The following is a 57,671-nucleotide window of genomic DNA, read 5'->3' on the forward strand; positions in this document are numbered from 1 at the left end:
TGGATCGAGTCACCTTTTAGGTGGACATTAACTTTTTTGGCTTTGGTAGAAAAAATACAAATTCTGAATAATTCGTCAATATTTATGCAACGCTAGTGATCCGGCCCATAAAATTCCGTTACATTTAATTAATTTCCCGCTATCTTTTCGCTCAGCAACTGCGCATGAAATAATGGGATAAGCGATTTGATGATCTTCGTCCAGTCCATCGAAGAGGATGTTAATTGCCACTCCTTTTTTAACATTGTCCTTTGTGTAGACGCGTTGCATGAAATAGGGGAACCAAAAATTTGGATACTCATAACTTTTGGAAGTATCCCATGTAATTCCATGATCACCAACTGCTGTCCAGCCTTTTTTGGCGAATTCGCCTTCGATCACTGCAATCAGACGGCCAGTTTCTGTGTACACCATCACCATCTCGTCGTAGACTTTTTTCATTTCTTCTCCAATGCTCATTGTTCGTCCCTCCAAAAGTAGTGTTTCGGTTGAAGTAGCTTGGCTGGCAGATGAAAGCCTTGAAAGGATGTAAGTCCCTTTCGAAGCAACAAATCTCTTAGATCTTCAAGAATGAAGCGCTGTTCATCCGGAAGTATTTGTGTCGCGAGCGCCTCGTTTGCGACATCAAAAGCCGCCTGCCAGTTGATCCAGTAAAGATGATCCCCCTTATAGTTTTGCTTCGTTAATTTGTTGATTGAATCATCGGTAATTTTTCTTGGTAGGACATCGTGCGCGGTGACAAACAGGAGAAAACGATGGTCAGCCTCTTGCAGCATCTGCTTTTGCTGCTTGTTGAGGTCTATCTCATTTTTCATCAGATCGACATATTGCTCGGCTAATTGGTCGCCTTGTAACGCTTGAAGTTCCTTTGCAGCCTGCTCTCGGTTTGCATCATGACGGCCGCTGTAATCTTTTGCTTCTATTATTATGGCGATCGGCGGCTTCGTCTTGCGTGTGATTAAGAGAACCAAATCCGGTTCGCGTTTGTAATAGGTAGTCTTTGGCCAGAAAACGTAGTCAACTGTTAGGCTATCCTTGAAAAAATTGTGGATTGGTTTTGCAGTCTGAGCATGGATTGCCTTTTTGAGAAATGGAATGAGTCCTAGATTTACGGGTAAGTAACGAAATGTGGAAAAAACATCAGAGGTCAGCAGGTCTTCCCGTCCTTCAAGCGTTGGGATCTTGCCATGGAGTTCAGCCACTGTCATCGAATCACAACTTTCGCAGTAGATTTTTATGCCTATTATTCGTCAGTATATGACTTATTTCCTTCTTTTTGGCAAAAATTTAATCATTGATTTTCGGAAGTCAGATTTTCGCTGTATGGTAAACTTAATCTTATCAAAGATGCGAATGGGTGGTGTCCTTTTTTACGATGAAAATCTTTATTTATATTATCGTACTCTCAGCCTTAATGACGTTTCTTCCACAGGTATGGCATGCCCCCGTTCATTCTTCACTTGTTTGATCATTTATCTCCTCATGATCAAACAAGTGAAGAATAAAAGAAAAGCCGTCTGGCTGCCATTGCTGCTGACGGTGATTGTCGTTCTTACTACTTATCCCGGATTGACTCGGTATTGGGGTAAGTAGCGTTGCATTTTAGAATGCAATGAACTTCTTTATTGATCTTTGAAGACCTCTGATCACCTACTGCTAATCAGAACCATTGTGTCCTCCGTTCGTTTTAATTAAAAAATTGTTTGTCCCATTCTTGACGCCTTTTTTCATTCGTTAAATGTCGAATGATTCATCGTCTCCAGCCTGAATCATTGTTATCTCATGACAGCTCAGATATGGTTAAATCATTTCGAATCGTTTATACTATAATAAAAGGTGCATATAATAAAGCCGCCGATGGTCGAACATCGGCGGCAAGGTGACAACAAACTGCTTCAAAGGCAGCTACCGCACCGAACGTTAATTATGAAAATAATCCGCTTGGCTTGGGGAAGTCATGGGCGGATTATTTTCTGTTTTTTGACGACACGATAATCAGCACGAGCATTGCAAATTGGATCATTAGTGAACATGCTTCATATGTCGTCATTGGCCTCACCTCCCTCCATCAAAAGAGAGGCACGGCACCCGCCCATGAGCTTTTGCTGTCTTAATTAGTGTACCATGAAATCCGCAATAACAAGAACAAATATTCTCTTTTTTGAACGTTTACTCTGAATGGACTAGTAAACCTATTGCTGTCACCCCTTCCCCGCTGATTGATCACCTGATTGTGCAGACAGAAAAAGAACGTTTATTAGATGCAGAAAGTTTATGGAGAAAAGAAAACATGCCCGATAAACTAGAGACAAAGATCATGAGTGATCGACACTAGTTGAATCAAATTCAGAGGATGAGGTAAATCAATTACTCTTCCCTTTCTTGCGAGAAAATCCGCACGTACAAAATTACGTACACTCAAAAGATGGTGGTCATCAATGATCTATCAATTAAAAATTGTTTTAAAAAACCAGAGTCCTTTAATATGGGTTCGTCTGCAATTGGATGGGGAAACAACCTTGGCGACCTTGCAAGATGATCTTGATGAAGCATTTGATCTGTCAAAAAAAGGGTTGCACCATTTTAAGCTTTTCACGAGTAGCCGGGACAATCCGGTTGCTTTTTCAGATACATCTGCGTTTCACAAAAGGGCAACATTAACCCAATGCTTTTCCAATTGTGGATATATGGGAAATGACACCTACCAAGATGATGTCCGTACAATGATGTTTAATCTTTTTATTGAACAAATCATTCAACCTGAGAAGGGGATTGATTATCCCAGATGCACCACTGTTTGCAAGTATTTAGGTGAATTCATTGCCCAAAATAAACCCTGGTTCATCGATCCGTTGGAAGGAGACTTCGTTCAGGTATACGTCCCAACTCAGACACGTGAGGAACTTGTAGCTCACATCAATGCATTCTTAAAAAAAGAGGATCTGAATCCGTTTGATGCTTTTTGAGCATTCGTCCGCTTTAACAGGAACGAACATTTTTCTTTTTTATATCACGTACGAGCCGATTGCGAAATCCATCATCTATCTTCTTGACCGCTCATCCCATAGTTCTTCAGCAATCTCTTCGCAGCTTCCACTCCTTTTTCCGAGAGATAAACAGATTTAGATTTGTTACTGCCGCTTATCAATTTCTCATCACCCAACTCATTTAAAAGATCAAAATCGTAGCCCTTCCAGCTGCGCCGATATGTTTCGCCGTATTCTTTTTCTTCCCATGAGGTCAAATACAGCAACATCAAGGTTAAGTCTTTTTCTAAGTGATTTTCGGAATCATGACTCATGATTCAACACCTCCATCGATTGTTACGTTCAAACCATCACATTGTAATATTTGATCGATCTATTTATGGTATACCTAAATTATGCGTCGAATCTATAGAAAAGTGAGTACTCGTGCCTATTTATGAGAAATCAGTAGGAAATGAGGAAAACGGAAGGTTCCGCAAGTAAGTATGACCTGCACTTGTCCAAACTCGCCTATTTTCATTATAATTGGGTTAAGGCGATGAGGACTTGGACTGTGCAGCAAAAAGGGTGCAACTTAACAAAGTCATCCTATCACTTTCTGTTTTGGAGGACACACTGATGAACATTCAATTGAAAATCTCGATAAAAGGCAGTAAGCCTCCTGTTTGGGCAAGGATCCAAGCGGACAGTATGATTACCGTTTCGGATCTGCATAATTATATCAACGAACTGTTTGGTTTTGACTATAATGAGTCGTCTATTAAATTACCAAAACATCTCGGGTATTCGCTCCGCTCTGCAACAACCGATGTGGTATTCGGAGTCTTTGATGAGGAGTATGGGCAAATGACCGAATTTGGTCCGGATGCTCTGAATGACACTCATTATTTGGTTTCTGATTTTCTCATTGAACCTGGTGACAAAGGCCACTGTTCCACTCCGGATCATAGCCGACGGCTGGAAATCCTCCTTGAACCGATTAAGGATGAGTATGAGCAGCCCGTGCCTCGCTGTGTTGGGTGTAGTCGGGCAATGGTTCCCTATTTGAACGACTTATTAATGGATGAAGATGGGACATATCTTGATGATCCTTTAAGAAATCAGGCAGAGGCTGTTGAGGATCTTACTGAATGCTTGAGCATCTATCAGCTCGATGACGATGAGAAAGACCTATCTCCATTTAATGTTGATCCTTCAGATGAAGAGAATTGGTTCGATCTCTTGCGTGCTTCGGAAAGGTTTGCGGATCTTGAGCCTTGGCAATGGCTGGATTCCGATCAGGTTATTGTACTTGACCTTCCCAACCGTCCGGAATGCGTGTACTGCTGCGTCCTTGGTCAAATGGGTAATGAATTCGGTCTTGTTGCCTATGCCGGAGATGAGGGATTGGCAATGATTCATCGCCTCTTCGCACAATCGGATGCTTCTCTTAACACAACATTAACTGCCAAAGTGTTCCATCTCTCGCTGTGCAGGCGCGGAACGTTTCCGAAAGATGATCGGGCACTGTTCAGTCTATTGGGTTTGGATCTAGAACATGCGGATCATTGGCCGATGCTGCGTGTTCAAACACCCGGCTATATGAACTGGATACCGCGCGGCGAAGAGGCACTTCTATTCGCTGAGATCATTGAGAAGCTTTCAGATCTTGCACTTGATTATCGGGATCGTGCTGCGCGGTTTCCTTTTTACCAAGATCATGAATGGTTTCTTAGAAAATATGTTTTGGATGATCATGACAATGAGAAATCGGTCGATGCTACCATTGAGCCGGCGAGCAAGCAACGTGAATGGCATCATGCCGAACCACTGACCAATGCCATTGATCTTCAGCGAATCAAGAAAACGGCTCGCCAAAATAAATCATGGGTGGAACTTGGAGGCAGCTTCGCACCGTTTCCTGTTGCACAAGAAAGTGACGAGCGGCCGATTTTCCCTTGGATTGAATTCGCTGTCGATCACACGAACGAACAAGTGCTGCTTCATGCCTCAGTGATGCCTGATCAAGTAAATGAACAGTCCGTTTATGTGCGCACAGCCCAAAAATTCCTTTTAAATATGATTCAAGAAACGGCGCAGCGTCCAAGTGGCATACTTGTAGCCGATGATCACCTCTATCATGCGTTATTCTTATTATGTAAAAAGCTCGGGATCATCTGCAGCCTTTCTCATGACTTGCCAAAATGGAACCAAGCATGGGAATCCTTAGTTGAATTTGTTGAAAACCAGCCTTGATTGTCCCTTTTTAAACAATGAAATCCATTAATCCGCTCAAGAACGACACGTGGGCGGATTTTTTGAATGCTGCGAAACGAATTAAGCTCTTTCTCACTGGATAAATATAACGTTCGTGTTTTTGCGTTGATGCTGTATAATGAAAGTTCGATGCAATCACATTTTTTCGACAACGGTATTTGGTCGTTCAGATTTTGGCGAAACGTTCTCCGGTCAGTTCGTTTTACTTAAGAATCATGTCTGAATGACGCTCTAGGTTCTTGCTCGTTTCTTTCATATAGAGAAATAAAGATAGAGAAAACAGTAAAGGTGGTTTCTTGAATTGAAGAGATTTGGTATGGCGGCCCAAATTTTTACAGGGCTTGTTCTTGGTATTCTGGTTGGTGCGCTTTTCTATGGAAATGAAACAGTGATGGCGATTCTCCAACCGTTTGGCGATATTTTTATTCATCTGATCAAGATGATCGTGATCCCGATTATCGTATCGGCGCTGATTGTTTCAATTGCCAGTGTCGGCGATGTGAAACAGCTGGGAAAGCTTGGCGGGAAAACAATCCTGTATTTTGAAATTGTAACAACGCTGGCGCTCGGAATCGGCTTGATTGCAGCCAATGTGTTTCACCCTGGCGGTGGCATCAATTTATCAAATTTGGCGAAAAGCGATATATCGACGTATGAACAGACGGCCAAGACAGCTGAACATTCAAGTATTGTCAATCATTTTGTGGATATTATTCCAAGCAACGTCTTTCAGTCGCTTGCCAATGGCGATTTATTGCCGGTGATCTTTTTCTCCGTATTGTTCGGAATCGGGCTGGCTACAATTGGTGAAAGAGGCAAGCCGGTGCTGAACTTCTTCGGCGGTGTCTTGGAAGCGATGTACTGGGTGACGAACCTGGTCATGAAATTTGCCGCATTCGGCGTATTCGGACTGATCGGGGTGAACGTCGCTCAGTTCGGAATTGCTTCGCTGATTCCACTCGGAAAACTGGTCTTTGTCATTTATGGCACGATGATCTTTTTTGTCGTAGTCATTTTAGGTCTGATTGCAAAATTTGCCGGAATAAATATCTTCTCGCTGTTCCGTATCTTAAAGGACGAACTGTTTCTGGCGTTTACAACCGCAAGCTCCGAAGCGGTTCTGCCGAAACTGATGGATAAAATGGTGAAATTCGGCTGTCCGAAACCGATCACATCGTTTGTGATTCCAACCGGTTATACATTTAACCTAGACGGGTCGGCCATCTACCAATCCATTGCCGCGCTGTTCATCGCCCAAGTATACGGCGTCCACTTCTCTCTTGCCCATCAGCTGACGATGCTCGTTGTACTGATGCTGACATCTAAGGGGATGGCAGGTGTAACCGGCGCGTCGTTTGTTGTGCTGCTGACTACACTGGGAACAATGGGGCTTCCGCTCGAAGGTGTTGCTTTCATTGCCGGCATTGATCGCATTCTGGACATGCTTCGTACGGTTGTCAATGTTGTCGGCAACGGTTTGGCTGCTGTGGTTATGTCCAAATCAGAGGGTAAATTCAATCAGGAAAAAGCTGATGCCTGTCTGAAATCGCTTCAGCAATCGTCTTGATTTTAAATACAAATTATTTATACAAAAAACTAAGTTTAGACTCCGGTTCCCGCCGGAGTTTTTCATTAAAAAAAATAGTTGACGTGCTCAATGGAAATGCGCAAGGATAGGGTAAGGTGATTACATGACTGATCAGCAAAAAATAATCGGTGGTTTCTTTTCTCTTGAACTACCCATGCGAAGCGAGTACCACAGCCAGGCACTGCGCCTGAACAGTGCGCGCTACGCGCTCGAATACGTACTGCGCGTGCGTCACTACAAAAAAATCTATCTGCCGGCCTATATCTGTGACAGTGTGCTTCAACCGATTAAGCGACTGAACATTGATTATACGTTCTACTCTATTGATGAGCACTTCGCTCCAGTTTTTAATCGTGTGCCGGAGGACAATGCCTGCTTTCTTTATGTCAATTACTACGGCATGAACAACGCGAATGTCCAAAGAGTTTGCCGCAATCTAACGAATGTAATCATTGACAATACGCAGGCGTTTTTTGATCGACCGCAGTTGGGTGTGGATACCCTATATTCGCCACGTAAATTTTTTGGCGTTCCGGATGGCGGCTACTTGTATACCGATGCCGAAGAACGGCTTGAACTGGAACGTGATCCGTCCTACTATCGGTGCGATGCGCTGTTAAAGCAAATTGATCTAGGGAGTGTCTCCGCCGAGCCGCTGTTCGAACAAAATGAGGCCTATTTAGATACATGTGGGATGCACGCAATGTCGCGAACGACTCAGCGACTGTTGATGAGTGTTGATTATGAGCAGGTGCGCACCATTCGAAATGAGAACTTCCGATTTCTTCACCAACAAATCGGCACCTACAATCTACTGCGTGCAGACTTCACCAATGTGAACGGACCGATGTGCTACCCGTTCTTCATTGATCGCGGTGAGGAGTTAAAGGATTATTTACTGCAACATCACATTTATGCCAATGATTATTGGCAGGAAGTGTTGTCGCGCGTCGCCTCTACACGTTTCGATTATAGGTTGGCTAAAAATCTGATCGCGCTGCCGATTGATCAACGCTACACTGAGACGGACATGCGCTTCATTGCACAAATTGTTCGTAGCTTCCTTGTGGATAATCAGAAAGATCGCACAGTCTGACTTAACAATGGAGAGGGCCTTTTTCATGACCATTCAACTTAGATACGTTCTTAGAATGGTTCATGTAATTTATGAATCTCAAACGAACTGGAAATGAACTAATTAATTGAAGAAAGATACCTAACTGAGAAGGATTTTGAACATCCTCGCTGCCAAAGGTGATTGAGGTTTTATTGATCGTATGAATATGGCTAGGGTTTAAGTAATGTAAACACATGACAAATCTCGTTTTTCAGTCGGTTTCTTATGCGCCGCGCTGCACGTCTTTTCGAAGTCGGCTAATATTTTTCAAGATCTTCTTCGATTGGGACTCTAGTGCATTTATGGCTTTTGCTTCTTGACTGGAAAACTGACGAACGATATCTGTGAACAGTAATTCCATTTCTTCCAGACTGTCCGCAGCTGCACCATTATAGGTTATGACATCGGCATAGCGGCTGTTGTTGAATATAGCGTTTTCAATAAAGGGCGCATACGCTGAGACAAGGTTCGGGAGATAGGCATGCATGGCGGCTATACCCTTGCGCAAGTCATGAACAGTATCTGCAAAATCATCTAGGGTTCCCGTGGCACTTCGAATTTTACGATTCAGTTGATCATCCCAATCAGTAAATAATCCGATGAGCATGGTCGGAAGAGACGAGTACCAGATCGTATGACCAGCTATCTTTAAAACTGCGGAAATACTTTCTGAAATACCTTCCAGTGCAGTCAATGCAGTATAAGCTATAGCAACGATTGGTGTTACTTCATTCTGAAGCACCATGCCCAGCTCGCTTTTGGCATAACTAATTTGGACCGCTTTCGTTTTCGTTTTGTACGGCAAATCCTTCGACGATTCAAGCAGCTGGACTTCTGAAGATTGCACCGACACTTGCTTGGCAGGCGCTGTACCGCTGCGAATGCCGGCAGCAACAGCCATATCCGTTGCTTGAAAGCTTTTTCCAACCTGACGCACCTGCTGACGATACGCTTCAATCTGATGGTGCAGCTTTTGATTATTTTTACCGACCAAGACTTCATGTTTATAAAAGGCATCGGCAACAGCATCAATGGCTCCTGTTGCTTCGTTCGCAAGCAAACGTGGGATCTCGTGTTTTGCGATTTTAGACATAATGTGCCCCAGTTGATCAAAATGACGGCGCAAATCATGAACATAGCGCAGCGCTTGTTCGATTAATCCTGACAATCCAAGATTTTTCGCAGGGATAAACTTTGCGATTTTTACTGGTGGGGAAACAATGATGCTCTCGATTGAACGGATGCAGACATCTAAAGTGAACAATCTTTGTTCCAGATGGTCGAGCACACTCTGAATCATGTATCCGCCCGTGGCAATCCCCTGATACATGGGACTGCGGGCGAACCCATCTTCAATAATCGTTTCAAATTGCTTTTCAAGCTTTGCCAAGCGACGCGCTCTTTGCGCTTTCTCAGACGCGACAATTTCGTTTGCATTATGGATATAATCATTCGCACGATTCAGACGCTCCAATACTTGACTTCCCAGCGCATCCGCAAGTGTGTCCAAACTTGCTTTGTTAATCTTAATTCGTCCGGATCCGCCTCCGTACAAAGGCTCTCCCGTCCAAATGCTCGTGACGATATGTTCGTCGGCAGCAATATCAATTTTTCCGTAACCCGGTTCGCCTTTTTTGCCGATCTCGATATATTGCGGACCATCAGCATTGTAACCCACATGATTTGAAGCAAAGGCTCTAGAAAAATAAGGAACACCAGAGTTAATTTGATAGATTCTGCCGGGAAAACGATCGCCCAAATTTATCCCTAACTCTCCACGTGTCAGACCATCATACTTTGTGAAATAGTTGGTGACATTCTGATACTCGTGATTCGTTTTCACCATGCCTTCCGGAAGAATCGCAGGATCAAGTGTGACGGATCGAACGTTCTTATGATGAACCGCTACCGCATTCGCAAGCGCTCCGCCCAAGGAATTGCCGCAAACCGAGTGGACGCCATATTTTTCATTCATCCGATCAAAATAAACACGCGCAGCCTTCACCTGTTCCGGTTCTGCGCTGCCAAGAAGCTGGATGTCAGTGATAAGATCCATTGGCTGCTTTTTATCGGTACCCACAAAGACAACTGTGAATTCACCTGTTTCGACATTCTGAATGGTCATTGCGTTTAAACCAGCAACTCCCTCATTTAATTTAATTTGATTTTTAACTTCAAATCTTTTTCCATTAACCCATACGAATACGTCATTTTTATATTTCTTATAGGTATAAGCAACGTAACCAGATAATTCGACTAAATCTCTCTCATTGGTTTTTCTGTTGATTTTATTAATTTGCCTGTCTTTAATAACAATCATAATCATAACCACCAGAAGTTAATTTTTATTCTTTTATTATTTTATTTGGAGTACTTCTCTCTAATAAATCTTTTTCAGATCCTCTTCCACTATCTTTCTCAATCAAATTATTATGGAGAAAAACACTATACGATCCAGGTGGGAAATCTTTTGCTTCTTCTATTTTTTTCACGATTTCACGAAAAGCAGTTTGATTCGGTTTTTGATCAGATGCCATCATATACAAGTCAAGATTAATCAGTAGGAGTTTAACATTTGCCGTAGCGTTGCTTAACGCATGCTTCCATTCGCTTTTTTTCCATTGAGGATGCTTTAGATAAAGCTCAACAACATTAATTGAAAAAGCTTCATTGGCAATTGACATATAATAGAATGGATTCCTGTGTCCATCTCCACCTACATTAGCCTCTGCTTCTTTAGTTATTCCTGTAATTTTGTATTTTTTTGTTACCATTTTTAAATAGTCATCCAAATTATTAAATTCTTTGTCGTAGATCATTGCATAGATTCCACTTGCGATAGCATCTTCAACTTGTTTATCTTCTGAGAAAACGTGATTCTTTTCAATTTTCTTTTCGTTAATCGGAACAATCGCATACGTATAAAAATGCGGTTCATTAACAGACTCCACAAAAACGGTCACACCAGCTCTATTGCCGACAAGGTTATGGACTTTTACTTTTGTTTTATATTTCTTTAAAAAGAACTGCTCACCAGCTTTAACAACTTCATCATGGTGGGCTTCTGCAATTTTGTCGTTTTCTTCACCGCCTGGAAGTGAGAACCCCTGTCCCGTGTACTTTTGTACGCTCATAAATTGGCTTGCGTATTGTTTTTCTTGTTCTTTTTTTGTCGCTGAAGTGCTTTGATGGTCATTATCCAAAATAGAACAGCCTCCTAAGAGTAAGGATAGGATAAGAGTGGGGATCACGAGCTTCATAGTCTTCAATAGATGAACCTCCCGATATGGAGTTATGTATGGAGTTGTAAACGATTTCGATTTTTATTTATTTTAACTCTGTAAAATCATTCTGTGAATATTTTGTGGCATTATACGTTGAAAATGAGGAATAAGTCCCGTTTTTCAAGAAGATGTTTATACCTGCTCACACGCAACAAATTCGTTTGCATTATGGATATAATCACTCACACGATTCAGACGCTCCAATACTTGATTTCCCAGCGCATCCGCAAGTGTATCCAAACTTGCTTTGAAAAAATAAATAAAGTACAAAAAAATCCAAATGATAAAGATTTGGTAGAATTAGCAGGTCAGCATGCTTATTTGGAATATACAAAAGATCAGGTTGCGCATGTTAATGGAAAACAGTTTGCAGTTAGAAACATAATTGGACCAAAAGAGAATGAAACTGGTCTAAACGCAATGACCGTCTATTTGTAAAGGCATAAGAGTTTTTCTCCTTCCTTGTCTAGGGCTTATTTATTTCATTTGGATTACTTCTTTCCAACATATGATTCTCAGATCCTCTCCCACTACTTTTACTTATTCGATTATTATGAAGAAGTATACTATACGCTCCAGGTGACACATCTCCCGTTTTTTTAACATGTGCTACAATTTCATTAAACGCTTCTCTATCTGGATTTTTATTTTGATCCTTCATAAATAGTTGCAGAGTAATAAAAATTAATTTTGGATTCACTTTTGAATTCGCCAACGCTTCTTTCCAATCTTTCTTTTCCCAATTTGGATTTTTCAAATAGAGTTGATTCAAATTCTTTTCAAATGCATTTTCTGTAACTGTAATTGAGTAAAAAGGTGTCGTGTAGCCGCTTGCAGTCACTCTATCCAGCACTTCTTGTCTTAACCCAACCAAAGCATGGTTTTGGGCAACATTGCTTAAATAAAGATCTAGATTTTTCAGTTCTTTATCATAAATCATGGCATAGATTCCGCTTCTAATTGCATCCTCAACCTGACCCTTCTGTGAAAACACTTCATTTGCCTTAATTTCTTTATTACTTGAAATGGGTACGACAGCAAATGTGTGGAAGTTCGGTTCACCAACTGATTCTACGAAAACAGTCACACCATCTCGGTTTCCGACAAGGTTATGAACTTTGACTTTCGTTTTATATTTCTTTAAAAAGAATTTTTTGACGGCTTTAACGACTTCATTGCGATGAGCTTCTGCAATTTTGTCGTTTTCTTCGCCACCATCAAGTGAATAGCCCTGACCAGTATACTTTTGTACACTTATAAAACTGCTTTCATATTGTTTTTCTTGTTCTTTTTTTGTTGCTGAAGTGCTTTGCTGGTCATTATCCAAAACGGAACAGCCTCCTAAGAGTAAGGATAGGATAATGGTGGGGATCACGAGCTTCATAGTCTTCAATAGATGAGCCTCCCGATATGGCGTTATGTATGGAGTGTAAACGATTTCGATTTTTATTTATTTTAACTCTGCAACTTACATTGTGCTATTTTGTGGCATTAATCGATGAAATTGAAGAATAAGTGCCACTGTCCTAAAAATCTTTATGTCTCATTACAATATCTCACCATTTCACCTCTAATCCTCCTTTTCCCGAATCGGATCTTTTGCTTGAACACTACTGAAGCAATTATGCTATTCTTTGTACAGAGCACGAGTACTGGAGGCTGCAGATTTTATGAATACATCAAAACCCTTAACCTATCAGGATGACCCAACCGTCCAGAAAAGACGTTGGATGATCCTGATCAGTATTAATATGTTCACGTTTATGTCGACGCTTGATGCGAGTATTGTCAATGTGGCATTGCCGCAGATTTCACGTGATTTGCATTTGCCGATCGCCAGCAGTCAGTGGATTGTCACGATTTATTTAATGACGATTTGTGTCTTTATCCTGCTTTTCGGGCGGCTTGGCGACATGCTGGGCAAAATTCGCATTTTTAAGATCGGCACCGCTCTTTTTGTTCTTGGATCACTGCTGTGCGGATTCGGTCTTACCTTGAGCTTCTTACTTGTCGGTCGTGTGGTTCAGGCCATAGGCGCTTCGATGACGATGGCTAATAATTTTGGCATCGCAACCGATATTTTTCCGAGATCCGAACGCGGGCGGGCACTTGGTTTAATCGGCACGTTTGTTTCATTGGGCTCAATCACCGGCCCAGGAATCGGCGGGCTGGTTGTCTCCACGTTGAGCTGGAATTATATATTCTGGATTAACGTACCGATTGGGCTGGTGGTAATGATTCTGGGCTGGCGTGTTCTGCCTAAAGATTTGTTTGCATCAAGAGGCCGCTTGGACTGGGTGGGTACGTCAATCTTCGGCTTATTCATCATAGCCCTGTTCAGCGGATTGCTGCTTGGACAGCATTTAGGGTTCAGCGACGGACGTATTCTGGGATCGCTTTTTCTCTCTGCTGTGCTTCTGGTCGTGTTTATCATTATGGAGTGGCAGATTGATCAGCCGATGCTTCAGCTGCGGTTGTTTAAAAATCTTATGTTTTCAGTCAGCATTTTCTGCGGCTATTTGGTCTTTCTCTCCAACTTTTGTTTCAACATTATTGCGCCATTCTATACCCAGGATATTCTGCATCTGTCAGCGGGCCATTCCGGACTGCTGCTGATGCTGTTCCCGATCATGATGGCTGTCATTGCTCCGTTCAGCGGTGCACTGTCTGACAAAATCGGTTCGGAAATTCTTACATTTATCGGATTGCTTGTGCTCGTGGCGGCACAAATCGGTCTCGGTTTTCTGAATGGGGAAAGCTCAATCATCTATGCAGGTGTGTTGATTGCTCTGCTCGGTGCCGGCAGCGGATTCTTTATGTCGCCGAATAATTCACTTGTCATGTCGACAGTCCCGAAAAATCAACTTGGAAGCGCAGGCAGTGTCAATGCACTAATCCGGAATTTGGGCATGATCAGTGGAATCACCTTTGCGACAACGCTTCTGTTTGCCAGTATGTCGCAAGCTGGCGGTTATCAAGTGACCGGGATGGTTCCGGGGCATCCATCCATCTTCTTACAGGGCATGCACATCGTCTTTCTGGCATCTGCCGGAATATGCGCGTTCTGTGCCGTGATTACAGGCATACGGCTCCTAAACGCACGTCATCAATTGCATCGTAAAGCTGCTTAAGAAATAGCGATCATAGTTGTTAGTCGACCGCTTAGATCGCTCACTAATCTATAAGTCATTTCAAAATTAAACAGCTGTCCCAAAAAATATTGGGGCAGCTGTTTTTTCAACGCAAGTTCTTCAAAAGAATATGCCTTAAATTATTTCATCTTGCTCATCATATCCATCATTTTGGTCATCATCTCGTCACATTTGTGCATACAGCTCATCATTTCATCCTTGCTCATCATCATGTCGTCCATCATCATGTTCATGCCCGACATTCGTTCCATCATCATCTGCATGCATTTCATTTGGCACATCATCTTATCCATTTCCATCATCATCATCATGTTCATCGGCATCATCATTGACTTGTTCATCATGTCCATCTTTTCCATTGTAAAATCCCTCCAAAATTTGATTTGCGGGAAAAAAACATATGACGTGACGACAAAATGTGCACAGCTTCTTTCCATACCTAAATTTACCATGGAAAACAGCCTTACTCAAACCATCTTGACAGTTTCAAAAAATAAGTGAAAAGCAAATAAGACATGAAAGCTTGCCTTCATGCCATTTTCTGCTCTTCGATTGATAAAAAATTTCTATGAGTTGCTTGCTCGTTCATTCTAATCTTATTTGCATATCCTTTGATTCTGAATACGTTGTCGATCAATTTCTTTGCCAAGTTCAATGCGGCGATGCTTCAGTGCAAAAAGTTCTGCTGTAACCGCATCGGTCAATTGCTGTTCACCTGTGTGCAGTCGACGATACAGATGAAGAATTTGCCGATTAACAAAGGTGAACTGATCCTGTAATTCTTTTTCATCAAGCGTCTCGGAAGAATCGGAAGGCTGCACGCATTCAATGAGTTTCGCTTTAATGTCCGCCTGCCATTCAACATCCTGGATCTGCTTCGCGTAAAGATACAAATCTAAGTAATCATCAATCTGTAAAGCATTTGTCTGTGTTGTCATTTTAAAAACCCCTTCTTATCTTCATTCCGGAATTAGCACGGTACTTTTTTTAAAAGCCCGTTGCTGAGACTTCACAGGGCCGGTCCCTCCGCCTCTCTCGATAAGAATGATCCGGCATCTTTTCATATCATAGCGATATGAAAAGCGGTCATTTTCCTTGAAGATCAAGAAAAATAACCGCTGCTGCCGTTCGCATTATTTTCCTTATCTCTCAGATTCACTCTGCTGGAATTAACACCATGCACATCACTGTGCTGGTTGTCGGGTTTCACAGGGCCAGTCCCTCCACCACTCTAGATAAGAATATTTGATTAAGGATAGTTTAACGTGTATCATGTGCTTTGTCAACATTCAATTAATACTTTTCTTATCGGAATTAAATTTATTAGATTTCCGATGAATCATGCACATTTTCATTAGCCACTCCCAGCTCATGTGCTTTGTTGCACATCTTCACCATCCGCTTCGCAATGGGAACAAGCTTTTCACCTTGTTCGGACAATCGAATGCCACGTCCTTGACGCACAAAGAGGGTTACGTTAAGTTCATGCTCAAGTGCTTGAATACGCGAGGTGATCGACGGTTGAGAAAGAAAAAGTCCTTTGGCCGCACCATGAAAGCTGCGGCATTTTACGACCATTAGAAAGGTATTCAATTGGTCAATCGTCAAGACTGTCTCACTTCCTTTACCACCGTGGATGGGCTCACGAACAACGGTTAACACCCTTATTTCAACGCATTATTTCCAGTGTTGTAACGATTGTACGATTCAAGATATGTTTCGTCAATCATTATTCCGATTATTTTTATGTGTTTTATATTAAATAAACTTTTTCACGTGACAATTCGCGGACAAATGAAACGGGTCCCCGCTGGATACAGTATTACTAAGTAGAAACTCATTTAATCATGAAAAAAGGAGCAAACGATGCAGACAACGAAGCTTACGCATACAATTCTAGACGTAATTTTGAAGATGCCGGGATTGAAGGTCAATCGTGAAGAATTTTTCAGACGGTCATTCCCAAAAGAGGATACAGAACGGCTGATTGAGATCGGACCTGCAGGCTATTTTGGACAAGCTGAACTTGAGAAACGAGCAGCACAGCTGATTCAAAACGCAACGTTGCGAAGCTCGGCAATGTCGTTTGCCGCGGGCATTCCCGGCGGTTTGGCCATTGCGGCAACGATTCCCGCCGATACGACACAATTCTATGCGGTGGTGCTGCGTCTTGCACAGGAACTCGGCTATCTCTACGGACGAGAAGAATTATGGAGCAATCAAGAACTTGCGACGAAAAAGGGCCGTGAAACACTAATTCTTTATCTCGGCGCGATGCTCGGAGTCAGTGGTACGGGTGCGATGCTGCGTGTGCTGTCGTCCAAGCTTTCTGCTCGCGCACTCGAGCGTATCCCGCAGAAAGCACTGGAACAGACAATCTACTATCCGCTGATCCGTAAAGTTGCTACCTTCTTCGGTGCGAAGATAACAAAAGGAACGTTCGCTCGCGGTGTATCGAAAATTGTTCCGGTCTTAGGGGGCGCGGTGGCCGGCGGAATCACCTATGCCACAATGAAACCGATGGCACGTCGTTTGCAGAAGGAACTTGCGGCTGGGTTGACCGACAATCCTGATCTGTTAGAGCATGATTTAATTGAGCTGAAACAAATCGGCAGTGCAGAGCATTCACAGGATCATCGAAAATAATGCCACAGCACAGGTGACTTTGGTCACCTGTTTTTTTACACTTCTCATATCCCCGGGATTTACACTATTATCAGAATAAACTAAACTAATGATAGATTTACTTTTTTTCTTACCTGGTTTTCGCGATAATAGTATGAGCATAAACTGCTCAATTTTGACAGCAGGAGTTGGATCATCATGTCTAGCAAATGGAATGTGTATTTGGATGAAAATCAAGACCGTTTTATCGAGGAATTGTTTGACTTGCTTCGTATTCCGAGTATTTCGGCAGATCCTGCCTATGCGAAGGATGTGCGCGCGGCTGCCAAATGGGTTGGCGAGCGTTTGAAAAAGGCAGGGATTGAGCATGTACAAACATTGGAAACCGGCGGACATCCGGTGGTTTATGGTGACTGGCTGCATGCTGAAGGAAAGCCGACGGTACTGGTTTACGGACATTTCGATGTTCAGCCGGCGGAGCCACTGGAATTATGGGATTCCGATCCGTTTGAACCAATTATTGATGATGGCAAGGTATTTGCCCGTGCTGCTACTGATATGAAGGGGAATCTGCTTTTGCCGATTGTCGCCTGCGAAGCTCTGCTGCAAACAGACGGCGTGCTTCCGGTTAACATTAAATTTTTATTTGAAGGCGAAGAAGAAATCGGCAGCCGTTCGTTCAGTGGTTTCCTTGATGCACACAAAGATCTGCTTGCCTGCGATCTTGTGGTCAGTGCCGACAGCGGTGTCGGCACTGAGGAACAGCCAACCGTCGGAACAGGCGTACGCGGTGTATTTTCGGCACAAATCAACGTGAAGACTGCTGCCATGGACATGCATTCGGGATTCGGCGGCGGTATTGCTCCAAACGCGATCCATGAATTGGTTCGGATTCTTGATTCGATGCGTGATGAGGATGGACGCATTTTGATCGATGGATTTTATGATCAAGTGCGTCCGCTTACGGATGATGAGAAGAAGCAGATCGCCAATTTCGATGCTTTTCCGGATGCAATGCGTGAAAGTGTCGGCTTCAAAGAATTCTATGGCGAACCGGAATTCACGCCAATGGAACGTGGAGTTGCACGTCCTACGTTAGAAGTCAACGGTATATGGGGCGGTTACCAGGGTGCCGGCGGCAAGACAGTCATTCCATGTGAAGCACACGCCAAGATCACCGCGCGGCTCGTGCCGGATCAGGATCCGAAAAAAATTCAAGCGTTGTTTGAGCAGCATATCAAAGCGCACACCTTCCGTTCGGTAGAAGTTACAGTTGAAGACGAGCACGGTACGCCTCCATACCGCGTTCCTGGCAATGATCCTGCGCTAAAAAAACTCGAACACGTATTGGAAGAAATGACGGGTCACCCGGTCAAGCGCCAATGGGCAGGCGGATCGGTTCCGGTGACCAGCCTGTTCAAAGAAGTACTCGGAGCAGAAACGTTGTCGCTTGGCGGTTCGCAGGATGATGAACGTCCACATGCACCGAATGAATTCTACCGTTTAAGCAGTTTCACACGTATTCAAAAAGCATACTGCCTTCTCTTGCAGGAATTGGCTAAAGAATAAAAAAATTATAGGAACAAAGCTGCTGAGTTTGTTGGCCCAGCGGCTTTTTAATTTTTTGTTATTTTTTTCACAAAATTGATGTAAGCGCATTAAAATTTTGATAGAGTAGTGATGTAGGGCGGCAGAGTTTTCCAGTCGTTCATAAAACAATAAATCGAGGGATTGACATGTATCAGGTTAAAGAATTTGATCAACAAGGCTTGCATTTCTTTCGACTAACAGACGGGATTTCTTACATAGATATCTGTCCGGAACGCGGCGGTATGGTGACCGCTTTCCATACGAATGGCGAAGACGTCCTGTTCATGAACGAAGCCACGCTTTTTGACACGAGCAAAAATGTGCGCGGTGGTATTCCGGTTCTCTTCCCGATCGCCGGGCAATTAACCAATAAATCCTATGAATGGGAAGGCGTTGCTTATTCCATGGACAACCACGGACTGGCACGCACCAGAGCTTGGAAAGTCGCAGATCAATCCGCTGATTCCAACCACTCAGCGCTGAAGATCGCTTTCCATAGTTCAGAAGATACGCGTAACTCCTATCCATTCGATTTCGAGGCTGTGCTCACATACACACTGTCGGACGGTGAATTGACGATCAGTCAAACCATCAACAACCTTTCAAGTGAATCCATGCCCGTCTACCCGGGCTATCATCCATATTTTAAAATGACAGATCAACAGCTTCATCTAAAAAGCAAGGCAGTCAGCTATTTGGATTACAATGATCATGAAACCAAGCCATTCAACGGTGAGATCAATATGAAGGGACTAAAAGAGTCTGTCGTACTGCTGAACAGTGGTGACCCGCAACTGGTCTTTGATTTCAACGCGACGAAAAAAATCGTGATCAGCCAGGATCCACGCTATCGCTACACCGTTTTATGGGTTGAAGGCAATCAGCCATTCGTGTGTGTCGAACCATGGACCGCGCTTACCAACACATTAAATGAAAAGAAAGACGATTTGCTCATGGTAACACCTGACGAACCATTGGAACTGAGCATTGCAATCCGACTTAGTGACCGATAAGGTGAAGAATTAAAAAAAGGCCGCTCCATTATGGGGCGGCCTTTTCAATCGGTTGCTCATTTAGCTGATGCGGCGCTTCTGCTCTCTAATTTGGCTAAGCTCCGCTTCCAATTCCAGTCTGCGCTGCTTTAGCGCGTACAGCTCATTGGTTATTCCTTCGGTAAGCTCGACATTGCGTTTACGCAATTGTTGATACAGGCCGAGAATTCTGCGATTGACATAACCGAGCTGGACACGCAAGTCACTTGCTCTCTGGCGATCACGGTCAGCTGTTGCCTTTACAAAAGCTGCCAAACTATTTTTTATTTCCTTTTGCCATTCATGATCCTTGATTTTCGCAGCGAAGAGATACAGGTCCAGATAGTCATCGACTTTGGCGTCATTCGGATGATTCATCACGTGTTGCATCCTCCTTTTTATAACAGCCCACTTGTTTCCATTTTTCATCCTGTTGCATGGCTTATGCAACAATGGATCTTAAATGTGACGATGGACTGTTCATTCCTTCCGAAAAAAGTGTGTTTTGTCCATTTTATTAAAAAAGTCGCTTTTTTGTTACACTTTACAATTGTTTGAAAAATAAGCAGGCGCTTTGCCCCATTATGTCGGGGCACGACACATTGTATTTGTGCATCAATTAATTTTTCTTATTTTAACGTGAACTGCTCAATCTGTCAAAGATTTATTTCATATAGGATGCATCGTGCATATTTTTGCAAGCTCGGCTCTCGCTTCATGACACAGTCGAGTAATGCCTTCTGCGTACGGTAAAAGTATTTTTCCATTCTCATACAAACTAATTGTGCGGTCGGTGTGAATGAACAGAGGCACATTTAATTCCTTTTCGAAGTTTTTAATTCGTGTACGAACAGAAGGTTGGGTTAAAAAGAGTGCACACGAAGCATGACGGAATCCATTATGTCTGACAACTGCGAGGAATGTTTCGATTTGATCAATGGTCAATGGTCATCACTTTCCTTTCTCTCACGCCACAGCGTCTGAATAAAGACCATGGCAGTTGTTCATTGACGCAAACATCATCATTGCACTGATATTTCGGATAATTTAGTTTTTTGATAAAAAGAATCCTCTAAAAATCAATTGGAGGCTTCTCAAATTATTACCAATCCTTTGTCATCCGTAAATCAGCGGCTGATTGCAGAGTTCAAAAGCTTTTTTGACAATTCTTTTTGATTCATATAAGATTGAATTTCCGTCTCTTCCTTGGCACTTGGATTCACAAACTGAATACCATAATTTACTGTTGGACATCCATGTTTTGTTTCCTTTCTCATCACTTCGCCTCTAACATGAATGATCGTGCCATCCTCTTTGGCAAAGGACAGAAATACATGAACCTCTTCCTTAATGGGAAAATCAATTCCGCATTTAATTTTCATTCCGCTTACACTAAGATCAAGCATTTCCACGTCAATTGATTTATTATTCAAACCTTGCAGAGTCTGTTCGCCAAAATCAAGGACACGTACCGTACACTTTTCTCCGTTCAGTTCAATGCGGTAGTGACGGCGGCGTTCTTTTGGTTCCTTTTCACGATCAAATTCGCTTTTTTTGTAAATCTTTTTCCTAAGATCCGTAATGAGCAAGCGATCTCTCTTCAAAATATTGTTGTAGTACATAATGAATGCAAAGAGAACAGCGAGCAGGAAAATACCTTCAATTCCGGCACCAAGAACTATAATTGCGTTTTCTGACATAGGTACATCACCTTATATAGATTGAGAAATAGGCTGCGGCTTACCAATAGCGAAACCCTGTGCATACGAAACGCCAAGCACTTGCGCACAATCAATGTCGCTTTCGGTCTCCAACCCTTCAAAAATCAGCTTTACATCGAACCGATTACAGTAATGAACAAGAAATTCGACGTAGGCCTGTTTCTTATTTGACTTGCTTAAACCAATTGAGAAATAGCGATCTAATTTTATATAATCAGCATCAATTTCGATTGTTCGATTAATGTTGTCAATCCCTTTACCAAAATCGTCGACCGCAATTAAGATTCCCGTTTTTCTCAAAGCTTTCAAAGCTTGTGTAAGTTTGATAAAATCTGTTATCATCTCATGTTCGACGATTTCCAACACAATCTGGCTAGCAGGAATGGAGCACTGATCAATGAGCCGAAGAATAAACGTAGCAAAATTCGGATGAAGAATCGTTGATGGGTAAACATTAATAAACAGTTTTCTGCCTTTTTGAGCAGGTCCGTCCTTGACGAAGGTACACAGTGCCTTTCTTATTGAATGTGCATCAAATTCAAAGAGCTTTTTTTCCTGATTGCCAGTCGGTATGCTCGTTCCGGGTTTAGAAAAACCTTTGAGCGAAAAAGTGCTTCATACCCTTCAATTTCTTTTGTTTGCAGATTGACAATCGGTTGATAATGATGAAAAAAATTTTCTTTCCTGAGATAATAAAAAAGCCACATGATTCACTCGCCCCTTTTTGACTTCAAAACGGCGCACCGAAATAAATGTGGGAGTAGAACGATCATTGCTTCCCTTTCGGTAACCCGGCTGCCATAGCATGAACCGTAGGCCCGTGGCTTTGCGACCCTATTTTTCAATAGGTGTGCCATTTCGATTGAAAATAGTTTTTTTAATGTATGAACATTTTTGCACAGCGGGGATAAAGATTCAAGACCTTTTGACCTTTTTTCACCTTTATATAAAATTTTTCAATCATTAAGGTACATGTAATCGTTATTATGCTGTTTTTCAAATTGAATTTTATCACTTTACATACGATTTTCTCATTAAAGAAATCCAAATAAAAAACACGGTTGCCCGCGTCTGTTTAATGATCCTTCTTCTTCATTGATTTGATTGTGTTCAGGATGTCCTCGGGGAGTTTGCTGGTTGCCGCGGAATTATTTTCTTTGCGAATTGCTTCGTAGATCTCGCCGCGATTCACATCAACTTCGCGTGGTGCCGTGATTCCCAATTTTATTTGATCACCGGATACCGCTACGATTTTCACTTCAATATCATCACCGATACGTATCGACTCGCCAAGCTTTCGGGTCAAGATGAGCATCGTTACACCCTCTTTTCCTGGAGCTGCGCGGTAAGCGGCATTCGAAGAGAGTAATCGGATTGCTCGGGTATATACTGCTTGCCAACTTTTTTATTTACATTAATGATGACCGGTGCATTTAAATTAACCGTGGAATCAGAAAAAGGATTGCGTACGCTGACGATTACCCAAACGGCCACGTCCTCCTGCGAACGAATCTCGAGCTGTTCTACAAAATGGTCGGGCAGATCAATGCTGTAATTCTCAAAATAGTAAAAAGGTGAGGTAACAATGAATGCGACCTCTGCATCGTCTGCCGACTGAAGGATGGAGAAGGTTTCGCCAAATGGCTGAATAATGAACCGATGGTCGTGTGCAAATCCGGGAAGCCCCGACGAGAACGCTATAATATCTGTTTCTTTGATTTCCTGTTCGCCAAAATACTTTGTTTGGATGATCATAACCATTCGTTATCCTTTCTCATCAATAAAAATGCCGACCGCCTGAATATCAAGTGATGGATAGTGCTCCATGGAAATGTTAACCTGTCCTGGCTGATAACTATATTCCGGCGCACTAATGGTCGCTTGAATCATTGGTGCATGAATTTGCCAATTCACCTGCAAAGTTGCGGGTGTCACATCATAAGTGACCGCTTGGGATGCAGGTGTGTTGCCTGTACTGTAACGTGTACCAATGACTGCTGCATTCACATTATCGGCAGCCTGCTTCGCAAACAGATTTCTTCCCCTATTGCGCTCGATATGCAGAAGCTCGTCTCCTTCTTGAGAATGGCGTGCGATTCCATCAAGTACCGCCTGCTTGCCGGCATCTGCCGCCTCGGCAATACGTACTCTTGCCGATTTCAGATCAAGATTATGCCATCCGGCTGACTGATCAATCTGCACATGTGCCGGTTCTCGGTCAATCGTCATGTCCGCTTTTGGCTGTTGTATGGATTGTTCTGCCTTTGGTTGGCGGATCGTTTGCGTCGCATTTTGTGTACTTACTGACACTCTGCCGAAAACTTGTCTCATTTCTACATGCGGAAGAATTTTAGCCATGTCATCGTCCTACCTGCATATTTATTAATTTAAAAAGTCGACAAGGGACGTTTGAATGATTTTCGCACCGACGGAAAGCGATGCATTATAAACGTTTTGCTGTTGATTTAATTTCACAATGGTTTCTGCATAATCTGCATCTTCATTATTGGACATGATTTTCGTTGCAACTGTCTTTTGATCAGCAAGACGATTTTGCACCATATCAATTCGGTTGGTTTTCGCCCCCAGATCCGCCTGGGCACTGGCAACTTCATCCAAATGTGTGTCAATTTCCGTTAAATGTGCGCTGATCTGACTGGCTGTCGCTGTGCCTTCAGTTAAATCCGTTTTCAATTGATTTAAATCTTTAAAAAGCTGATCATTGAAAACCGAGTCCGGACTCACATTAATCGTCATCTGAATACCGTCGTTCACCGCAACATTGAAATCAGGATTTTTCTGTGCCAAATTGTTAATCGTTACTGTTCCATCGGATGCTTGAGTAAGTAATGGGTTTGCGGAATCACTGCCGCTGAAAATATACTGGCCGCCAACCTGTGTATTCCCCAAAGTAACCAGCTGCTGGGTCAGTTGATCCACTTCCACACCTGCAGCCGCACGCTGATCTGCTGTATAAGTATCAGTACTCGCTTCATTTGTCAACTCACGAATACGGTTAAGTACATCATTGACCTGTTGCAGTGCGTCGTCGGAACTGTCCAGCCACTTATAGGCATTCGTAACATTTTTCTGGTATTGCTCTACATGACTGACATCCGTACGGTAAGATATACCCATCGTGGCAACCACCGGATCTTGGGATGCACGCGTGATTTTTTTCCCGGTCGACAATTGATTCTGATAATCGGCCAGTTGGCTGTAGCCACTGGAGATATTTTTCAGTAAACTATTGGACATCATACTTTGTGTTACCCGCATCCAATATCACCCCATTTTATTGATTAATGTATCCAACATTGTATCCAGTGTCGTTACGACTTTTGCAGCTGCAGCATACGAATGTTGAAATTGGATTAAATTTGTGAGTTCTTCGTCAATGGATACCCCGCTGATGGATGATCGTCGATTTGTTGCTGCATCAAGTATCGTTTGCGAACTGCTCGTGAATTGATCCGCTGATTGAGCGTTCACTCCGATTTGACCAACCAAACCTTGCAAATAATTTTTCAGGGTCATTTCTTCACCATCGGGATCAATTGCGAACTTATTGGATGCGATCACATCAGCCATCGCAGTTGCTCCGCTGTTGTCGCCGCTTGGCATACCTGAATTTGCCGATGTAATGTCACTTCCGCTTAACTTGCTGTTTACATGAAGGTTTAATGCTGTCACCGTACCCGCATCATTGTCCGTTCCGCTACCGAGAAAAAAGACGCCTTTCGTGTCTGCTTTATATCCCGCTGTATCCTTATAGGCGTTGTTAAACTCCGTTGCCAACGTATTCGCCATATTGTCCAAACTTTTTAATACACTCGGATAATCGTTAGTGTAGGCATCAATTTGGCCTTGTAGTTTTCCGGAAAAATTAGTCAGTGTGCCTGTGGATACCGGAGTCGTGTCATCCGATTGCATCATGGATATCGTAACTTTTGGGTTCGATGTATCCGTTGTATCGATATCTGCTTTCAGATGATTATTCGTCAGTGCCGCGCCATCGACCAAAGTTGCCTTTGGCTCATAAGAGTTGCCATTTGCATCAACAATTTCAATGGTATACTTTCCTTCGGCGAGCGGTGACGGATTGCCGCCGCTTGGGTCTTTGCTGACTTTTATATTAACCAGCTGAGCGATTTTATCTGTCAATGCGTCTCGCTCATCATATAAGTCATTCGCTAGAAAGCCATTCGCTTCCTGCTTGTTAATTTCCTGATTGAGCGCGTTGATTTGATCAGCATAATTATTAACAAGATCCGTGTTTGCCGTAATTTGCTGATTTAAATTATTTTGAACCTTTCCTAATGACACAGCGATGTAATTGAAGGTATCAGCCAATGCCGCACCATCCTCTAAAACAACCGTTCCTGTCCCGCTTGTCGAGGAATTGTTGGCTAAATCCTGCAAAGACTGCCAAAAGCTGTCTAGCTCAGATGAAATACCAGTATCGGTCGGCTCATTCACGATATCTTCCATTTGGCTGTACGCATCGTTCAGCGCACTCCAATAGCCGTTCTGGTTGGAACTATCCCTGACTTGAAGATCTACAAATTGATCACGGATACGAACAACTGCTTCGTCATTCACTCCGGTCCCCAATTGACCTGCACTTCGATCGGCGTTAATGCCGATACCCGGATAAGAGAGCCATGTTGCCAGATTGACGCGTTGACGCGAATAGCCGTCTGTATTCGAATTCGATATATTATTTCCTGTTGTTTGAATGGCTGACTGTGTGACCTGCAGCGCTCGCTGCATCATGTTTAAGCTGGAAAAAATCGGGATCACCGGTTAGCACCTCCGTCTTAAATTATGTCCGAGAATCAATACGTCCGCTGAAGACGGATGACGGAGATTGTCCGCCTCTTGGATTCTGATAGTTATTCAATGTGCGCGTTTTTGGCTTCAGCAAGCCGATATTCAGCTTAACCCACAGCAAAGAATCACGAAGAAGTTCCTGATTTAACGTATTTGCCTGTTTAAGCGTGTACACGCTCTTTGCCAAATCCAGGTAAAGGTGTTGCCACTTTTCCTGCTCATCCTCAGGAATAATCGCTTGTTCCCATTCTGAAAATGTTGCTTCAGAGCGTGCGCCGCCTAAATCAGATTGAATCGCGGCAATACGTTTCTTCTCAAGCCTGCTCAGTTCATCAACGAATGGAGCTTCTTCCTTCGTGATTGCGCTCACCGTCTGCGCGTCTCCATTCTTAATCGCTTCGCATTTACGATCAGCAAGTTTGCAAAGCGCATCATGCTGACTGATCATTGTTTTGACTATTCGTTCCATGCACTCAGCAGACAAGCTTCTTCACTCCTCGTTACCAAATTCCCTTACTGCCTGTTCCAGAATCCGTACATTTTTTCCGCAATACTTTTTGCCGGAACATGGTAAGTTCCGTTCTCAATTTGCGATTTTAATTGCTCAATTTTATCCTGCCTGGCTTCGTCCAGCTTCTGCGTACCTTGCAAACGTTTCGCCGCACTGGAAATTTCTACTTTATCATTTGTCTTGGATGCAGCCGTTTGCTGTTCGCCGAGCTTCGCTGTCTGATAATTATTCGTGTATGATTGTACCGGTTGGTAACCATTTATTTTCAATGAATTCACCTCATCTCAGAGGAATTTGCCGTATCATTATCATTTTTATTTACATTGTCTCTTTCTCTGTCTGTTCATACTTTATATCGGCAATACAGAGAAATTCTTTAACTTCTATTCCTTTCCCTTCACGTATGATAGGTCTTGCCTTTGAAATTGGTCTGCGAATCATCAATATGTTCCTGCTGCATATCGCGTTCCAGCTTTTTCCGGCAATGCTCGCATAAGGTACCGTTTTGTATCGTTCGCCCGCATGATCGGCATGGATAGCCAAGGTTGGGAAAAACAGCCGTTTTTAGTCTGCCCTCACGAATCCATTGATAAATCCAATCAAGATCAACATCTGTTGCTTCATGAACTTGTGTCACCGTGGACATTCTGTTTTCTTGTTTGCGTATATAGCTGTAGACTGTGTCAAACTGCTTTTCCTGTTCATTTAAGCAGTCCCGACAATAGGGTGAAGATACGCGTACAAAAAGTTTTCCGCATCCTTTACAATTTTCGAGTTCCGGCAATTCAATTCCTCCTTGCATAACAACTAAGAGCCGTAAGAACGCTGCTTGTTTCGTCTGCTCTTATTATCGGCATGAAGTCGGTAAATTTTAGCGGAACTGTTACAAATTAAGCCGAAAAAGCTACGGATATGGTGGTACACTAACAAAGCACTGCCATTACCTCATGCTATAAGACAATGCAAAAATGCGTTCACAAATCAAATAAGCTAAATGCAGCACAACCGATACGATGCGGCAAACAATCTTGAATCGAAAGGAGATCGCATATTGCGCTTTAAAAAGCATTGGTTAAGCTGGTTTCTTGCTTTTGACATCGTGCTTGCAGCACTGCTCTTTGTGCTTTATTCACCTGGAAACCGATCAATCGGGAAAAGGTGGATATCCGATGTTTCCTATGAAGCAGAACAGATTAAAAACGAGACAACCGGACAACCGAGGAAACATTCCGTTCGCATCGATGCCCCATTTATTCTTCAAAAACCGGAATTGCCACGGGGCTGTGAGGTTACTTCATTGGCGATGCTGCTGCAGAAAGCAGGCATCCAAGTAGGAAAAATGGAACTGGCTCATGAAATCAAACGTGTGCCCTATTATCAAAATCAGCAATTCGGAGATCCGGACGTGGGCTTTGTCGGCAGCATGGAAGATGCCACAAAACGAGGATACGGCGTGTATCATGAACCGCTCGCACTACTTGGACGCCGTTACCTTCCCAGCCGTATTATTGACTTAAGCGGCAAATCATTCGACTCAGTACTTTCACAATTAAATGATGGTATTCCAGTAGTCGTAATCACGAATGTAACCTTTAAGCCGCTCTCGAAGAATTATTTTCACTATTGGCGCACAAGTGGGGGTACAGCTAAAGTAACAAATCAGGAACATGCAGTGCTGGTTACGGGCTACGATCAGAATAAAATTATTATTAATGATCCGCTCAGAAAAAAAGATACGATTGCGAACCGCGCATCATTCATAAAGGCTTGGGAACAAATGGGCAGTCAGGCAATCAGCTATCGAAAATCATCTCTATACTGAACCATACTTCGCAGTGCTTCGATGCGAAGTTTTTTTATCCGTGGATCAGTGCAAGAGAATCCACTCTCAATGGATTCCCCTTTGTCAGTGCGTGGGCAGCCAAGCGCATCGTTGCTCCGGTCGTGTAGATGTCGTCAATCAACAAAACCTTTTTCCCCAAGATAAATGATACATACTCATTTTCCAGATGAAAAGGTGTCTCACGCATCAACAATCGTTCGCTGCGCGTTTTCTTACTTTGTTTTGGTTCATGTTTTACCCGAGTGAGTGCGTTTAGGATCGGCATATCAAGTGTCTCGGCCAGCACTTCTGCCTGATTAAATCCCCGCTCCGCAAGCCGTTTCATGCTGAGCGGTATGGGCACAAGAACGTACTCTTCATCATGTGGACGAAATAAACTGAAGGAATTCTTCAATCGTTGTTCCTTCTTTATCCTCCGAAAGATTTTCTTCATTTCATCTGCAAACCCATCTGCTAATACTGAATCCCCGCGAAACTTGAATTGATTCAAAATATCTTTGATGAATGCATTGTAGTGATAAGCTGCATAATTTTTTTCGTATAAACCGTTTCTGCCGCTCTTTTTCCATTGCGTGCAGTCATAACAGATATGTTCATGCACCAATTTCGGATCAAGTATCGAAAGATCTCTGCCGCATAATTGGCAGCTGTTTTGAACAGCAATTGGTGCCAGTTGTTCTCTGCACGAACGACAAAACCCGGTTTTGTCCTCTGCTAAAAGCAGTGTGCGAAAAGTCAACACCTCAGGCTGATCCGCACCGCAAAACAGACAGCGCATCAATGAAAGCCCCCGATCTGATTCATATGCTCAATTTGTTTGCGTGCGCGAATCATCGCCAGTGTCTTGCCATTATGAAAAAAAAGAACATCACCGGTTGGAGATTCAGCCGATCTTCCGACACGTCCCGAAATCTGAACAAGCGCGCGGTCATCAAATACAGGATCATCAGCTCCAACCACGCAAACCTCGACACCCGGAACAGTCACGCCGCGCTCAAGAATAGTTGTCGTAACCAAAATATTGATTTTTCCTTCGCGAAAATCGCTGACCTTGTTATGGCGATGCGGATCTTCAGCATGAACACCTGCTGTCCTTTCAAAACCGCATCGCTGCAAAAGCTCTGTTAAATCGCGAGCTAACGTAACAGAGGGAACGAACACAAATACTTGTCGTTTTTGATTTGTTTTTTCGCTCAACCATTCGCAAAGCAATGACGGCATCTGCCCTTTGCGAATCATCTGCATCCAGTTGCCGATCCATTGAAAGCGCGGCTCGGGCAGCGGATGCCCGTGATAGCGTCTAGCGAGCATGACACCTCGCAATTTTCCTGATGCGTAATCATTCGTCAAATCGGCAGGCGGTGTTGCTGATAAATAGGCGATCGGAGCACCCGGCTTAGCTGCCTTTCGAACGGCGAATTCCAGCATCGGATCAAAATGATAAGGAAATGCATCGACTTCATCGATAAAGATGCAATCAAAGCAATTAGAATAACGGATCAATTGATGGGCAGTCGACACAACGAGCGGTGCATTCGGGTTTGATTCTTGGCTACCTGCGTAGAGCCCGCTGATCGGAACATCCGGGAAAGCCGCACGCATTCGCGGCAGAAGCTCACGGACGACGTCAGTTCTCGGCGTTGCCAGCACAACACGCCGGCCATTCATCAACTGATGTTCAATGGCCGGATAAATCATTTCCGTCTTGCCGGACCCGGCGACAGCCCAGACAAGAAATGATTTGCCAATCTGAAGTGTCTGATTCAGTGCTTCGGCAGCCATACTCTGTTCATCAGACAATGTACCGTTCCACGCACATAGGTGGGTATTCTGATGAATAAACCGATGATTTAATGCAGGTTCAGGACCGCACCAAGTCACCAGTTTAGTACATGACCGCACGATTCCCATCGTCAAACAGTGACGGCAGTAGACGCACTTTTTCTGACAGCGGCCGCACGTGCACGTTGCAAACGTTTCTTGATCACGATTGCCGCAACGAGCGCACAACCATTTTTTTCGGCCGGTCAGCAAATCAAAGATACTTTCATTAAGCGGTACAATCCCCGGACGGACAGTAACATGGCCGCTCTTCACATAGTCTTTAATCACTTTTTCAGGAAATGGGAGTTCTTCAGCACGAAACTCTCTACCGTGCAATGCATGCTGAACATCGGAATAATCATTCAGGAGCAAACCTTTACTGCGGGAAAGCAAGAGCATAGACAAACCTTCTTTCGGAGAGTAAATGAGGGATGACAAATGACCGAGTGACGAAGCAGCTAAAATCAGATGTTTTGTTAGTGGAAAAAAATAAATTTGAAATGCATAGTGGAAAAGATGCTGTGTTGATGAGGTACTTTGGGTACAGATAGAATGAAAGGCGGCAGTAAATCTTATTTGGAAAATTAAATCGCTAGATTACTATTTCGACAGCAGCTGCCCATATATCCTTCAAGATCATAAAATTTTTTAAACACCTACATCGCCTTTATTAAAAAAACGAGAACCGCGAACGGCTCTCGTTTTTCTTCTTAATATATTTTTACCCAACCGTTCTTAATCGCTTCGACAACGGCCTGCGTACGATCCTCTACACTCATCTTTTGAAGAATGTTGCTTACGTGATTCTTCACCGTTTTTTCACTGATGTAGAGATGTTCACCGATCGCTCGGTTACTCTTGCCGTCTGCCATCAGCTGCAATACCTCGCATTCACGATGAGTCAAGATATGTAGCGGCGGCCGGTATTCAAGATCGCGGAAGCCGGAAAGCTCTGTGGAATAGCCCTGAGTTGCGAGCCTTCTGAATTCGTTAACAAGGTTATGGGTTACCTTCGGATGAATGTAAGCACCGCCTTGTGCAACAATCCGAACGGCCTCAATCATCGAATCTGCATCCATTTCCTTCAGTAAATAGCCAAGTGCACCGGATTTCAACACATGGGTAACATAGCTTTCATCATCATGAATCGAAAGAATGATGACTTTAAGACCAGGATGATTTTTAATCAGCTGTCTCGTTGCTTCAACACCATTCAATTTCGGCATATTAATATCCATCAACACAACATCGGGATCCGATTCCTCAATCAGTTTTTCAGCGGTACTGCCGTCATCACCTTCGGCTACCACTTCAAAATCGCTTTCCATATCCAAAATTCTTTTGACGCCTTCACGAAAAAGGCGGTGATCGTCAATCAAAGCAATCGTTGTCACTTTCGGTCGCACATTTGTCACGATTATTTCTGTTGCTAAGCAAACGATTTCATTCATGCTCATCTTTAGGTGCATGTCTCTCGTTATAATAAAGGCTGCCAGATAATAAGAAAAAATGCTAGATTCACAACCCTAAAGAGAACAGTCGTTATTCGCATATCCCGTGCCGCAACAGTTTTTCACCTCTCTTTTTTCACTGTAGCCATGCGGATAGGGTTTGGGACTCGCCCTATCCGCCACTTCTGCTGTGTTACTCGCTAAGCATGTCTTCCTGCTGAATCGGTATGTTGATGAGCACTTTGGTTCCCTGCCCGATTTCTGAGTGAATAATCAATTCACCATCCAATAATTCGGCGCGTTCCTTCATGCCGATCAGCCCGTAACTTCCTTCTTTCTTCACTGACTGATCAAATCCTGTGCCATTATCCGTAATTAGAATGAGTACTTTATTTTCTCTATATTCAATTCTAATACTGATGTGCGATGGATCCGCATGAATACAGGCATTCTGAACCGCTTCCTGAATTAACCTGAATAAAGCGGCTTCAATTCTAGATTGCAGTCTTTTCTCCTTCCCCATACGATCAAAATGGATACTTAGAGAAGGATAATCGCTGTTCACTCGGTGAAGGTATTTCTGCAGTGTCGGCACAAGCCCAAGGTCGTCAAGGCTCATTGGACGAAGATCATAAATGATCCTACGAACCTCGGCCAAGGCGCCTTGTACCATGACCCTGTACTTTTGCAATTCCTCGTGCGATGCCGCCATTCCTTCTTTTTGCCCGACACGTTCGACCACATCGAGACCAAGCAGCACCTGTGCAAGTGTCTGGGCGGGTCCGTCATGAATTTCACGAGAAAGTCTTTTTCTTTCTTCTTCTAGTGCTTCAATGACTTTCAGCCCAAATGCGCGCTGCTCCCTTGCGCTGGCGATGACGTCGCCCACTTGCTTCAGATCGCTCGTCAAGTAATTCAATACAACCGTAACTTGCCCGACCAAGCTTTCCGCTTTGTGAATGGTCGCCTTTAATTGAATCAAGCGTCGTTCAAGCTCGTCACGTCTTTTCTTCATCTGCCGTTCCATCTCACGAACAATTGACAGATCGTTTTGAATGGAATTCGCCGTTTCATAGGCGTGGCGGATGTCTTCCTCCCCGTACTGATTAAAAGCTCTGCTGATCTCAGCTAAATGGCCTCTCGATTTTCGTGCTTCAATCTCGAGTGTGTCGCTTCGATCAATGATTCCTCTTAACTCTTGCTTTACAAGTTGGAGTTCTTTAACCAGCGCGTCATGCTCTTTTCGCGATTCCTCGCCGATCTCGAAAATCTGAGATTTGCTGTCGCTCACATTATCAATCATGCTATTGATAATTTTATCAAGATGCTTGACATCAAGCTCTGTCTTGATTGGTCTGCTGGTTGACATAATTTCCCTCCATAACAAATGTAGCCGAACCACTACGAACGTGCTAGCCACCTTGTACCTATCTGCATATAGGTATTATGCACTAATTCACGACTCAATCTTCTTTGTCCCATATAATTAATTTCATAATATAGGAAACAGTAAAGCACAATCAATCAATTTCATATATAATTTCTTTTAAAAGTGTCTATACCCATTCTTTCTTACTGATAAACAAATGACAAGTGCAAATATTACCATATCTCTATGTACCTTTTCTCGATTTTCATGGCATTTCTTTAATGACGGACGCAACCGTGTCGTTGTTTGTCGAATGTAAAAGTGTATCATTATATGCTCCTGGTTCACTTTGATTGAGTGAATGACATAGTCCGTCTCCTTAACCAGCAGCAAAATCCTAAACAGATGAAAAGACAGCTACGGCATCGATTCAAAGGATTAAATGAAAGGAGCCGAAAATGACATTAACAGCTTATGTTACAGTCGGGAAAGCTGCTCTGATTGAAACTGAGATCAAGCGTTCTCGATTTATTTGTGCCGTTCATCCGGTAGAAAGCGAGACCGATGCGGAACAATTGATTCAAAACGTGCGCAAGGAACATTGGAAAGCCAATCATAATTGTTTTGCTTATATCATAGGAAAGAAGCAAGAAATTCAAAAGGCAAGCGACGACGGTGAACCGAGCGGAACTGCAGGTGTTCCGATTCTTGATGTATTAAAGCGACGCGGCATTTGTAATGTGCTGGTTGTGGTCACTCGTTATTTCGGTGGCATTAAACTCGGTGCTGGCGGATTAATCCGGGCATATGCCCATGCAACAAGTGCCGGGCTCAATGCTGCGGAGGTTGTAAAACAGGTCCCTTCCTATCAGTGGATTGTGACTGTTGATTATCACTTGAGCGGCACATTGGAAAATAAATTGCGCGAATCCGCATACATCATTAAGAATATACGCTATAGTGACAAGGTCAGTTTCGATTTGTACACAAATCAGGATGACGGTCCAGCATTTTTGAATTGGGTGACCGATTTGACAAACGGCCAGGCAGAAACCGATAAATCACATGAATTGTACTTACAGGAGAAACTTCCAAACCCAGGTGAGCTTTCAAATAATGATTAAGTTCTGCTTCATCCTGTTGTTAGCGAACAGAAAACAGGCATTCAGCCTTCTTTAGTTCCGATTTGCGAATTTTGCCGAAAAAACGCGGATTTAACATTGATGGAACAGAAAGACTTAGGTAAAATAAAGCTATTGTAAAAAAACATGACAATTGGCCTATACAATGAGAATTGCGTAGAAAAAAATGAACGAAACGTGCACCTATCTGTGAAAGACTGAAAACCTGAAGGAGAATACGTCGAAGATGGCATTGAGCAGATCAGAAAACTACAAGAAGAAAAAACATGGAAAACGCAAAACAATAATTATAATCATATCAGCTGTTCTTCTCATTCTAGTCGGAAGCGGCGTAGCATATGGCTATTACTTAACGAAAAAACTTGAAAATGTAACAAGCCATGCACAAAATAAACTTACACGAGGCAATAAATCTGATCTTCGCGCAGAAAAAGTTGACCCCGTAAAGGATGATTTTTCCATATTATTTATGGGAATTGATAAACGAAAGAATGAGCCAAGCCGCTCCGATGCCCTTGTTTTAGCCACCTTCAATCACTCAACGAATGAGGTGCATATGGTGAGCATTCCGCGTGATTCGAAAGTTCAGATCATAGATCCGACGCACACGCGCGATTACGGCATTTCTAAAATTACACATGCACATGCTTATGGCGACGCCAATAACAACCAAGGCGCGGATTACACGATTGCTACCGTTGAGAATTTATTCCAGGTTCCGGTTGACTATTATGTCCAAGTGGACTTCGCTGCGTTCGTTAAGATCATTAATGCCCTTGGCGGTGTTGAAATGAATGTCCCAGTCGCGCTTCGCACACAGAACAGCGAAGATAAAACCGGTAAAGACGCCATTGTCCTGAAGCCCGGAAAACAGCTGCTTAACGGTGAACAGGCTCTGTCTCTCGTTCGTAACCGCAAGTCGCCGGGGGCAGGAGGAGACTTCGGCCGCGGCAGACGTCAGATGGCGATGATTGAAGCAATCGTGAAGAAAAGTGCAAAGCTTTCTTCTGTAACTAAATACAGTAAAGTCATTGATTCACTCGATAAGAATTTTGAAACAAACTTGACGTTCGGACAATTGCTCAGCCTACGTCAATATGCGGGCTCTCTTTCTGAAATCAAATCACTTCAGCTGAAGGGTACAGACGATATGAGCTCCGGAGTATACTATTTTGCCTTAGATGATGACTATTTAAATAAAGTTCGCTCTGATCTTAAACAGCAATTAAATTATGAATCAACAGCGGAAAGCAGCGACAGCAGCAGTGATTCCGGAAGCAGCGGATCAGCAACGTCCGGTACATCAAGCAGCAGTGGTGCCTCCGATAGCTCCGGATTGGTCGATGAATCATCCGATGGTACGAGCAGTAATCAATAATAAAATAAAGACCACTTATTAAAGAGGCTGTCATAGTCAAGAAGTTGACTATGACAGCCTCTTTAAATTGAATGATGCATAGTTCCAATTTCTACCCTACCACTTTCCTTAGACTCATTTATTGGGCTCATTTTGACACATTCTCGAACTGCCCTGTCCCTTTGGAGCACTACATTCAAAATTAATGATCCATCTTTTAATTCTGAAACTTGACTATTTATGAAGCAACTTCATTTTTATTTGATCATTGATGAGTAACATGTAATGACGCATTAGAGTGATCAATTATCAATAATGCCTTCATTGCTTTCAACTTCACTGTAAGAAATAACGTAACGGCTACTGACCCAACCTGAAGGTACTTGGATATATTGAGATTTTTTATTAATCCGAACTCCTGACGGAGTAAGAAATGGAAAATTTGGAGGTGCTGGGCTATTTTGAGGTTCAAGGTAGTAGTAAATATCTTGTTCACGAGTCCGTTTTACAGCCTTAATGACTTTAAATTTAGCCAGACTTGGAATGGTCCAGTTTACTTTACCTAATCTCTTAGTCTTGTATTGCGTGTAGGGAGGATAATTCCAAACAGTACCTGGAATGACAACCCCGACGTAATCCTTAAAGTTAGCAGGAATTGTTGTGGCTTGGGTAGTCGCTGCTCTTTTAACTCCGCCAGCAAATGAACCGACTTTTTTGCCCCCATAGACGTACCCCCGATATTTACCATTCATCGTCACGACACGATAATAAACGGAACCGGTGTGGGTTACCTTATAACCGTAGGCACGGAAATAATAAGTTGAACCCTTATAAGCCGGGTTCTTCCGACGAAACTCGTGATAGTCAGCATCTGCAAGAGTATAAGAAGCAAATTTTTCCATTTGGTTCTTGGAAGCCACTAGTTTAGCCCCTTTTACCGTGCCGGGTTTCGTATAAAGGGCGTATTTACCTGTAGCAACCACGTTACGAGTGGATTCGGCAGTCTTTAAAGGCGTGTAACCCACTTTAATTGTTGCTGTATTGCATGATGTTATAGTCAATAAGCTCGCTACGGCAAGGACTGAAACCATGAATAATTTGATCCATTTGTTCATATCTATATCCTCTTCGTCTAATAAGTTTTGAACCTAATCTAACTCCCGGTTCAGCTCGGGGACTGTGCGATATTCTCTTATTTTGACTCATTATAACGCATGAACCAAACTTCTTTGCGGTTTTCCGTTGTTTTCAGTTATTTCTCGCAAACCCTATTTTACAGAGAAGACTCAGCAATGAGTCCTTTAATTTTCTAAGTGTTGCACTTAAAAATACAAGCTTTTAAAAAAATGGAGCGGCTCATATGAACCGCTCCATTTTTTAATCTATTTTTCTTATTTTACTTTAGCCATGCTGAGCAGACGCTTATATGTGTTCAACAGCGGCTTGTAATTCGCACTCACGAGGCCAACACCTTCAACAACCAGCTCAATCACGAGCATGACACTGACGATTATAAGCAACGAACCGAGCAAAGTTGATGTCGAGAACAGGATTGCCGCTAAAGCAAACATCGCGCTCATCCCGTAAATAAGAACCACAGTCTGGCTTTGGGTAAACCCGTAGCGAAGCAGACAGTGATGAAGGTGTGACTTGTCCGGTGCTGTTAACGGCTTTCTATTTACCAATCGACGGATGATTGCGAATAACGTATCGGAAATCGGAACCGCTAAGAGAATGATTGGTACAACGAGTGAAAACAAAGTCACATTTTTAAATCCGAGCAACGCAAGAACGGAAATAATATATCCAAGAAAATAGCTGCCGGTGTCTCCCATGAAAATCTTCGCCGGATGAAAATTATAAGGCAAGAAGCCCAGCGTACTTCCAAGCAGGATCGCGCTCACCGTAAAAACGAAAAAGTTTCCTTCTGTCAGTGATAGTCCGGCGATCGTTAAAAGCACAATGCTCGATACGCCGACAGCCAAACCATCAAGACCGTCAATTAGGTTGATCGCGTTCGTAATGCCCATGATCCATAGCAAGGTCAGTGGAATACTGAGCCAGTACAAATGCAGCACGCCGTTAAACGGAAGATTAATAAATGTGACACTGATCCCGCTGTTGACAATTACTAAAGCAGCAAAAAAGTGGGCCACAATCTTTACCTTTGGCGACAGCGAATACATGTCATCAAGTACGCCTGTAATAATGATAATCACACTGCCGATAATCAGCGGCAATGTAAAACTGCTGTCCGGCCACATGATCAGCATACCGATAATAAAAGCTAAATAAATAGCCAAGCCGCCCATTCGCGGCATTATTTTTTTGTGTACTTTGCGGGCGTTCGGAAGATCGGTCGCGCCAATGCGAATCGCCAGTTTCCTAACAAGAGGTGTTACAGCAACCGCAGCAAGAAAACAAATCAAGAACGTCACATAGACCATCGTTTCAGCCCCGCCCTTATCAATAAATTCGGATTCGTGTCCAACAAGATAGCAATCTTTTAAGCTTTCTTATACGGAATTATACCACATTGTAAAGACAATACCACTGGTAACTTTACGATATCTAAACAAACAACACAATCCGTTAAAATTAGTTTACAATATTAGAAGCCCTACGCATCAAATTCGGTATTTTTTTGATGATTCAAAGTAACAGTTGGAATCTCTAATAGGATTAAAAAAATAGCAAAAAAGGCAAAATGAATATGATTGCTTCACTTATTTTAAGGATGGGATCAATTTATGAATGAAAAAAAGCAAGTTGGTACGATTTGTATGAATGAATTTCACACAAAAAAGGAATTTACGGATGTATTTACTGACCGCATTATGGATCGTAAACCCATGAACTTATATTTTCTAAATGACCACGGCTATAATATTGCTCAAAAAGACCGCAATTATAACGAGGTTCTTAATCGTGCAGATTACTTGCTTAACGATGGCATCGGAATCAAATTAGGAGCAAAGCTTTGGGGCGTCTCCCTTGAAGAAAATTTAAATGGAACGGATCTTATTCCCCTGCTGCTGCAAAAATGCGCTGAGAACCATTGGTCGGTGTATTTGCTCGGGTCTTCGCAGCATATCGCTCAGACTGCTGCTCAAAAGCTTACTGAACAGTTGCCGAATTTAGTCATTGCCGGTACTCATGACGGCTATTTTTCATCAGAATCAGAGATGGTTGCAACGATTAATCAATCGGATGCGGATATTTTACTTGTTGGTATGGGCATGCCTCTGCAGGAAAAATTTATTGACCGCAACTCCGAATCTCTTGAACCGTTAGCTCGAATCGCCGTTGGCGGTTTTATTGATTTCGCATCCGGAGTAAAGCCGAGGGCGCCGAAAATCATGCGGAAGCTGAATCTTGAATGGTTGTTCCGCATGGCACTGGAACCACGAAGAATGTGGAAGCGCAATGTGGTCGGACATGCCCAATTTTTTTCAAAAGTCATTTGGCTTAAATGGAAGCATAATCGCTGAAATGATGTTGTTTAACCAAGAAGTCATGCGGACAACTTCTTGGCTTTCTACAAAAAGAAAGTATAAAATCGTAAAAGATTGGCGGAAGTTAGAATAAGCGGTCCGGCAATAAGGGAACTTTCGCTAACTAAGGTACGTCCTTGTACACAACGCGAAAGCCATCGCATCCTGCGAAAGTGCGTCCTGCGGCTCACCGGACACTAGGCCGTCCATGGCCGTCGGAACTAAGTCTTCGCCTTCGACTAAGGTTCGGTGAAGATAAGTTTTATAATAATGATAGAATAATAATGGAAAAACTTTAAATGAAAGAAGGATCCGCATGGAGAAGAGCTTTTTTATTCGGAACCGTAGGAAGCTTTATGAAACCTTGGAAGATCAATCGCTGACTGTTCTTTTTGCCGGTGAAGCGGCACATCAGTCTGCAGATGAGAGCTATCCTTTCTATCCCAACCGCAATTTTTACTATATGACCGGCATCGCCGAGCCAAAAGTAATATTCGTTGCAGCAAAATTCGGCGGTGAAATTGAAGAGACACTATTTATTGAGCGTGCTGATCCGTGGATGGCCAGATGGGTTGGCGAAACCATTACGCCTAATGAAGCACAAGAAGCCTCCGGTGTTCAGAACATTGAACTTCTAGACAAATTTGACACGTACATCCGGTCATTTATGGACAGTCGTGTGTGCAACCATTTGTACGCGGATCTTGAGACAAAATCATGGGAATTTCCAGCAAAGCCGTCGAACAAATTTGCTGCTGAATCCGCTGTCACCTATCCATACTTGACCATTCATAATCTATATCCGGTCATCTGTAAATTCCGCGTTGTTAAAACGTCTGATGAAATTGAACAAACGCGGAAAGCAGGAAAAATTACTGCAGACGGAATCAAAAATGTGCTTGTGAACGCCAAACCCGGCATGAAAGAATTTGAGCTGGAGGCTTATTTTAATTTCGTATTAAAGAGCCGCGGCTGCACTGAATTCGCTTTTCCAACCATTCTCGCCAGTGGGTTCAACGGTACCGTTCTTCACTATTCGGCAAACACGGGCACTGCCGCTGATGGAGATCTTGTGCTGCTCGATCTTGGCGCACAGTACAACTATTACAATGGCGACATCAGCTACACATTCCCTGTAAACGGACGATTTACACCTCGCCAAAAAATAATCTATGACATTGTCTTACATTGTAACCAAGAAATAACGAAAATGGCAAAGCCAGGCGTTGCCTTCATGGACTTGAACCGATTTACAATCGAGTTTTACACTGAGGAACTCATGAAAATTGGATTAATTAAAACACCTGAGGAATTGCGCAAATATTACTTCCATGGCGTCAGCCATTCGCTTGGACTAGACACGCATGATGTCGGTCCTTATCGCGAAATGGAGCTGGTTCCAGGTGAAATTATCACGAACGAACCAGGACTCTATATTCCCGAAGAAAGTATTGGCATCCGCATCGAAGATGATTTGCTGATTACAGAGGATGGTTCTGAAGTGCTCACCACCGGTCTGCCGCGCACGACCGATGAAATAGAAGCATTTATGGCCGAAAATAATAGTAATCTAAAATGATCTTTAAAGAAATTAGGAGATTCCGAGGATTCTGCGGGATCTCTTTTTCCATGGAATTGATGTCTTATTTTGTCATTTCCCCGGAAATAATGTTCTAAGCTATTGTAAATCACTAAATCTGCTACAATGAAGAAAAAAGGCTGGCAAAGGAAGATCGAGATGAAACAGAAAAAGATAGTCATCGCACCGGACTCATTTAAAGACGCACGCATCAATCTAGTCCGTACGATTTCTAATGTTGCTCGCGTTTGGCAAATGGCTAAAAAAAGTAATCGTTAATAAACGGCCGGATCTACGTTGTGCCTCTCTTATTACAAGTCAACATTATTAATGAAACGAAAAATCACCAGTGAAAGCCATTCACTGGTGATTTATTTGATTTCATTATTTTAGCTGCCATTGTTTCGTTATATAGTCAATCCATATTTCTCGTCCGGTTACATTCATCGTGTGTCCGTCATCGCCAACAGCATTCGCACGTTTTGATCCTTTCGGCCATTCAGATAAATAGTTAAGCACCGCTATCTTCTGTTTCTGAATATACGTTTTCATCTGGTCGATTCGATCATTCATATAAGGCTGCTTTGATGAATAGTTTGGCGGACTGACCAAAAATGCAGCTTTGGGATACTTATTTTTTACTTTTTCAGCCAGCAGAGTGGCCACTGTCTCCGTATCATCTGTACTTACTTGACGATCGTCATTATAGATAAGCGGAGTATACATCACAAGGTCCGGGCTTCCATTCACATTTTTCATCAAATCCCCAAGCTTCGCTTGATTCAGCACAAGCGAGTTCGACTTTCCCAGATCCTGAACGGTTACTCGGAAAAAGCCTTCTCCAAACGTATCATCGAGCTGCTTTTGCAGCAATAGTGCCAGAGCTTGTTCATTGCTGCTGCCGATCATCACAATCCGAACTTGTCCGTTTTTCTTATAAGCATTCTCGGCAGCATTCCGCAACTCTTTTGGTAATTTTGCAATGTTCTTCTCGATCAATGTTTCCGATTGATCAGCACTCAGTCCCTCGATACTAGCTGTATCGTTTTTAGCCTGCAATGTTATTCGATCCAATTTATGGTTCCAATACCATTTGCCTCCCACCACACTCACGAGGCAAAGCACACAAACCAAAATCAGCCAAATTTTTTTCACTTCCGCCCACCCTCAACTCTATACCATTATGTATATTGAAAAATTCCCCATGCATATAATATATCGGTTGGCAGACCATGTTGCAATCATTTACCAGATAAATCAATGTTTTTCAATACTTTTAATCGGAATCTTGCTGCTCTTCCCGGACGATAACAATATTCACACGTCGATTCATCGCCTTGTGCGCCGCCGTATCATTCTTTACGATCGGTCGGTATTCCCCATATCCGACAAAATGCATGCGCTGCGGTGCGAGTCCGTCTTTATTGATCAGATAATTCATGACTGTCTGCGCCCGCAGACCGGATAATTCCCAATTCGAACGAATGGGCCTGCCTTGATCCCGAAAAGGAGTATTATCCGTATGCCCTTCGATACTGACCTCGTTCGGTACACTATTAAGAATGTTGCCAATTCGTGCCAATACTGATTTAGCATCCTTCTTCAAGTTAGCTTTTCCAAGATCAAACAGAATCTTTTCACGAAAAGTGAGCTGCACACCTCGCTGCGTTTCCGTAAGCGACACGTCCGGGCTTAAGTGATTGTTCTTGATGTACTGATCCAATTGAACGTACAACGCATCCAGCTTTTTTTTGTCCTTTTGTTTTTCCGAATCGCTAATGGACTGAGACTTTTTGACCAGCGGCACACTCGGCTTTGTTTGGCCTTTATCCGCACTCGGATAGCCGATGCCCTGAAGAATTGAATCCCCTTGAAATGATGATTTCAGAGATGAGACAAGCGCATTAAATTTCTGGTTTTCAATACTGCTCATCGAAAACATGACAATGAAAAAGACTAATAACAAAGTGATCAAATCCGAGTAAGTGATCAGCCAACGCTCCGAATTATGACTTGATTCTTCCGGCCGAGTATACCGCTTTTTTCTTGGCTTGCTCATGGCTGACCCGCTTCTTGGAATTCCCGATCTGCGGTTGTGCTGCCAGATCCGCTCGTCAGTTTCTGTTCAACCTTTCGGGATTCTTCTTCTGTTAGGAAAGCATAAAGTTTTTTCTTCAAAATCATCGTGCTTTCTCCATACTGAATAGACAATATTCCTTCAGTCTTCAATTGGCGGATTAAAATGTCACTGGCTAAATTATTTTTGATCTTCGTGTAAATAGGCAAATAAATCACGTTCGCACTGCCCACGCCATAAAGTGTTGCAATAAATGCGACAGCAATTGCCGGGCCAAGTGCGGAGGCGTCTTCCAAGCTTCCGAGAACGTGTACAAGCCCCATAACAGTTCCAATGATGCCCATTGTCGGCGCATAACCGCCGGCAGATTCGAATATGCGGGCAATGGAGAGTATTTTTTGTTCATAAAGTTCAATGTCCCGATTCAATATGTCGTCAATAACATCGGAGTCTACACCGTCGACGACCATCTGAATACCATTCGACATAAACGCATCTGTTTCAAACTTCTGCTGCTCACCTTCCAAAGCAAGTAAACCTTCACGTCTGGATATATTGGCAAGATTAATCAGTTCAATGATCGTATCATCCTGGCGTTCTTTAGGTTTTGTAAATGCATATTTTAAAATAAACGGCGTTTTTGCCAAAATCTTTCCCGGAAAGCTAACAACCACCGCTCCGATTGTGCCTCCGACTACAATCAGAAAAGCGGTGACTTTTAATAACGCAACTAACTCTCCGCCTTCAAGTAAAAATCCAACAAGTAAAGATAGCAATCCGACCAGCAAGCCGATGACTGTTGCCACATCCATGTAAGTCAACCCTTTCCGCTGCTCTAATACCATTCTCATTCTTTATCGGCTATTTTCGCGCTGAATTAAAGTAGTTTCTTAAATTCGGTGCGGCAAACCTATGAACGACTCCATGCTAATAGGCATTATTACCTAATCCAACAGATTACAAGTGAATGCATTGTCAGACTCCTATCTTACTATTGAAAAGTTCAATCGTATATGAGTATCAAATAATTTTCACTTCCGTTTTTTGACATCACTTGTTAAAATATTATTTGTAGCTTATTGTCGAAAAAACGCTAATATAGTCAGTCTCTTTATTTCTTACATTAGGTACCGCCTCTTGTAATGACTATCGCGTTAGTCTGTCTACCGCGGAACGTATCCTGATTTTTCCTAGGAGCTATTGAACGGGAGTGAACGGCACTTATGCCAAAAGTCGTAAAGCTTGAGAACTTGAAGGACGGAAGCATTCTCGCCAAGGATATCTACATAAATTCCTCTGTTCTCTTTAGAACGGGAATGCTGATCACTTCTGAGCTTATTAATTATCTTAAAAGAAAAAAAGTGAGTGCCGTAGCCATTTTCGATGGTCCTTCGATCGCACCGTTTCGAAATACATTTACACCAAAGTCGCGAATGACTGCTCATGAGCGGAAAGAGCTTACTGAACGGTTTCAAAATGAAATGGCTCAAATTGCTGATGAATTACGTTACGGAAGAATTTTGCATTCGGAAACTTCATACCTATGGCTCCAATCACTTTATCTGAAATTCTACTCAAATCCGACTGTTCGTTTTCTACTGGACTGTCTGAAACAGTGGGATCCGATTTGCTATATCCATTCACTTGACGTCTTTGTATTAACAAGCCTCTACTTTAAGCATGTTCATTGGCGGGTAAGTCAGGAATTTCTTCTCGGCTCCCTGCTGCATGATATTGGCAAACTCTATACGCCGATTGAAATCTTATTGAAAACCGGAAAACTTACTCAACGTGAGTATGAAAAAATAACGCAGCATACCGTGGACGGCTGTAGATTACTCGATCGAATGAATTTTCCTGAAGAAACGTGCCGAGTTGCACGTTCTCATCATGAACGGTTAAACGGCAGCGGTTATCCGGATCACCTGCATGTGAAACCATCTGACCGTGATCTTAAATTGATGATGATTGTTGACGTATATTCAGCATTGACGTTGAGCCGATCCTATAGAAAACCGATGCACACAACAAAAGCAATGCAGATCATCCTAAATGACAGCTATAACAATGATTTGTTTGATTTAAAAATTTGTTATTTATTTATTAATTTCATACACATTTTCCCTCCTGCGACCCATGTTTTATTGACAAGCGGTGAGAAGGGCTTTATTCTTGCTAATTCATCAGGTTCTGACATCTTACCGCATGTTAAGCTTGAAAACAGCGGCAAGGTCATCCAACTCCCAAGCGACCTGTCTCTTACTGTCGAAACGATCACCAGCTGGGATAGCAGTGAGATGGTGTTGCAGGCAAGGCAGACATGGAACGATTACGTTAAGTATTTAATTGAGGGCGACAGTGTCAGGGCAGTTGATTGCCTCGATGCACTGTCTGACGGAATGCGTATTGAGGATGTATTTGTGAAGCTTTTTGAGCGTTCATTGGATGAAGTGCAAAAAGGATTTTTACTGAATCGCTTTTTGCAAGCAGATTATATGGTCGCTGCTTTCACGATCTTAAGATTGCTCAGCTGGAAAATGTTGAAAATAACGCACCAGCTTCCGAACACCGATATGGGCGAGATTGTCATCGCAAATTTGGAATCCTTTAGCGGCTTGACACGAGCAAAATTGATGGATGATCTTTTCACAATCAGCGGTTGGAAAACCGATTTCCTTCCTGAAATTAATGAAATAGGCATAATACAAGATCAAATTCAAAGAAAACAGGCACATTATCTTGCCATCTTATGTACAAATAAGCACGCGACCAACCTCTTTAGTTTACTAAAGCATTTGAGAAATGAGTTTCCCAAGTTAACGATCTTTGTCCTTGGAAACCAAGAAGAACTCGCAAAAGAATCCAAAAGAAATAAATTACTGTTCAGCACAAACCTGAGTGAACTAATCGCCAATATGAAGCGCTTATTTGCTAAGAAGATGGGAGCATGATTCTTCTACATAAAAAAACGGGAAGTCAGAGCGTAGCATTAGCATTGCTCAAGGCTTCCCGTTTTCACTATTGTTTCACTTTGAATTTCAGTTATTCAGTTGATCATTAATCATATCATGAACGCGTTGCTTTTCAGCAGAACCAACAACAAGATAATAGATTCCGTTAATTTTCTGTCCTTGGCCTTTTACTTCATAATCAATCGAATGCTTGCGCGCATCACGATAATTAAACGCGAGATTCTTCATATCACTAAAGGTCAAGTTCGTCTTCACATTGCTACCAAGCGCATCGAGAATCTGTGAGTAGCGAGATACCGATGACACATTAGCCATTTTATTGACAATCGCCATGATCACATCACGTTGTCTCTGATTCCGTCCGAAATCTCCTTGTGGATCCAGATGGCGCATCCGTACATAGCCCATCGCTTTTGCCCCTGTGTCCAGAGTAATGTTGCCGCGCGCGTAGTGATAACCCTTTTTATAGTAGCCCTCATCATGCCAATCCAATTTATTATTTACGGTAACCCCGCCGACCGCATCAACAAGGTCGCTCATGCCTTCCATATTGATCTTTATGTAGAAATCGAATGGAATATCGCCTATAAACTTTTGAACCGTATCTTCCGCCATCTTTGTATCACCGTACGCGTACGCAGCGTTAATTTTATCAATTGTGCCGCGACCGACAATTTCGGTTCGTGTATCACGCGGAATAGAAATCATCTGCATCGTTTTTGTTGTCGGATTTAACGTTGTTGCGATAATAGTGTCCGAACGCCCGCGGTCTCCCTTACGTTCATCGACGCCTAATAGAAGCAGACTTATCGGTTTTTTCTGAGTGATCGCATCGTGGTTGCCCTTGCCGCCGGCTGTCTCATACATATCGCCAGCTGTTGACGCAACCGAGTGATACATCCACCAAACATAACCTGCCCCTGCAGCAAAAAGCACAACAATAATGCTGCCGATCGTCAGTAAAATTTTCTTTTTCATGATCTCTTCCCTTTTCCTCGTAGATTCATCTTAGTTATTGAGCACAGCTTGAACTGGCCACCTCGAACAGGTCATCTTTTTTTCTTAGTCGGGATGCTTGCATCACTGAACTTATAGAGAAATCATAACATGCCCTTTCGTTGATGTGAACAATTTCCTAGTCCACCCAATTCTTACTGAAAGATATCTTTCGTTGCTTATTTTAAAAATGAGGGGTCAACAGTGATTTTCTTTGTAATCATAGAAACTCCCAGAGTCTTTTTAATCACAAAGCATATGATCGTTGTTCCCACTGCATCATCTAGGTTTCATTTGCATTGAAACCCAGTCAATCAGTCTCAACTTATATTGCCCTAATTCTATCTTTTGCTGACTCTATTTTGATACCAAGAAAAACTACTGGGCGCTGCCTGGTCCTTAATCTCCATCCATGTGTGATGGTTTTGTGTCTTTTTCGGTGCTGAATCGTCGCGAACCTCCTCAGACAGGCAGGAATCTGCGGGGTCTCGTGCGATCAACAGAGCCGCACCCGCAAGCGTCTCACACCTGCGCGTTTGGTTCACAACCTTTTGCTTTTTCAAAAATCATATACTTTACTTATAAAAAAAGCGCAACGGAATAATTCCGCCGCGCTTTCTTTAATTGAGCAATAAATTAGTCAACGACTTCGATCTTGTCTTTGCCGCCGAATTTTTCATACCAAGGAGTTGCATTTTCAGCAAGGATTGCGTTGAGTTCTTCAACGTTTGCCTTACCTTGAGAACGAAGCCATTTAATAGCGCCTTCTTCTCCACCCTTGCCGTAAGCTTCAACGCCGTCACGCCATGTAGCACGGCCACAAAGTACACCATTGTATTTTGCACCTGCATCGTGAGCGAACACGAGTGTTTTCTGGAAGAGTTCAGTTGAAACGCCTGCACTCAGCCAGATGTAAGGGATCGTTGTCAGTTTGTCAACTTCGAGGAAGTAGTTCTTAGCTTCTTCAGCAGTGTAAACAGGAGCGTTTTCGCCAACGCCTTCTACACGGCTCATGTCAACAGGAACTTCCAATTTCAGAACGTCGATACCATAACGTTCTTGTGTAAAGACCTTGATCGAATCAAGAACCTTTTGAGGTTTAACTTTAGCATATTCTTCTTTGTCCGTAATTTTTTCATCGTAAGTTACGATTTCAAAGAACAGCGGAATGTCTTCAGCTTTACATTCGGAACCGATACGTTCTACGAATGCTTTTTTAACATCGTTGATTTCATCTGGTTCATCAGGGTCAAAGTAAACGAGCAGTTTAACAGCAGTACCGCCGTTTTCTTTGATGCGTTTTACAGACCAGTTAGGAAGAAGATCAGGAATACGACCAGCTTCAGTAGCGTCATAACCTGTTTTTTCATAAGAAGTCAGAAGGCCACAAGATGCTGCGCGCGCTTTACCTGCAGGAATGCCATATTCTGGGTCAAGCAGAATAGCACTTGCATATGGAGTCAATTCTTTAGATACAAGCGTTTTGAAATCCGCCAATTCTTCAACCGTAGCGTCTTTGCCTTGTGCTGCGCCGATCATTCTTTTCAAAGAACCACGTTGGTCAATTGCCAATGCTGCAATTACACCGTTTTTGTCAGACAATTGTTCGAGAAATTCAAACTTGCCTTTGGAAATTTTAACCATTACCGATAACCTCCAAGAATTTATTGGACAACTAACATGTCCGATACATTATAAACAAACGACAAACAACCGTCGCACCTTCTCAGGTGGCCTATCGCTTTTATCTCACAATCTTCATTTTACGTCATTTTCTGTCATAAAGTCAATTTCACAAATTCAATAATCCTGTGAACAATTTTTTTACTGCTTTACACCTGTTTTCTCACAGTGCAAAAGCATTGAATAAATCCTATCCAAAGAATGTTTGGTAGAGCAGAAAGACATTCAGACAAATCACGACAGCCGCAATACACCAAGCAGTGAAGGTTGTCAGCTTATGGTTCACGAGCTTGCCCATAAGCTTTTTATTGCTGGTAAACACAATAAGCGGGATGATCGCCAGTGCGATGCCAAAGGACAAGACAACCTGACTCATGACAAGCGCTTTTGTTGCGTTAGCCCCCGAGATGATCAATATGAGCGGCGGCAGCATCGAGCAGACACGACGCAGAAGGACCGGAATACGTTTATGAATAAAGCCTTGCATCATAATGTCGCCCGCAAGTGTACCGACGGATGAACTTGACAAGCCTGCAGAGAGCAAACCGACACCGAACAGAATACCGGCAATCGGTGCAAGATACGTGCTGAACCCTTGAAAAGCAACGGTTAAATCATTGATGACTTCCTTACCGTAGAAAGTAGATCCTGCAACGGTGAGCATAATAGCGTTAATTACACCTGCGATAATCATCGCAATTAAAATATCAATCAATTCAAAGCGAAAAATTTTCTTACGTTCTTCCGAGTTCCGACCAATAACACGCCGACAGGTCAACCCCGAATGCATATAAATCGCATGCGGCATAACCGTAGCCCCGAGAATTCCTGCCGCAAGCAGCACACTCTCGGTTCCTTGAAATTGAGGAACGAAGCCTTGAACAAATGGCTTAAACTCCGGTAAAGCAAAAAGTATTTCAAAGCTGAATGCAATGACAACAATAAAAACCATCAAGGCGATAACCATTTCAAGCGGTCTGAATCCTCTGATTTGAAACATGAGAATCAACAGTGCACAAATCGCCGTCAAGATCGCAGATGGGATCATCGGCAGACCAAAAACAAGATGAAAGCCAAGTGCCGCACCGATAAATTCGGCGAGATCTGTTGCCATGATCATAATTTCACCCTGAAGCCAATAAAAGATCGAAACTTTTCTCGGCCAGCGGTCACGGATAATTTCCGGAAGATTGTGTGAGGTTGCGATCCCAATTTTGGCAGATAACATTTGGATAAGAATTGCCATTAAGTTGGAGATAACAACCACCCAGAGCAGCAAATAGCCAAATTGCGAGCCTGCCTGAATATTTGTTGCATAATTGCCTGGATCAATATAGGCGACTGCCGCGATGAAAGCAGGGCCAATGAATGGAAGCATTTGTCTCCATCCCTTTGCCCCGCCAACAGCTTGTTCAAATGATTGCGGGTGCGGTTCAGAATTGACCGCATCGGAAGATTGTCTTTTGTTCATAGTCTTTTGTTCGAATTGGTTCAGTCCGGTCTTCTGCTGTTCTTGATCGGACATGACACTCCTCCTTTTTTCGCTCTGCGAACATAAGTTTCTCCAGAGAAACTTATGTGCCTATAAATAACCTACTTTATTCTTTTACATAATGCAACTAGTTTTTACTCAAAAATGTCTTATGTAAAAAATTTATTTCAATAAAAGAACATAATTTTTACAAAATCAGCGGTTTTTTTCAGGAAGGCGCACGAAGCACATATAGATAAAAACCACGGCGCACAGCGCGCCATAGAGAGGATAAAGCGTGGAGATTAACGATGCGTAGCCGAATTGTCCAATAAAAAAGGTACAGATGATCAGACTCAGCATGGCAAAGCGAATTGTGAACAGTGTTGGAAATACGCTGTGCAGCTGGCGAGTCAAGCCGAAAATATTGCCGACAAAGGTGGTCAGTATTTCTCCGAAAATAACACAGATAAATGCAGCATGCATTAATGTTCCGAGCGGGCGCACCATCTCTGCCATCGGCAATTCAAACAAACCGATATCGGACCTACCAAGCATCATGAGATGAGACATAAGCAGAATCATTGCAAGCCCGCATCCTCCGAGAATGCCGCCAAGACGAATCACCTGTTCATCTTTAAACTCCTTCGCCATCGGTACAAGCACAATAAGTGCGGTGGACAAATTAAATGCTGAGTAATTGAACGCAGAAAACAGCCAGTGGATATGGCTGGTTTCAGGAAAAAATTGAGCACCGGCTTTGTTTATCCAAAAAGTAACCAGGACGAAACCGACCAAAAGAGGCACAACCAGCATGTTGACAAACAACAAGCCTCGAACACCCCTAATCAGAAATAGAACGCCTAGTATAAGAGCAAGCACAATGCCGAATTGCCTGCCCCATCCAAGCTGCTCGCCAAAGACTGCTCCTGCTCCGGCAAGCATCACACCGGTCATGCCCAATATGATAAAGAACAGCAACGCTTGAATGACAGTCCCAATTCGTTCGCCAAATAAAGCGGCAAGAAGCTCATTAAACGAGTAAGCATCTAACCGTTTTGCATACACCATCATTTTCGTCCCAATCCAAGTCATGAACACGCCGCTTAGGATTGCACCAATCGTACCGAACGAATGATATTGGGTAAAAAATTGAATGATCTCGCGACCAGAGGCAAAGCCGGCACCAACAACGGTCCCGATGAACGTCGCCGCAACCTGCAAAATGCCAATTACTTTGTTCTTCATCTGATCGTCCCTTTCTGATTCCGTCATGCCCGGTTTTCTTAATTCATCCTATGCGCGGCTTGTCCCATCCATACCTCTATCTAATGGCCTTTACAAAGGCTATGAGACACTTTATACTTGGGTAGTAAATCATATGATTGAGAAAGGGGACATGTTTTATGGCGAATCGCATACGTACTGCCGCATACAATCTCATTGTCGCGTGCCACCGGTCCCCTATTTTCAGCATGATCTGAAGTTGAACTGACTATTAGGGACCGGAGGCTTTTCACAGGGCAACTCCCTTTTTCGAGAAGACCGTGTGAACGGTCTTTTTTTAATACCTAATTTTAAGACAACCGGAGGATTTATATGAACTTAAAAATGTATGGCTGGAATCAACATTTAGACGCAACACAATTGAATCTAGAAAATGGCCAGTCGATTGGCCGAGTGACATCCGAATATAAAGGACAGTATAAACTCGTAACAGAGCAAGGCGACTATTTAGCTGAAGTTACCGGAAAATTAAGGCACCAGGCAGACGAACGTGAAGATTTTCCTGCAGTCGGGGACTGGGTGGTCGTCCGTGAACGTCCGTCAGAATGCAGGGCAACCATAGATCGCATTCTTCCCAGATTCAGTAAATTTTCACGAAAAGCAGCAGGCGTAACTACTGTGGAACAAATTGTCGCCGCTAATATTGATACCGTCTTCCTTGTCATGGCGCTGAATCATGACTTTAATATTCGCAGACTGGAACGCTATTTGACCATGGCTTGGGAAAGCGGTGCGAACCCCGTCATCCTGCTCAGCAAAGCGGATCTGTGTCCTGATTTGGAAACGAAGATCGCCGCGGTGGAAGAAATTGCATTCGGCGTTCCTCTCATTGCGGTCAGTGCACTGAGAGATGCAGGCAAGCAGCAAGTCACTGACTATCTGGGTCAGGGAAAAACAGCCGTTTTTCTCGGATCATCCGGTGCCGGAAAATCAACATTAACAAACTGGCTTTGCGGCAAAGACATTCAGGTTGTGCATTCAGTCCGCGAAGATGATGACCGGGGCAGACACACCACAACAACACGTGAACTGATTGTTCTTCCCGGCGGCGGGGTCATTATTGACACGCCGGGCATGCGCGAACTGCAGCTTTGGACGGCTTCTGATGATTCGCTGGAACAAAGCTTCTCAGATATTGAAACTTTCGCCTCTGAATGCCGTTTTAGAGATTGCACCCATCAAAAAGAGCCAGGGTGCGCGGTGCAACGCGCTCTGCAGGATGGCAGTTTGAGCGAAAATCGTTATCAAAGCTATCTCAAGCTGCAGCGCGAGCTTGCTTTTATTCGGCGCAAGTCCGATGTTCAAGAGCGGCTTAAAGAAAAAGCACGCTGGAAAAAGATCCATATGTCCATGAGACGACATCGCTGAAACCTGCGAACAAAATAAAAGTCAAAGGCATTCGTTCCCTGAATTTTCGGAACGAATGCCTTTTTAATTTATGCTAGAATAGAAAACACTGATCGCTTAAGACAGACAGCATCATCAATTATATGGAGGTCATTAAATGGATCAAAAATTAACACCGCTGAAGACTATTGATTTTGATCTGTTTTATCATTTAATGAAATGTTCATTTCCAGTAGCAGAATTTCGCCCGCGCAGTAAAGAGCGCCAGCTATTAAATCAAGCGAATTTTACCGTTTTAACCCGTTATGATTTATTTGGGAAAAAAATTGACGGATTTATCGCCGAATGGTCGTTCAGTGATTTTCTCTTTTTGGAGCATTTCGCCGTGGATCCAAATCTGCGTGGACGCGGAATCGGATCGACACTGCTCAGCAATTATCTTGAGCAAGCCAAAAAACCGGTTTTGATTGAGGTCGAATCACCAACGACCGATCTTGCTGTTCGCCGTATTCACTTCTATGAGCAGTTGGGTTTCTCGCTCAGTTCGTTCGGTTATGTTCAGCCTGATTTAGGTCAGACCGGCGATCACATTGACTTGCTCATGATGCAGTATCCGAATCCCCTGACCGAGCATGTCTTTAAGGAGCGAAAAAAAGAAATTTTCCAATCTGTCTATGGAGTGGAAAACTGAAGATTATATGTACAAAAGATCGGTCCGGGGACACAGCCGGCCCGATTTTTTGTTTTAATAAGCCCACGACGCGCCAATAATGATTAAGAGAATAAACAAAACAACCACCAACGCGAAGCCTGAGTTCTGTCCGAATCCTTCTGAAGCACCCATGATCCTCATCACCTCCACTTGATTTTCTCTACTATCTTATGCGAATGCCCCAAATCGTTTCGCCCGTTTTGTTACATCTGCTTTTTGCTTTGTTTCAGATCCGCATGCCGAACGAAAATGACTGTGATAAAATGACAGTAATTACTGCCGTGCTTTTCGCTATTTTGCCATCGTTATGAATGGATCTTACAGGAGGCTTGCTACATGGAAAATTTTGAAACATTGTTGGAACACTATGCCGATATCACCGTTACAATCGGTCTTAATGTGCAAAAAGATCAAGATGTCATGATCTTCGCACCCATTGAATCGCCGGAATTTGTACGGAAAATTGTGCGAAAAGCTTATGAAGTAGGTGCTCGTCATGTCTTTGTCGACTGGACTGATGAAGAATTAACTCGATTGAGACTCGATCTTGCGTCTGAGAAATCACTCAGCCAGTTTCCCGAATGGCGTGCACGCTCATTTCAGGAACTCTCGAATCAAAATGCGGCTTTTCTCTATATCTATTCGCCGAATCCGGAATTACTCGCAGGAATAGATCCGCTGCGCGTTGCTACAGCACAGAAAGCAGCTGCGGCCGCAAATAAACAATTTTCAAATGATAAAAGCAGTGCCAAGGTAAGCTGGACCATTGTCTCGGTACCGACCGCAGCTTGGTCAGCCAAAGTGTTTCCCGGCATGGAAGAATCTGAACGAATCGATGCGCTTTGGCAGCAAATTTTCAAAATCACGCGAGCAGACAAGGAAGATCCCGAAGCCGCGTGGAAACAGCATATCCAATCACTAACGGACAAGCTGAACTATTTCAACGAAAAACGATTTAAGACACTGCACTATGCAGGACCAGGCACCAACCTAACCATTGAGCTTCCGGCAGAACATCTTTGGATCGGCGGCGGAATGTCCAATGATCAAGGTATTCCTTTTCAGCCGAATATGCCAACTGAAGAGGTCTTTACAATGCCGCTCAAAACCGGAGTTAACGGTACCGTCTCCAGCACAAAGCCGTTGAATTATGGCGGAAATCTGATTAACAACTTCTCTGTTACATTTAAAAACGGTCGAATTGTGGATTATAAAGCAGAGCAAGGATTAGAAACGCTGAAACAAATCATTGAGACGGATGAAGGCTCGCACTATCTTGGTGAGGTTTCTCTCGTTCCGCACCATTCGCCTATTTCAGAAACCAATCTTATCTTCTACAACACCTTGTATGATGAAAATGCTTCCTGCCATTTAGCAATCGGGCACGGTTTTCCATTTAACTATCGCGGCGGACGCAAAATGTCTGAAGAGGCACTCGCGGCGGCAGGGATGAATCAAAGCCTTACCCATGTTGATTTCATGGTCGGATCCGGTGAACTGGATATTGACGGTGAAACAGCAGATGGTGAAAGGACTCCGATTTTCCGTAACGGTAATTGGGCGATCTGAAAATCAGTATAAAAAGCAGGTCTGAGTTCACTCAGGCCTGCTTTTTACGTCTCTTTAAATTTATAAAGTAGTCTCAAATCTTGAAGCGTTTGATTTCTTCCTGCATCATTTGAGCCTGTTGATCCAGATCTCCGGCCAACTTGTTCAGTTCTTCCATCGAAGCCGTCTGTTCCTGAACAGAAGCACTCATTTCTTCGGTGCTGGCAGCGGTCTCCTCACTTGTTGACGCAATGGTTTGTGAACCTTGAGTTATCTGTTCAATCTGTTCATGCGTCTTAATAATCGCATTGGCGATTGTCTGCATGCCCTTCACATTAAGTTTGATGGTTTTTTCGATTTCTTTAAACGCGTCATTGGATTCGGCAACGGCAGCATGTTGTTCTTGAAGTGTTTCGTTCGTTTGCTCACAATAAGCGACTGCTTGCTGAATTTCATGATTCATTGATTGAACCGTATCGGTTACTTCTTTTAATGATTGATTCGTCTGCTGTGCAAGTTTTCGAATTTCTCCGGCAACAACCGCAAAGCCCTTTCCATGTTCACCTGCATGCGCGGCCTCGATGCTCGCATTCAGGGAGAGCAAATTTGTTCTTCGTGCAATGCCGTCCAGCACATCAATAATTTGATGCACATTTTTCGCATGTTCCTCCATTTTTAATACGGTATTGATGATCTGATGCGTCGTATCCGCAGATGTCTTTGATTGGGCGGAAAGATGGTTCATCTTTTCAAGACCGCCATTCGCATATTCCTTCATTCGCTCAGCCCCATGGAGAACCTCTGTACTGCGGTCATCAATTCGATTAACCTCATCCAAAAGGCCTTGCAGCGACGATTGGCTCTCATCAATCGACTTAGACTGACTTGATGCTCCTGTAGCAATTTCCGTAACCGTTGCACTAATTTCATTTGCGGACGCAACATTCTCTTCAGCACTGGCTACCAATGTTTGCGAGGCCCCAATGATTTGATGCGACACCTCATACATCTTCTTAAAGGCTTCACGGTTCGTATTCGCAAGTGCATTAATACTTTTTGTCAGCTGGGATAATTCATCATCGCCTTGGATCGGTATCTTTACGGTAAGATCTCCATTTTCAATGCGACCTGCAGCTTCTTGAAGCTTTCTCAATCGCGTAACGACACGGCCAAGTGTGTAGAGCGTGATCAAAATAGAAACAATAATAATAATGACCAACGTTGCAACGGATGGCAGAGTAATGAGGTTCGCTCTGTTTGAAATCGCACTCTTATCGATAATGCCTAATAGAGTCCAGCCGGATGTCTTATTCGTGTGGAAACTTACCAATTTTTGTGAACCGTCGATCTTTGCATAAAACTTGCCGCTCTTTCCCATACTGCGCATTGTCTTATAGAAGTCTTGACCGGCAACATTTTTACCTAACTGACTTTTTTTAGGAGAGGCAATGTAGGTGCCCTTACTGTCAAGCAGCGCGACATAGCCGGAATCTCCAAGCTTTGCTTCGCTTACCTGCTTGATAATGGATTGGATAAATAAATCCATCTTAATGACACCTTTTACTTGTCCGTTATCAACAATGGCCTGCACGACGCTCACGACATTTTGCTTCGTTACGCTGTCCGTATAAGGGTCGGTCCACATTGACTGACCATTTCCCCCTACCCCGTCCTTGTACCACTGTTCTGCGGTGGGATCATAGCCTTTGTCAAAGAAATACATAGGCGAACGTACAATATCTCCTTTTGCCGATGCATAGGTAATTGCCTGATATTTAGTATTTGAACTAAGTACATTTTGGAAATCCTGTTGAATTTCTTCGTTATTTTTCTGAACATTATCAAGCATTTTGCTCATTGTAAACTGACGTGTAACCGATTGCGCGTCATCAAAATAGGTATCAAAGGTTTGATCCGTGGCCTTCAATTGTGCCATGGCTGATTGCGTCATCTGATCGCGGATGAGCTTAGCTCCGTAGATGTAACTGAATAGCCCGCCGATCAAACCGACGATTACCATGATGCTGACGATTGGAATTAAAAGCTGTTTCTTCACACTCATTTTTTCTAAAGCGCGCCCATTCAGAAATTGCGGCAATTTAATGAGAAATGCCCCTGCAGCTTTAAGCCTTTCTCCCAGTGCCATTTTCTTTTCACTTGTCTTTTTTGCCTTATCCGTATCTTTTTCTTTGTTCATGTGTTCTCAGCCCCCCGAGTACCTTGCTCTCTTATATCTATCAGTGAAAAAGTTTGAATTAGACTAGCTTGTACCCCTTAAGAGCTGTTTGAATAATCGCAGCATCTGCTTCCAGATCAGCCGCAAGCTTGGTCAGGTGTTCCATTCCGGCGGTCTGTTCCTCAATCGATGCCGTCACTTCCTCTGTGCCGGCAGCTGTTTGTTCACTGATCTGAGTCATTCCGTCAATGTGTTCTTTAATTTTTTGCGTCTGCGTCGCCATGTCTTTGATCGAAGCAGAAATGTTGCTGATTCGCTCTTTATTCTCAGTCACGGCTTCAGCAATCCGCTTTGATGCCTTCTCAAAAGCACTGACAACGATAAATTGTTCTTCCAGAACTTTACTTGTTTTTCCGGCAAACTGAACCGTATTTTCCGTATCCAAACGAATGCCGGTCATCAACTCGGAAATTTCTTTCAAGGCATGATCGGTTTGTTCCGACAACTTACGCACTTCATCTGCGACAACAGCAAAGCCTTTGCCTTGTTCTCCGGCACGAGCGGCCTCGATCGCCGCATTTAAGGCAAGCAAATTGGTTTGGCCGGCAATTTCAGAGACGGATTCAATGATCTTGCCTACATTCTTTG

55 protein-coding genes, 1 pseudogene and 3 riboswitches (1 of these 59 running past the window's edge) are annotated in these 57,671 nt (G+C 43.1%); of the genes and pseudogenes, 18 read left to right on the forward strand and 38 right to left on the reverse strand.

What is annotated here, in order from left to right:
- Nucleotides 1-75: 75 nt before the first annotated feature.
- The 3 genes from NOM01_RS06460 to NOM01_RS17210 all read right to left on the reverse strand — a co-directional run bounded on the left by NOM01_RS06460 (nucleotide 76) and on the right by NOM01_RS17210 (nucleotide 2,050).
- On the reverse strand, nucleotides 76-459 hold the full coding sequence (locus tag NOM01_RS06460; RefSeq protein WP_255747449.1) for a hypothetical protein: 384 nt from the start codon (nucleotides 457-459) through the stop codon (nucleotides 76-78).
- On the reverse strand, nucleotides 456-1,208 hold the full coding sequence (locus tag NOM01_RS06465) for a hypothetical protein (RefSeq protein ID WP_255747451.1): 753 nt from the start codon (nucleotides 1,206-1,208) through the stop codon (nucleotides 456-458). Before NOM01_RS06465 ends, NOM01_RS06460 begins: the two co-directional genes overlap by 4 nt.
- A 758-nt stretch (nucleotides 1,209-1,966) precedes the next feature.
- A complete protein-coding gene (locus NOM01_RS17210) occupies nucleotides 1,967-2,050 on the reverse strand; it encodes a putative holin-like toxin (protein ID WP_370645969.1) in 84 nt (27 codons plus the stop codon).
- A 388-nt stretch (nucleotides 2,051-2,438) separates the two neighbouring features.
- On the opposite strand from NOM01_RS17210, the gene NOM01_RS06470 reads away from it, so the two are divergent.
- Nucleotides 2,439-2,966: a plasmid pRiA4b ORF-3 family protein gene (locus tag NOM01_RS06470; RefSeq protein WP_255747452.1), complete on the forward strand. Its 528-nt coding sequence runs from the start codon at nucleotides 2,439-2,441 to the stop codon at nucleotides 2,964-2,966.
- Between the two features lie 71 nt (nucleotides 2,967-3,037).
- Here NOM01_RS06470 and NOM01_RS06475 read toward each other — a convergent pair whose 3' ends face one another.
- Entirely contained in the window at nucleotides 3,038-3,301 is a 264-nt protein-coding gene (locus NOM01_RS06475) for a DUF6429 family protein (RefSeq protein WP_255747454.1), read from the reverse strand.
- 304 nt (nucleotides 3,302-3,605) lie between these two features.
- Between NOM01_RS06475 and NOM01_RS06480 the strand changes: the two genes are divergently transcribed.
- From NOM01_RS06480 to NOM01_RS06490, 3 genes are all read left to right on the forward strand, one after another.
- Nucleotides 3,606-5,222: a plasmid pRiA4b ORF-3 family protein gene (locus NOM01_RS06480; RefSeq protein ID WP_255747455.1), complete on the forward strand. Its 1,617-nt coding sequence runs from the start codon at nucleotides 3,606-3,608 to the stop codon at nucleotides 5,220-5,222.
- A gap of 322 nt (nucleotides 5,223-5,544) precedes the next feature.
- Nucleotides 5,545-6,810 (forward strand): cation:dicarboxylate symporter family transporter, encoded by a 1,266-nt coding sequence (locus NOM01_RS06485; RefSeq protein ID WP_255747457.1) that lies wholly within the window; start codon nucleotides 5,545-5,547, stop codon nucleotides 6,808-6,810.
- Between the two features lie 124 nt (nucleotides 6,811-6,934).
- On the forward strand, nucleotides 6,935-7,927 hold the full coding sequence (locus NOM01_RS06490; protein WP_255747458.1) for a hypothetical protein: 993 nt from the start codon (nucleotides 6,935-6,937) through the stop codon (nucleotides 7,925-7,927).
- 244 nt (nucleotides 7,928-8,171) lie between these two features.
- Here NOM01_RS06490 and NOM01_RS06495 read toward each other — a convergent pair whose 3' ends face one another.
- Together NOM01_RS06495 and NOM01_RS06500 are read right to left on the reverse strand one after the other, a co-directional pair.
- Nucleotides 8,172-10,268, reverse strand: a complete 2,097-nt coding sequence (locus tag NOM01_RS06495) for an SA1320 family protein (RefSeq protein ID WP_255747459.1) — start codon at nucleotides 10,266-10,268, stop codon at nucleotides 8,172-8,174.
- Nucleotides 10,269-10,293: 25 nt separating this feature from the next.
- Nucleotides 10,294-11,151 carry a DUF1672 family protein gene (locus tag NOM01_RS06500; RefSeq protein WP_255747460.1) on the reverse strand — a complete coding sequence of 286 codons (858 nt, stop codon included), beginning with the start codon at nucleotides 11,149-11,151 and terminating at the stop codon, nucleotides 10,294-10,296.
- Between the two features lie 288 nt (nucleotides 11,152-11,439).
- On the opposite strand from NOM01_RS06500, the gene NOM01_RS06505 reads away from it, so the two are divergent.
- A complete protein-coding gene (locus NOM01_RS06505) occupies nucleotides 11,440-11,670 on the forward strand; it encodes a hypothetical protein (RefSeq protein ID WP_255747462.1) in 231 nt (76 codons plus the stop codon).
- Nucleotides 11,671-11,698: 28 nt separating this feature from the next.
- On the opposite strand, the gene NOM01_RS06510 is transcribed toward NOM01_RS06505, so the two are convergent.
- On the reverse strand, nucleotides 11,699-12,559 hold the full coding sequence (locus tag NOM01_RS06510; protein WP_255747464.1) for a DUF1672 family protein: 861 nt from the start codon (nucleotides 12,557-12,559) through the stop codon (nucleotides 11,699-11,701).
- Nucleotides 12,560-12,902: 343 nt separating this feature from the next.
- Here NOM01_RS06510 and NOM01_RS06515 point away from each other — a divergent pair, with 343 nt between their 5' ends.
- Nucleotides 12,903-14,363 carry an MFS transporter gene (locus NOM01_RS06515; RefSeq protein WP_255747465.1) on the forward strand — a complete coding sequence of 487 codons (1,461 nt, stop codon included), beginning with the start codon at nucleotides 12,903-12,905 and terminating at the stop codon, nucleotides 14,361-14,363.
- A gap of 140 nt (nucleotides 14,364-14,503) precedes the next feature.
- Here the strand turns inward: NOM01_RS06515 and NOM01_RS06520 are convergent, their stop codons facing one another.
- The 3 genes from NOM01_RS06520 to NOM01_RS06530 form a co-directional block, all read right to left on the reverse strand.
- Nucleotides 14,504-14,743, reverse strand: a complete 240-nt coding sequence (locus NOM01_RS06520) for a hypothetical protein (RefSeq protein WP_255747467.1) — start codon at nucleotides 14,741-14,743, stop codon at nucleotides 14,504-14,506.
- A 237-nt stretch (nucleotides 14,744-14,980) separates the two neighbouring features.
- Complete coding sequence (locus NOM01_RS06525; protein WP_255747469.1) at nucleotides 14,981-15,322, reverse strand: hypothetical protein; 342 nt, start codon at nucleotides 15,320-15,322, stop codon at nucleotides 14,981-14,983.
- Between the two features lie 12 nt (nucleotides 15,323-15,334).
- Nucleotides 15,335-15,429, reverse strand: a riboswitch (SAM riboswitch).
- A gap of 94 nt (nucleotides 15,430-15,523) precedes the next feature.
- A riboswitch (SAM riboswitch) is annotated at nucleotides 15,524-15,626 on the reverse strand.
- Nucleotides 15,627-15,707: 81 nt separating this feature from the next.
- Nucleotides 15,708-15,992, reverse strand: coding sequence for a LysR family transcriptional regulator (locus NOM01_RS06530; protein WP_255747470.1), 285 nt, complete (start codon nucleotides 15,990-15,992; stop codon nucleotides 15,708-15,710).
- Between the two features lie 258 nt (nucleotides 15,993-16,250).
- On the opposite strand from NOM01_RS06530, the gene NOM01_RS06535 reads away from it, so the two are divergent.
- The 3 genes from NOM01_RS06535 (at nucleotide 16,251) to NOM01_RS06545 (ending at nucleotide 19,612) form a co-directional block, all read left to right on the forward strand.
- Entirely contained in the window at nucleotides 16,251-17,030 is a 780-nt protein-coding gene (locus NOM01_RS06535; protein WP_255747472.1) for a hypothetical protein, read from the forward strand.
- Between the two features lie 177 nt (nucleotides 17,031-17,207).
- Entirely contained in the window at nucleotides 17,208-18,578 is a 1,371-nt protein-coding gene (locus tag NOM01_RS06540; RefSeq protein WP_255747474.1) for a dipeptidase, read from the forward strand.
- A gap of 167 nt (nucleotides 18,579-18,745) precedes the next feature.
- Nucleotides 18,746-19,612, forward strand: coding sequence for an aldose epimerase family protein (locus tag NOM01_RS06545; protein WP_255747476.1), 867 nt, complete (start codon nucleotides 18,746-18,748; stop codon nucleotides 19,610-19,612).
- A 60-nt stretch (nucleotides 19,613-19,672) separates the two neighbouring features.
- On the opposite strand, the gene NOM01_RS06550 is transcribed toward NOM01_RS06545, so the two are convergent.
- From NOM01_RS06550 to NOM01_RS06600, 12 genes and pseudogenes are all read right to left on the reverse strand, one after another.
- The gene (locus tag NOM01_RS06550) at nucleotides 19,673-20,011 is read right to left on the reverse strand and encodes a hypothetical protein (protein WP_255747478.1); all 339 of its coding nucleotides are present in this window, start codon (nucleotides 20,009-20,011) and stop codon (nucleotides 19,673-19,675) included.
- A 288-nt stretch (nucleotides 20,012-20,299) separates the two neighbouring features.
- On the reverse strand, nucleotides 20,300-20,575 hold the full coding sequence (locus tag NOM01_RS17215; protein ID WP_370645958.1) for a LysR family transcriptional regulator: 276 nt from the start codon (nucleotides 20,573-20,575) through the stop codon (nucleotides 20,300-20,302).
- 182 nt (nucleotides 20,576-20,757) lie between these two features.
- Nucleotides 20,758-21,330 carry a PilZ domain-containing protein gene (locus NOM01_RS06555; protein ID WP_255747480.1) on the reverse strand — a complete coding sequence of 191 codons (573 nt, stop codon included), beginning with the start codon at nucleotides 21,328-21,330 and terminating at the stop codon, nucleotides 20,758-20,760.
- A 12-nt stretch (nucleotides 21,331-21,342) separates the two neighbouring features.
- Nucleotides 21,343-21,936 (reverse strand): annotated as a pseudogene (locus tag NOM01_RS06560) (EAL domain-containing protein); the annotation flags it as partial.
- Nucleotides 21,937-22,133: 197 nt separating this feature from the next.
- Nucleotides 22,134-22,216, reverse strand: a riboswitch (cyclic di-GMP riboswitch).
- Between the two features lie 210 nt (nucleotides 22,217-22,426).
- Complete coding sequence (csrA, locus tag NOM01_RS06565; protein WP_255747482.1) at nucleotides 22,427-22,666, reverse strand: carbon storage regulator CsrA; 240 nt, start codon at nucleotides 22,664-22,666, stop codon at nucleotides 22,427-22,429.
- 2 nt (nucleotides 22,667-22,668) lie between these two features.
- Nucleotides 22,669-23,112 carry a flagellar assembly protein FliW gene (fliW, locus tag NOM01_RS06570; protein WP_255747483.1) on the reverse strand — a complete coding sequence of 148 codons (444 nt, stop codon included), beginning with the start codon at nucleotides 23,110-23,112 and terminating at the stop codon, nucleotides 22,669-22,671.
- 3 nt (nucleotides 23,113-23,115) lie between these two features.
- Nucleotides 23,116-23,709 (reverse strand): DUF6470 family protein, encoded by a 594-nt coding sequence (locus NOM01_RS06575; RefSeq protein ID WP_255747485.1) that lies wholly within the window; start codon nucleotides 23,707-23,709, stop codon nucleotides 23,116-23,118.
- Between the two features lie 24 nt (nucleotides 23,710-23,733).
- On the reverse strand, nucleotides 23,734-24,630 hold the full coding sequence (gene flgL, locus NOM01_RS06580) for a flagellar hook-associated protein FlgL (RefSeq protein ID WP_255747487.1): 897 nt from the start codon (nucleotides 24,628-24,630) through the stop codon (nucleotides 23,734-23,736).
- Between the two features lie 6 nt (nucleotides 24,631-24,636).
- A complete protein-coding gene (flgK, locus tag NOM01_RS06585) occupies nucleotides 24,637-26,154 on the reverse strand; it encodes a flagellar hook-associated protein FlgK (protein WP_255747490.1) in 1,518 nt (505 codons plus the stop codon).
- Nucleotides 26,155-26,176: 22 nt separating this feature from the next.
- On the reverse strand, nucleotides 26,177-26,668 hold the full coding sequence (locus NOM01_RS06590; RefSeq protein ID WP_255747492.1) for a flagellar protein FlgN: 492 nt from the start codon (nucleotides 26,666-26,668) through the stop codon (nucleotides 26,177-26,179).
- Between the two features lie 29 nt (nucleotides 26,669-26,697).
- Nucleotides 26,698-26,964 carry a flagellar biosynthesis anti-sigma factor FlgM gene (flgM, locus tag NOM01_RS06595; RefSeq protein ID WP_255747493.1) on the reverse strand — a complete coding sequence of 89 codons (267 nt, stop codon included), beginning with the start codon at nucleotides 26,962-26,964 and terminating at the stop codon, nucleotides 26,698-26,700.
- 128 nt (nucleotides 26,965-27,092) lie between these two features.
- On the reverse strand, nucleotides 27,093-27,479 hold the full coding sequence (locus NOM01_RS06600) for a TIGR03826 family flagellar region protein (protein ID WP_255747495.1): 387 nt from the start codon (nucleotides 27,477-27,479) through the stop codon (nucleotides 27,093-27,095).
- A gap of 267 nt (nucleotides 27,480-27,746) precedes the next feature.
- Here NOM01_RS06600 and NOM01_RS06605 point away from each other — a divergent pair, with 267 nt between their 5' ends.
- A complete protein-coding gene (locus tag NOM01_RS06605; protein ID WP_255747496.1) occupies nucleotides 27,747-28,517 on the forward strand; it encodes a C39 family peptidase in 771 nt (256 codons plus the stop codon).
- Between the two features lie 34 nt (nucleotides 28,518-28,551).
- Here the strand turns inward: NOM01_RS06605 and NOM01_RS06610 are convergent, their stop codons facing one another.
- From NOM01_RS06610 to NOM01_RS06625, 4 genes are all read right to left on the reverse strand, one after another.
- On the reverse strand, nucleotides 28,552-29,316 hold the full coding sequence (locus NOM01_RS06610; RefSeq protein WP_255747497.1) for a ComF family protein: 765 nt from the start codon (nucleotides 29,314-29,316) through the stop codon (nucleotides 28,552-28,554).
- Entirely contained in the window at nucleotides 29,316-30,761 is a 1,446-nt protein-coding gene (locus tag NOM01_RS06615; protein WP_255747499.1) for an ATP-dependent helicase ComFA, read from the reverse strand. The genes NOM01_RS06610 and NOM01_RS06615 overlap by 1 nt, the downstream gene beginning before the upstream one ends.
- Before the next feature lie 311 nt (nucleotides 30,762-31,072).
- Entirely contained in the window at nucleotides 31,073-31,813 is a 741-nt protein-coding gene (locus tag NOM01_RS06620) for a response regulator (RefSeq protein ID WP_255747694.1), read from the reverse strand.
- 193 nt (nucleotides 31,814-32,006) lie between these two features.
- Nucleotides 32,007-33,182 (reverse strand): sensor histidine kinase, encoded by a 1,176-nt coding sequence (locus NOM01_RS06625; RefSeq protein WP_255747501.1) that lies wholly within the window; start codon nucleotides 33,180-33,182, stop codon nucleotides 32,007-32,009.
- Nucleotides 33,183-33,640: 458 nt separating this feature from the next.
- On the opposite strand from NOM01_RS06625, the gene NOM01_RS06630 reads away from it, so the two are divergent.
- Both NOM01_RS06630 and NOM01_RS06635 read left to right on the forward strand, forming a co-directional pair.
- Nucleotides 33,641-34,306, forward strand: coding sequence for a YigZ family protein (locus NOM01_RS06630; RefSeq protein ID WP_255747502.1), 666 nt, complete (start codon nucleotides 33,641-33,643; stop codon nucleotides 34,304-34,306).
- A gap of 244 nt (nucleotides 34,307-34,550) precedes the next feature.
- On the forward strand, nucleotides 34,551-35,702 hold the full coding sequence (locus NOM01_RS06635; RefSeq protein WP_255747503.1) for an LCP family protein: 1,152 nt from the start codon (nucleotides 34,551-34,553) through the stop codon (nucleotides 35,700-35,702).
- A 281-nt stretch (nucleotides 35,703-35,983) separates the two neighbouring features.
- Here the strand turns inward: NOM01_RS06635 and NOM01_RS06640 are convergent, their stop codons facing one another.
- Together NOM01_RS06640 and NOM01_RS06645 are read right to left on the reverse strand one after the other, a co-directional pair.
- Complete coding sequence (locus NOM01_RS06640) at nucleotides 35,984-36,796, reverse strand: hypothetical protein (RefSeq protein ID WP_255747504.1); 813 nt, start codon at nucleotides 36,794-36,796, stop codon at nucleotides 35,984-35,986.
- 276 nt (nucleotides 36,797-37,072) lie between these two features.
- A complete protein-coding gene (locus NOM01_RS06645; protein ID WP_255747505.1) occupies nucleotides 37,073-38,128 on the reverse strand; it encodes a glycosyltransferase family 4 protein in 1,056 nt (351 codons plus the stop codon).
- Between the two features lie 303 nt (nucleotides 38,129-38,431).
- Here NOM01_RS06645 and NOM01_RS06650 point away from each other — a divergent pair, with 303 nt between their 5' ends.
- On the forward strand, nucleotides 38,432-39,172 hold the full coding sequence (locus NOM01_RS06650; RefSeq protein WP_255747506.1) for a WecB/TagA/CpsF family glycosyltransferase: 741 nt from the start codon (nucleotides 38,432-38,434) through the stop codon (nucleotides 39,170-39,172).
- Between the two features lie 319 nt (nucleotides 39,173-39,491).
- On the forward strand, nucleotides 39,492-40,754 hold the full coding sequence (locus NOM01_RS06655; protein ID WP_255747508.1) for an aminopeptidase P family protein: 1,263 nt from the start codon (nucleotides 39,492-39,494) through the stop codon (nucleotides 40,752-40,754).
- A gap of 384 nt (nucleotides 40,755-41,138) precedes the next feature.
- On the opposite strand, the gene NOM01_RS06660 is transcribed toward NOM01_RS06655, so the two are convergent.
- The 3 genes from NOM01_RS06660 to NOM01_RS06670 form a co-directional block, all read right to left on the reverse strand.
- Nucleotides 41,139-41,909 carry an SGNH/GDSL hydrolase family protein gene (locus NOM01_RS06660; protein WP_255747509.1) on the reverse strand — a complete coding sequence of 257 codons (771 nt, stop codon included), beginning with the start codon at nucleotides 41,907-41,909 and terminating at the stop codon, nucleotides 41,139-41,141.
- A gap of 121 nt (nucleotides 41,910-42,030) precedes the next feature.
- Nucleotides 42,031-42,813 (reverse strand): flagellar motor protein MotB, encoded by a 783-nt coding sequence (locus tag NOM01_RS06665; protein ID WP_255747511.1) that lies wholly within the window; start codon nucleotides 42,811-42,813, stop codon nucleotides 42,031-42,033.
- Nucleotides 42,810-43,643, reverse strand: coding sequence for a flagellar motor protein (locus NOM01_RS06670; protein WP_255747512.1), 834 nt, complete (start codon nucleotides 43,641-43,643; stop codon nucleotides 42,810-42,812). The genes NOM01_RS06665 and NOM01_RS06670 overlap by 4 nt, the downstream gene beginning before the upstream one ends.
- Nucleotides 43,644-44,054: 411 nt before the next feature.
- Here NOM01_RS06670 and NOM01_RS06675 point away from each other — a divergent pair, with 411 nt between their 5' ends.
- Nucleotides 44,055-45,782 carry an HD-GYP domain-containing protein gene (locus tag NOM01_RS06675; protein WP_255747513.1) on the forward strand — a complete coding sequence of 576 codons (1,728 nt, stop codon included), beginning with the start codon at nucleotides 44,055-44,057 and terminating at the stop codon, nucleotides 45,780-45,782.
- 87 nt (nucleotides 45,783-45,869) lie between these two features.
- On the opposite strand, the gene NOM01_RS06680 is transcribed toward NOM01_RS06675, so the two are convergent.
- The 4 genes from NOM01_RS06680 to NOM01_RS06695 form a co-directional block, all read right to left on the reverse strand.
- Complete coding sequence (locus NOM01_RS06680; protein ID WP_255747514.1) at nucleotides 45,870-46,781, reverse strand: LCP family glycopolymer transferase; 912 nt, start codon at nucleotides 46,779-46,781, stop codon at nucleotides 45,870-45,872.
- A gap of 654 nt (nucleotides 46,782-47,435) precedes the next feature.
- A complete protein-coding gene (gene lacD / locus NOM01_RS06685; RefSeq protein WP_255747515.1) occupies nucleotides 47,436-48,443 on the reverse strand; it encodes a tagatose-bisphosphate aldolase in 1,008 nt (335 codons plus the stop codon).
- 229 nt (nucleotides 48,444-48,672) lie between these two features.
- Nucleotides 48,673-49,953 carry an Nramp family divalent metal transporter gene (locus tag NOM01_RS06690; RefSeq protein ID WP_255747695.1) on the reverse strand — a complete coding sequence of 427 codons (1,281 nt, stop codon included), beginning with the start codon at nucleotides 49,951-49,953 and terminating at the stop codon, nucleotides 48,673-48,675.
- A gap of 216 nt (nucleotides 49,954-50,169) precedes the next feature.
- On the reverse strand, nucleotides 50,170-51,201 hold the full coding sequence (locus tag NOM01_RS06695; protein ID WP_255747516.1) for a YkvI family membrane protein: 1,032 nt from the start codon (nucleotides 51,199-51,201) through the stop codon (nucleotides 50,170-50,172).
- Nucleotides 51,202-51,552: 351 nt separating this feature from the next.
- Between NOM01_RS06695 and rsgA the strand changes: the two genes are divergently transcribed.
- Together rsgA and NOM01_RS06705 are read left to right on the forward strand one after the other, a co-directional pair.
- Nucleotides 51,553-52,608, forward strand: coding sequence for a ribosome small subunit-dependent GTPase A (rsgA, locus tag NOM01_RS06700; protein WP_255747517.1), 1,056 nt, complete (start codon nucleotides 51,553-51,555; stop codon nucleotides 52,606-52,608).
- Nucleotides 52,609-52,744: 136 nt separating this feature from the next.
- The gene (locus tag NOM01_RS06705; RefSeq protein WP_255747518.1) at nucleotides 52,745-53,278 is read left to right on the forward strand and encodes a GNAT family N-acetyltransferase; all 534 of its coding nucleotides are present in this window, start codon (nucleotides 52,745-52,747) and stop codon (nucleotides 53,276-53,278) included.
- Nucleotides 53,279-53,332: 54 nt separating this feature from the next.
- Here the strand turns inward: NOM01_RS06705 and NOM01_RS06710 are convergent, their stop codons facing one another.
- Nucleotides 53,333-53,431 (reverse strand): YjcZ family sporulation protein, encoded by a 99-nt coding sequence (locus tag NOM01_RS06710; protein WP_255747519.1) that lies wholly within the window; start codon nucleotides 53,429-53,431, stop codon nucleotides 53,333-53,335.
- 204 nt (nucleotides 53,432-53,635) lie between these two features.
- On the opposite strand from NOM01_RS06710, the gene NOM01_RS06715 reads away from it, so the two are divergent.
- Nucleotides 53,636-54,868, forward strand: a complete 1,233-nt coding sequence (locus NOM01_RS06715) for an aminopeptidase (RefSeq protein ID WP_255747520.1) — start codon at nucleotides 53,636-53,638, stop codon at nucleotides 54,866-54,868.
- Between the two features lie 73 nt (nucleotides 54,869-54,941).
- Here the strand turns inward: NOM01_RS06715 and NOM01_RS06720 are convergent, their stop codons facing one another.
- Nucleotides 54,942-57,044: a methyl-accepting chemotaxis protein gene (locus NOM01_RS06720; RefSeq protein WP_255747521.1), complete on the reverse strand. Its 2,103-nt coding sequence runs from the start codon at nucleotides 57,042-57,044 to the stop codon at nucleotides 54,942-54,944.
- A gap of 58 nt (nucleotides 57,045-57,102) precedes the next feature.
- On the reverse strand, nucleotides 57,103-57,671 hold the 3' portion of the coding sequence (locus NOM01_RS06725) for a methyl-accepting chemotaxis protein (RefSeq protein WP_255747523.1). 712 nt of this gene lie beyond the right edge of the window; only the last 569 of its 1,281 coding nucleotides appear in the window; its start codon lies off the right edge, out of view — the gene reads right to left on this strand; its stop codon occupies nucleotides 57,103-57,105.

This window comes from Sporolactobacillus sp. STSJ-5 (assembly GCF_024385605.1).
Classification (GTDB): Bacteria; Bacillota; Bacilli; order Bacillales; family Sporolactobacillaceae; genus Sporolactobacillus.

What these genes read in the sequence shown, in the direction of transcription:
- NOM01_RS06655 (WP_255747508.1), top strand. Translation starts at nt 39,492, where the DNA reads ATGGAGAAGAGCTTTTTTATTCGGAACCGTAGGAAGCTTTATGAAACC.
- NOM01_RS06630 (WP_255747502.1), top strand. Translation starts at nt 33,641, where the DNA reads ATGACATTAACAGCTTATGTTACAGTCGGGAAAGCTGCTCTGATTGAA.
- NOM01_RS06555 (WP_255747480.1), bottom strand. Translation starts at nt 21,330, where the DNA reads ATGTCAGAAAACGCAATTATAGTTCTTGGTGCCGGAATTGAAGGTATT.
- flgL (WP_255747487.1), bottom strand. Translation starts at nt 24,630, where the DNA reads ATGCGGGTAACACAAAGTATGATGTCCAATAGTTTACTGAAAAATATC.
- NOM01_RS06720 (WP_255747521.1), bottom strand. Translation starts at nt 57,044, where the DNA reads ATGAACAAAGAAAAAGATACGGATAAGGCAAAAAAGACAAGTGAAAAG.
- NOM01_RS06645 (WP_255747505.1), bottom strand. Translation starts at nt 38,128, where the DNA reads ATGGTCTATGTGACGTTCTTGATTTGTTTTCTTGCTGCGGTTGCTGTA.
- NOM01_RS06665 (WP_255747511.1), bottom strand. Translation starts at nt 42,813, where the DNA reads ATGAGCAAGCCAAGAAAAAAGCGGTATACTCGGCCGGAAGAATCAAGT.
- NOM01_RS06695 (WP_255747516.1), bottom strand. Translation starts at nt 51,201, where the DNA reads ATGAAGAACAAAGTAATTGGCATTTTGCAGGTTGCGGCGACGTTCATC.
- NOM01_RS06670 (WP_255747512.1), bottom strand. Translation starts at nt 43,643, where the DNA reads ATGGATGTGGCAACAGTCATCGGCTTGCTGGTCGGATTGCTATCTTTA.
- NOM01_RS06635 (WP_255747503.1), top strand. Translation starts at nt 34,551, where the DNA reads ATGGCATTGAGCAGATCAGAAAACTACAAGAAGAAAAAACATGGAAAA.
- fliW (WP_255747483.1), bottom strand. Translation starts at nt 23,112, where the DNA reads ATGGTTATGATCATCCAAACAAAGTATTTTGGCGAACAGGAAATCAAA.
- NOM01_RS06705 (WP_255747518.1), top strand. Translation starts at nt 52,745, where the DNA reads ATGGATCAAAAATTAACACCGCTGAAGACTATTGATTTTGATCTGTTT.
- NOM01_RS06495 (WP_255747459.1), bottom strand. Translation starts at nt 10,268, where the DNA reads ATGATTGTTATTAAAGACAGGCAAATTAATAAAATCAACAGAAAAACC.
- NOM01_RS06640 (WP_255747504.1), bottom strand. Translation starts at nt 36,796, where the DNA reads ATGAACAAATGGATCAAATTATTCATGGTTTCAGTCCTTGCCGTAGCG.
- NOM01_RS06690 (WP_255747695.1), bottom strand. Translation starts at nt 49,953, where the DNA reads ATGAACAAAAGACAATCTTCCGATGCGGTCAATTCTGAACCGCACCCG.
- NOM01_RS06480 (WP_255747455.1), top strand. Translation starts at nt 3,606, where the DNA reads ATGAACATTCAATTGAAAATCTCGATAAAAGGCAGTAAGCCTCCTGTT.
- NOM01_RS06620 (WP_255747694.1), bottom strand. Translation starts at nt 31,813, where the DNA reads ATGAATGAAATCGTTTGCTTAGCAACAGAAATAATCGTGACAAATGTG.
- NOM01_RS06615 (WP_255747499.1), bottom strand. Translation starts at nt 30,761, where the DNA reads ATGCTCTTGCTTTCCCGCAGTAAAGGTTTGCTCCTGAATGATTATTCC.
- NOM01_RS06710 (WP_255747519.1), bottom strand. Translation starts at nt 53,431, where the DNA reads ATGGGTGCTTCAGAAGGATTCGGACAGAACTCAGGCTTCGCGTTGGTG.
- NOM01_RS06680 (WP_255747514.1), bottom strand. Translation starts at nt 46,781, where the DNA reads ATGAAAAAGAAAATTTTACTGACGATCGGCAGCATTATTGTTGTGCTT.
- NOM01_RS06650 (WP_255747506.1), top strand. Translation starts at nt 38,432, where the DNA reads ATGAATGAAAAAAAGCAAGTTGGTACGATTTGTATGAATGAATTTCAC.
- NOM01_RS06625 (WP_255747501.1), bottom strand. Translation starts at nt 33,182, where the DNA reads ATGTCAACCAGCAGACCAATCAAGACAGAGCTTGATGTCAAGCATCTT.
- NOM01_RS06525 (WP_255747469.1), bottom strand. Translation starts at nt 15,322, where the DNA reads ATGACAACACAGACAAATGCTTTACAGATTGATGATTACTTAGATTTG.
- rsgA (WP_255747517.1), top strand. Translation starts at nt 51,553, where the DNA reads ATGAACTTAAAAATGTATGGCTGGAATCAACATTTAGACGCAACACAA.
- NOM01_RS06460 (WP_255747449.1), bottom strand. Translation starts at nt 459, where the DNA reads ATGAGCATTGGAGAAGAAATGAAAAAAGTCTACGACGAGATGGTGATG.
- NOM01_RS06535 (WP_255747472.1), top strand. Translation starts at nt 16,251, where the DNA reads ATGCAGACAACGAAGCTTACGCATACAATTCTAGACGTAATTTTGAAG.
- NOM01_RS06575 (WP_255747485.1), bottom strand. Translation starts at nt 23,709, where the DNA reads ATGGCTAAAATTCTTCCGCATGTAGAAATGAGACAAGTTTTCGGCAGA.
- lacD (WP_255747515.1), bottom strand. Translation starts at nt 48,443, where the DNA reads ATGGTTAAAATTTCCAAAGGCAAGTTTGAATTTCTCGAACAATTGTCT.
- NOM01_RS06715 (WP_255747520.1), top strand. Translation starts at nt 53,636, where the DNA reads ATGGAAAATTTTGAAACATTGTTGGAACACTATGCCGATATCACCGTT.
- NOM01_RS06470 (WP_255747452.1), top strand. Translation starts at nt 2,439, where the DNA reads ATGATCTATCAATTAAAAATTGTTTTAAAAAACCAGAGTCCTTTAATA.
- NOM01_RS06515 (WP_255747465.1), top strand. Translation starts at nt 12,903, where the DNA reads ATGAATACATCAAAACCCTTAACCTATCAGGATGACCCAACCGTCCAG.
- NOM01_RS06520 (WP_255747467.1), bottom strand. Translation starts at nt 14,743, where the DNA reads ATGGAAAAGATGGACATGATGAACAAGTCAATGATGATGCCGATGAAC.
- NOM01_RS06490 (WP_255747458.1), top strand. Translation starts at nt 6,935, where the DNA reads ATGACTGATCAGCAAAAAATAATCGGTGGTTTCTTTTCTCTTGAACTA.
- NOM01_RS17210 (WP_370645969.1), bottom strand. Translation starts at nt 2,050, where the DNA reads ATGACGACATATGAAGCATGTTCACTAATGATCCAATTTGCAATGCTC.
- NOM01_RS06465 (WP_255747451.1), bottom strand. Translation starts at nt 1,208, where the DNA reads ATGACAGTGGCTGAACTCCATGGCAAGATCCCAACGCTTGAAGGACGG.
- NOM01_RS06475 (WP_255747454.1), bottom strand. Translation starts at nt 3,301, where the DNA reads ATGAGTCATGATTCCGAAAATCACTTAGAAAAAGACTTAACCTTGATG.
- NOM01_RS06545 (WP_255747476.1), top strand. Translation starts at nt 18,746, where the DNA reads ATGTATCAGGTTAAAGAATTTGATCAACAAGGCTTGCATTTCTTTCGA.
- NOM01_RS06610 (WP_255747497.1), bottom strand. Translation starts at nt 29,316, where the DNA reads ATGCGCTGTCTGTTTTGCGGTGCGGATCAGCCTGAGGTGTTGACTTTT.
- NOM01_RS06675 (WP_255747513.1), top strand. Translation starts at nt 44,055, where the DNA reads ATGCCAAAAGTCGTAAAGCTTGAGAACTTGAAGGACGGAAGCATTCTC.
- NOM01_RS06540 (WP_255747474.1), top strand. Translation starts at nt 17,208, where the DNA reads ATGTCTAGCAAATGGAATGTGTATTTGGATGAAAATCAAGACCGTTTT.
- csrA (WP_255747482.1), bottom strand. Translation starts at nt 22,666, where the DNA reads ATGCTCATCTTGACCCGAAAGCTTGGCGAGTCGATACGTATCGGTGAT.